The organism is Pseudomonas fluorescens (genome assembly GCF_002837185.1).
GTDB classification, from domain to species: domain Bacteria; phylum Pseudomonadota; class Gammaproteobacteria; order Pseudomonadales; family Pseudomonadaceae; genus Aquipseudomonas; species Aquipseudomonas fluorescens_AM.
In genome coordinates this window covers 104,970-159,146 of sequence record NZ_KZ477989.1, presented here as the reverse complement: position 1 = coordinate 159,146, position 54,177 = coordinate 104,970, and the positions used below count along the sequence as shown (strand labels likewise).

Genomic DNA, 54,177 nt, shown 5'->3' with positions numbered 1-54,177 from the left:
ACAGCGCCACGCAAATGCCGATCTTGACCAGGGTTTCGCGATCCAGCGCCGGTTCTTCTTCGGTGTGTCGGGTGGGTTGCGGACGAAACAGCATGTAGATCAGCGCCAGGCTCATCAGCCCAAGCATCAGCAGCGGGTAGGCGCGGGGCCCGACCGGCTCGTAGGAAAACGCCGCCTGATATGGCCACGCCATCAGGGCGAGGCCGGCGCAGGCCAGCAACAGCACGGCGGCAAAAATGCGTTGTAAGAGCATAGAAAACTCCAAGGCCCCTCTTGTAGGAGCGAGCTTGCTCGCGAAAAACTTCAACGATAACGCGTGCTGTCTGGACGCACGTGGATGTCCTTGGGTTCTTCGCGAGCAAGCTCGCTCCTACAGGGGCATTACACAAAAGAGGGGCGTTTACTGGATCAGGCCGAACTCTTTGGCCAGCACTTTGTAGTCAGCCACCTGTTTCTTCACATAGGTGTCCAGCTCCGGGCCGGTCATGGCGAAGGGGAACAGCTCACGCTGGTCACGCAGCTTGGCGAACTCGTCGGAGGCCAGCAGTTTGTCGAACGCGTCTTTCCACCAGGCGTAGTCGGCATCGCTGACTTTTGGCCCGAGGTAGAAACCGCGCACCACGGGCCAAACGATGTCGTAGCCTTGCTCCTTGGCGGTCGGAATATCTTTCATTTCCGGCTCGTCCAGACGCTGCTCGGAGAACACCGCCAACAGGCGCATGTCACCGCTGAGGATATGTGGCATGGAGTCGGAGATGTCGGTACTGCCCACCTGGATGTGGCCGCCGAGCAACGCGGTAGCGATTTCGCCGCCGCCTTCGAGCGCGACGTAACGCAGCTCGCGCGGGTTGATCCCGGCCGCCTTGGCGATCAGCGCGGTTTGCATCCAGTCCTGGCTGCCGACTGTGCCGCCGGAACCGATCACCACGCTGCCCGGATCTTTCTTCAAGGCTTTTACGAGATCGTCGAGGCTCTTGTAGGGCGAATCACTTTTCACTGCGATGGCGCCGTAGCTGGTGCCCACCGCGGCGAGCCAGCGCACAGCGCTTTCATCGAAACGACCGAACTTGCCCTGGGCCAGGTTCAGCAACGAACCGCTGGACCAGGCCACCAGCGTGCCGGCATCCGCAGGGCGCTGAGCGACCACCGCGTTATAGGCCACGGCGCCCACGCCGCCTGGCATGTAGGTCACGCGCATTGGCTTGCTCAAGAGCTTCTGGTTGACCAGCGCGCTTTGCGCCAGTTTGCAGGTCAGGTCAAACCCACCGCCCGGGGAGGCCGGGGCGATGCATTCAGGTCGCTTGGGCTCGTCGGCGGCCAACAGGTGGCCGGCGAACAGCATGCAGCCGGCAGTCAGGGCCAGTTTACGCAGTGAAAGGGTCATGGTGATCTCCGTCTTGTTGTTATGAGTGGCTTACCAGGCGCTACTTAATCAGCGTGCGATGCCGTAGTTGACCCGCGGCGCGATGAGCCAGTACGGATCGTCATAGGGCACGGTGCTGTCGCCGGACAGGTGTAGGCCTGGCCAGGCGGCGAAAGGCCGGCAAGCGCGGCGGCACTGGCGGGAGCGGTGTGACTGAGGCGGGAATTATGAACAGGCGGGCAAGCCTGGGGCTGTGTCGACAGCATCGTGGTGCACTCCGTTATTGTTCTTATTTTGGCGAAAACGCGTCGAGGCGTTTTTCGGGCGCTACGGGTGAAGTAGCTCGGCGGGCATAAACCACCGTGACTGGATGCTAAAGGGCGAAGCTTTCACTAACCTTTCAGTTGCCTTTCAATGTTTTCGGGCTTCACAGGGCAGGTTGCGCCTGTAAACTGCCCGCCAAAGCGTGGCGTCGACCACTCCTGAACGAGGTAGAAATCCATGCGCGTCCTCCTGGTTGAAGACCATTTGCAACTCGCCGAAAGTGTCGCCCAAGCGCTCAAGAGCACGGGGTTGACCGTCGACGTACTGCACGATGGTGTGGCCGCGGACCTGGCCTTGAGCAGCGAGGAATACGCGGCGGTGATCCTCGATGTGGGGCTGCCGCGCATGGAGGGTTTCGAAGTGCTGGCACGCTTGCGCGCCCGTGGAAAAAACGTGCCGGTGTTGATGCTGACGGCCCGCAGCGATGTAAAAGACCGCGTACATGGCTTGAACCTGGGCGCTGACGATTACCTCGCCAAACCGTTTGAACTGACGGAACTCGAAGCGCGGGTCAAGGCGCTGCTAAGGCGCAGCGTGTTGGGCGGCGAACGCCAGCAGGCGTGCGGCGTGCTGGTTTACGACCTCGATACGCGGCGTTTTACGGTCGGTGGCGAATTGATGACCCTGACCTCGCGTGAGCAAGCCGTGCTTGAGGCGCTCATTGCCCGGCCTGGTCGGGTGATGAGCAAGGAGCAACTGGCCTCCCAGGTGTTCGGTCTCGACGAAGAAGCCAGCCCGGACGCCATCGAAATCTACGTGCACCGCCTGCGCAAGAAGCTCGACGGCCAGCCCATCGCCATTGTCACCTTCCGTGGCCTCGGCTACCTGCTGGAAGCCCGCGATGCATAAGCCCAGCAGTCTGCGCTGGCGCCTGCTGTGGAACCTGGCGCTGCTGCTGGTGCTGCTGATGCTTGCCAGCGGCATGAGCGCCTACTGGAACGGTCGCGAAGCCGCCGACACCGCCTACGACCGCACGCTGCTGGCCTCGGCGCGCACCATTGCCGCTGGCTTGACCCAGGTCGACGGCACGCTCAGCGCCAACGTGCCCTATGTGGCCCTGGATACGTTTGCCTACGACAGTGCCGGGCGTATTTATTACCAGGTCAACGATATCCATCAGAAGCTGATTTCCGGTTATGAAAACCTGCCCGGCCCGCCACCCGGAACCCCGCGCACTGACGATTACCCGGCCTTGGCGCGGTTCTACGACGCTGTGTATCAGGGGCAGCCGGTGCGCGTGGTGAGCCTGCTCAAGGCTGTTTCCGAGCCGAACATGAACGGCATGGCGGAGGTGCGTGTGGCGGAAACCGACGAAGCCCGTGTCGCCATGGCGCGCAGCCTGATGGCCGACACCTTGTTGCGCCTGGGCATGCTTGGCATTGGCGCGTTGTTACTGGTGTGGTTTGCCGTCAGCGCGGCGTTGCGCCCGCTGGAGCGCCTGCGCACGGCGGTGGAGGAACGCCAGCCCGACGACCTGCGACCCTTGCCGCTGGTGGAGGTGCAGGATGAGTTCGGCCCGCTGGTGCGGTCCCTCAATCATTTCACCGAACGCCTGCGCGGCCAGTTCGAACGCCAGGCGCAGTTTATTGCCGACGCCGCCCACGAGTTGCGCACGCCGCTGGCCGCGCTAAAGGCCCGCCTGGAACTCGGCTTGCGCGCCGAAGAGCCGGCCACGTGGCGCAGCACCCTGGAAACCGCGGCCCAGGGCACCGACCGTCTCACTCACCTGGCTAATCAGTTGTTGTCCCTGGCCCGTATCGAAAACGGTGCCAGGGCGATTGCCGAAGGCGGCGCGCAGCTGCTCGACCTCAGTCAACTGGCCCGGGAGTTGGGCATGGCCATGGCACCGCTGGCCCATGCGCGCGGCGTTGCCTTGGCGCTGGAGGCGGATGAACCGGTGTGGCTGCGCGGCGAACCGACGCTGCTCAACGAGTTGCTGAGCAACCTGGTGGACAACGCATTGGCTCACACACCACCGGGTGGCAACGTGATTTTACGGGTGACGGCGCCGGCGGTGCTGGAGGTCGAAGACGATGGCCCAGGTATCCCGCTGGAGGAGCGGGACCGGGTGTTCGAGCGATTTTATCGGCGCAGTCAGCAGGGTATGGGATCCGGCTTGGGGCTGGCGATTGTCGGGGAGATCTGCCGTGCGCATCTGGCGCAGATCAGCCTGCATGATGGCGCGTCGGCGGGGTTGAAAGTGCGAGTGAGCTTTATCGCCGGCGATCAATAGAACATTGAACGTGCTTCATCCAGCTCGAGGTGCAATTTCTCGCTGTCGGGGTCGACCCGCAGTTTTTTCATCGCCGGCACGTCCGTCATGTCGACTTTCGCCAGTGGATGTTCAGTGTTGCGGTGACAGAACAGCACGGCGATCTGCACCAGATCGATGTAATCGAGCGGGCCGCAGTCGCGTTCCAGGTTCAGGTACTGGCCCGGCAGTTTTGCCAGCATTTCCGGAAAGTCCCAGCCACTGAGCAACTTGTCGCCGAGTATCGGGTGGATGCTGTCGATCACGTGGTTGAGGCTGACCGGATCGGACAGCAACTCGTAATGGTCTTCGGCGTAGGTGAGGATCGGCAGCACGCCAATCTGGTGCACCAGGCCACCCAGGGCTGCCTGGTCCGGCTTGAGGTGGCTGTGCCGGCGACACAAGGCATAGCTGACGCCCGCTACCTCCAGGCTGCGGCGCCACACATCGCGCATTTTCTGCTCCACCACCTCGGAGCGGGCGTGAAAGATCTGCTCCATGACCAGGCCGATGGCCAGGTTGCTGCTGTAATTGGTGCCGAGCCGCGTGATGGCGGTGTGCAGGTCGGTGACTTCCTGAGTCGCCCTCAGCAACGGGCTGTTGACCACTTTGATCAGGCGCGCCGACAGGGCCGTATCGCGACTGATCACCTTGCTCAAATGGCTGATGCTGATCTCCGGGTCTTCGGCGGCCTGACGAATCTTCAGGGCCACCTCCGGTAACGTCGGCAGAACCAGGTCATCGTTGTCGATGGCCTTCACCAAAGCCTGTTGGACTTTTTCCGCCAGCTCGTTCATTCATGCTCTCTAGGGTGTTGCAAAAAAGGTGCGGCGATCAACGCTGGATCTCGCGATCGCGATCCAGCGCGTAGGGCAGGTCAAGCAACTGCAGGCCCGGGCCTTCCAGGCTGCCTAAGCGTACGTCGCCATTGTCGGCAGCTTCGGCTTGCAGCACGGCGAGAAGTTCAATTGACTGGTCAGCTTTTGCCGCGAGGACCACTTCGCCGATCGAACTGTTATGGCTGGGGGCAAACAGTGCGGTGCCTGGCTCCGGCAATTGGGCCGCTATCAGGCTCAGGCGGTACAGGCGGCGTTTGAGTTTGCCCAGGTACTGCATGCGCGCGACGATTTCCTGGCCGGTGTAGCAACCTTTCTTGAAGCTGACCCCGCCCACGGCTTGCAGATTGAGCATCTGCGGGATGAACAGTTCGCGGGTCTGCGGCATCACTTGGCCGATGCCGGCGCGAATCTGGCCCAGCAGCCATTCATTCAGTTCGGCTTGCGGCAGGGTTGCGGCCAGTTGGCTGCGCAGGCTCTCGGTGTGCTCGGCGGGTGCCCAGAGTTCCGCGCGGCCCGGCGATACACGCAGGGCGATCAGTGTCTCGGTGCGCACTACGCTGTCGGTTTCGAGCGGTAAGGCCAGGCCAAGGGCGGACAAGGTCTGATCGGCATTCGCCAGACCGAAACGCACCCAGGCGGCGCTTTCATCGGTGAGTTTGGATTTGGAGAACACCGCGTATTTCTTCAGGTCCGCCAGTTGCGGCTCGAGCAGTTCGCTGGCCATGGCCAGGAGCACGCCGTCACCTTGTAACAGGATGCGAAAACTCGACTGCATCCGGCCTTTTTGCGTGCAGCGCGCGCCCAGGCTGGCCTGGGTGTCACTCAGGTAATTGAGGTTGCAGGTCAATTGGCCCTGCAGGAACTTGGCAGCGTCAGCACCGCGGACGGCAAGAACGCCTTCGTGGGTCAGGGGGCAGAAGAAAGCAGAGTCGGCCATGGGTCATCGCAGGTTAAAAAGTCATAGGTGCATCATAGAGGGGCGCCCGGCAAATGCATAGTTTCCATGGGGCGCGACCAAAGCCGACTGTTCCGCTGCCGCCGGGCCTGTATACTTGCGCTCTATTTGAGGAGCGTTCCATGGTCGAAGCTGTAGAAATCAATCGCCTCTACTGGCACAGCCGTCGCGGCATGCTGGAATTGGACGTGTTGCTGGTGCCTTTCACCAAAGAAGTCTACGCAACGCTCAATCAAGTGGATCGCGACCTATACGTGCGACTGCTGACATGCGAGGACCAGGACATGTTCGGCTGGTTCATGGAGCGCGCTGAATCGGAAGATCCGGAGCTGCAGCGCATGGTTCGGATGATCCTGGATCGTGTCCAGCCCAAGTAATCGTTTCGAATGCCGCTGGCAGGCCTCGCGGCTGTTGCTGGCGGCTTATCTGCTTGCCCAGCTGCTCGCGCTGGGTGCCTGCCGGGTTGTCGACCTGCCTTTTGCGTCCCTTGGCCTGCTGGTATGCCTGGCCCATGCTGCGTGGGTGTTGCCGCGGCATGTCTTGCTGACTCACCGCTCGTCGGTTCAGGGCCTGCGCCGCGATGAGGACGGCTGGCAACTGTTCAGCGCTGAGCGCGGCTGGCACAGCGTGCAGTTACGGCCCGACAGCCTGGCGCTGCCGCTGGTCGTGGTGCTGCGCTATCGGGTGCAGGGTGAGCGCTGGGTGCGCTCCATTTGCGTGCCTCGCGACTCGCAGACCGCCGATGTGCACCGGCGCCTGCGCGTACGCTTGAAGTTCAGTCGCCGTAGGTGGCTGGCACCAGAATAGTGTCGCGGGCCTCGGGCAGCATCTGCGGGTAGTCCAGGGTGTAATGCAGGCCCCGGCTTTCCTTGCGCTCCATGGCCGAGCGAATCATCAGCTCGGCGACTTGAGCCAGGTTGCGCAGTTCGATCAGGTCGCGACTGACTTTATAGTTGCTGTAGAACTCGTCGATCTCATCCAGCAGCAAACGCACCCGGTGCTGTGCCCGTTGCAGGCGCTTGTTGGTGCGCACGATCCCCACGTAGTCCCACATGAAGCGCCGCAGCTCGTCCCAGTTGTGCGCGATGATCACGTCCTCGTCCGAATCCGTCACCTGGCTGGCGTCCCAGCGGGGCAGGGCGGCCGGCACCGGGATGCGCGGCAGTTGTTCAAGGATGTCCGCCGCCGCCGAGCGCGCGTACACAAAGCATTCGAGCAGCGAATTGCTGGCCATGCGGTTGGCGCCGTGCAGGCCGGTGAAGCTGGTTTCGCCGATGGCGTACAGGCCTGGCACGTCGGTGCGGCCATGCTGGTCGACCATCACGCCGCCGCAGGTGTAGTGCGCGGCAGGCACCACCGGGATCGGGCCTTTGGTGATGTCGATGTTGAAGGTCAGGCAACGTTCGTAGACGGTGGGAAAGTGCGTCTTGATGAAGGCCTCTGGTTTGTGGCTGATGTCCAGGTAGACGCAGTCGATACCCAGGCGCTTCATTTCATGGTCAATGGCGCGGGCGACGATGTCGCGCGGTGCCAGCTCGGCGCGTGGGTCGAAGCGCTGCATGAAGCGTTCGCCATTGGGCAGCTTCAAGTGTGCGCCTTCGCCGCGCAAAGCCTCGGTGATCAGGAAGCTCTTGGCCTGGGGGTGATACAGGCACGTGGGGTGGAACTGGTTGAATTCCAGGTTCGCCACGCGGCAGCCTGAGCGCCAGGCCATGGCGATGCCGTCGCCGCAGGCTCCGTCGGGGTTGCTGGTATAGAGGTAGACCTTGGCTGCGCCACCCGAGGCAAGGAGGGTGAAGCGCGCGCCATAGGTGTCGACTTCGCCGCTGGCGCGGTTCAGCACGTAGGCGCCGAGGCAGCGCTGGCCGGCAAGGCCCAGGCGTTTTTCGGTGATCAGGTCGACGGCGACGCGCTGCTCCAGCAATTCGATATTGGGCCGTTGGCGGGCCTGGTCGAGCAGCGTCTTGAAGATGGCGGCGCCAGTGGCATCGGCGGCGTGGATGATGCGGCGGTGGCTGTGGCCGCCTTCACGGGTCAGGTGGAACTCGAATCCGCCGTCGTCGTTGCCTGCATGCTCATCGCGCGTGAAGGGCACGCCCTGGTCGATCAACCATTGGATGGCTTCCCGGCTATGCTCGACCGTGAAGCGCACCGCGTCTTCATTGCACAGCCCGCCGCCGGCATTGAGGGTGTCTTCGACATGGGATTGGACGGTATCGGTGTCGTCCAGCACGGCAGCGACGCCGCCTTGCGCCCAGAATGTCGAACCGTTGGCCAGGTCGCCCTTGCTCAGTACGGCAATGCGCAGGTGGCCAGGGAGGGTCAGCGCCAGGCTCAAGCCGGCGGCGCCGCTGCCGATCACCAGGACATCGTGTTGAAACTGTTGGCTCATTGAATGGATTCCGCAAAAAGCGATCCGGAGAGGAGGCGCAAGCAGGACGCCTGGATCGGCGAATCAAAGGGGCACACGGGCCACTAGTATATAGAGGGGTGGAGCGGCACAATAGCCAGGCATTCGTGGCATTGTGAGATTACGGTGCACAGCTTCGGTTACACAGCCAGTCAGCGAGCGGGAACTTTTTGCATAGGCCCCGACTCAATAGCAGGTTGCCCGAAAGCTGGGAAGACGTTGAGTTTATTGGCCCGTCGGGAGCATTGGACGCGTCAGAAGACCGACGACAAGATTATTCGCGCAGCCGGCGTTGCCTGAGCTGCGTTTTTCGTGTGTGCCAAATCAGTGCGTGCCGGAAACTTGCTTGAAGGGGGAGAACTTTTGCGAAAAGCCCGAGTCTATGTTTGCAAGCCTGATCGTTTAGTTATGCAAGCCTCCTTCGAGTACAACGAGGAGTGTTCATGCTAACCCAGGAAGAGGATCAGCAGCTGGTCGAGCGCGTACAACGCGGCGACAAGCGCGCATTTGATCTGTTGGTGCTGAAATATCAGCACAAAATTCTCGGGTTGATCGTGCGGTTTGTGCACGACACCCATGAAGCGCAGGACGTTGCACAGGAAGCCTTTATCAAGGCGTACCGTGCACTGGGCAATTTCCGCGGTGATAGCGCGTTTTATACGTGGCTGTACCGCATCGCCATCAACACGGCGAAGAACTATCTGGTGTCTCGCGGTCGCCGCCCACCAGACAGTGATGTCAGTTCAGAAGATGCTGAATTTTATGATGGTGATCACGGCCTCAAAGATCTCGAGTCGCCGGAGCGTGCGTTGCTGCGCGACGAGATCGAGGGAACCGTTCATCGAACGATTCAGCAACTGCCAGAAGATTTACGTACGGCGTTAACTTTACGTGAATTCGATGGTCTGAGTTACGAAGACATTGCGAGCGTCATGCAATGTCCGGTGGGGACTGTCAGGTCACGGATTTTCCGGGCCCGGGAAGCCATCGACAAAGCCTTGCAACCGTTGTTGCAGGAAAACTAAAGACAGCGGCGACAGCCAAGAGAGGAACCGCCATGAGTCGTGATGCCCTGCAGGAATCGCTGTCCGCAGTGATGGATAACGAAGCGGATGAACTGGAACTTCGTCGAGTGCTCAACGCATTTGATGATGCCCAAACCCGTGATACCTGGTCTCGTTACCAAGTCGCTCGGGCGGTGATGCACAAGGATCTTCTAATCCCTCGTCTGGATATTGCTGCGGCCGTTTCTGCCGCGTTGGCCGATGAAGCCGTTCCGGCAAAAGCTGCACGTGGTCCATGGCGTAGCCTGGGTCGCCTGGCAGTTGCTGCTTCGGTGACCGTCGCCGTACTGGCCGGTGTTCGTTTGTACAACCAGGACGAAATCGCGGGTGCCGAACTGGCCCAGCAGACGCAGCAGCCGGTCATGGCCGGTCCGCAAGTCAAAGGTCCGGCTGTACTGGCTGGCTACAAGGAAAGCTCTGACACCGCCGGCCCTATGGCTAACGGAGTGCTTCAAGGGCAATCCGGCTGGCAGGACCAGCGTCTACCCGGCTACCTGCGCCAACATGCACAGGAAGCGGCTGGCAAGAATGCTGAAAGTGCCCTGCCATACGCTCGCGCAGCAAGCCTGGAAAACCGCTGAACCGTTAAGGAGCCCTATGCGCGCCATACCGCTCCTTACGCTTTTGCTCAGTAGTTGGTTTGCACTACCCGCCCATGCCGATGAAGCCCAAGACTGGCTGACTCGACTTGGGCGTGCAGAGCAGCAGCAAAGCTTTCAAGGTACGTTCATCTATGAGCGTAACGGCAGTTTTTCTACTCACGACATCTGGCATCTGGTCCAGAACGGTCAGGTCCGGGAGCGGCTATTGCAGCTCGATGGTTCTGCCCAGGAAGTCGTACGGGTAGACGGCCATGCCCAATGCGTCAGCGGCACACTGGTGGCCGGCGTGGGCAATACCCGTGACGGGTCGTCACGTTCCCTGAACCCGCAAAAACTCAATCAATTCTATGAACTGGCTGTCATCGGCAAGTCCCGCGTGGCCGGTCGTAATGCGGTTATCGTGTCGATCACCCCGCGTGATCATTACCGTCATGGTTTCGAGCTGCATCTGGATCGTGAGACTGGATTACCCCTCAAATCGTTGCTGCTCAGTGAGCAGGGGCAACTGCTGGAACGCTTTCAGTTTGTTCGATTGAATACGTCCGTAGCCCCCACTGATCGTGATTTGCAGCCCAGCAGCGAATGCACCCCTGTCGCGATTGTCCATGGCAAGGCAGCGCGAACGCCCGCTTCCAATGCGTGGCACCTGGATTGGCTGCCACCCGGCTTTGAGCTGACCGGGAATACATCTCGCAAAGATCCTCAGACCCAAGCCACCCTCGACAGCTTGATGTATGACGATGGGCTTGCGCGTTTCTCGGTGTTCTTGGAATCCACTGACGGTGCGAGCGTGTCGCAGACTCGCACTCAGCTTGGGCCTACGGTTGCGGTGTCCCGGCACTTGAATACGGTGGACGGCGAGGTCATGGTGACGGTGGTGGGGGAAATCCCGATCGGCACAGCCGAGCGCGTCGCATTATCGGTTCGCGGTGAAAAGACCGCAGCCAAACCATGAGTCGTTAATCCGGTGTTCATCTTGATCTTTCACTCTGCCCCCATGCCAGGGTGCCTGCCGAGAGCATGAAATGTCTGGATCAGCATTTTCACTTGCAAAAAATCTTTATGTTTTTTATAGGTCAGGGCTTCTCGGCCCTGGCCTTGTCTGTTCGCGGAACAAAAAATGCCGGTCGCGATTTTTGGCTTTTTTTGAACCCTGTCGCTCAACCCTGCTCGTCGTAACGGGAGCTGTATGTCGATACCACGTTTGAAGTCTTACCTATCCATAGTCGCCACGCTGTTGGTGCTGGGTCAGGCCGTGCCCGCGCAAGCGGTCGAACTGCCTGACTTCACCCAACTGGTAGAGCAGGCCTCGCCTGCGGTGGTGAACATCAGTACTACGCAGAAATTGCCGGATCGCAAGGTTTCGAACCAGCAGATGCCCGACCTGGAGGGCCTCCCGCCGATGCTGCGCGAATTCTTCGAGCGAGGCATGCCGCAACCCCGCGCCCCGCGCGGTGGTGGCGGTGGCCAGCGTGAAGCGCAGTCCTTGGGTTCGGGGTTCATCATTTCCCCTGACGGCTACATCCTGACCAACAACCACGTGATTGCTGACGCTGACGAGATCCTCGTACGCCTGGCCGATCGCAGTGAGTTGAAAGCCAAGCTGGTCGGCACCGACCCGCGTTCGGACGTTGCCTTGCTGAAAATCGAAGGCAAAGACTTGCCGGTGCTTAAACTGGGCAAGTCCCAGGACCTGAAAGCGGGCCAGTGGGTGGTGGCGATCGGTTCGCCGTTCGGTTTTGACCACACTGTCACCCAGGGCATCGTCAGCGCCATTGGTCGCAGCCTGCCAAATGAAAACTATGTACCGTTCATTCAGACCGACGTGCCGATCAACCCGGGCAACTCCGGAGGTCCGCTGTTCAATCTGGCGGGCGAGGTGGTAGGGATCAACTCGCAGATCTACACCCGTTCCGGTGGTTTTATGGGGGTATCTTTCGCGATTCCTATCGACGTGGCCATGGATGTCTCCAATCAGCTGAAAGCTGGTGGCAAAGTGAGCCGCGGTTGGCTGGGTGTGGTGATCCAGGAAGTGAACAAGGACCTCGCAGAATCGTTCGGTCTCGACAAACCGGCGGGTGCGCTGGTCGCGCAGATCCAGGATGACGGCCCGGCTGCCAAAGGTGGCCTGCAGGTCGGCGACGTGATCCTGAGCATGAACGGCCAGCCGATCATCATGTCGGCCGACTTGCCGCATCTGGTAGGTGCGCTAAAGGCGGGTAGCAAAGCCAAGTTGGAAGTGATTCGCGATGGCAAGCGCCAGAATGTCGAACTCACCGTCGGCGCAATCCCGGAAGAGGGTGCGACCCTGGATGCCCTGGGTAACGCCAAGCCAGGTGCCGAGCGCAGCAGCAATCGCCTGGGCATTGCCGTGGTTGAGCTGACACCCGAGCAGAAGAAGACCTTCGACCTCAAGAGCGGTGTCGTGATCAAGGAAGTCCAGGACGGTCCAGCCGCCTTGATCGGCCTGCAGCCTGGCGATGTGATCACTCACCTGAACAACCAGGCGATCGATAACACCAAGGAATTCACCGACATCGCCAAGGCGTTGCCGAAGAATCGCTCGGTGTCGATGCGTGTGTTGCGTCAGGGGCGTGCCAGCTTCATCACCTTCAAGCTGGCCGAGTAACCTTCCAGCCCAATAAAAAGCCCCGCCATTGAAGGATGGCGGGGCTTTTTTGTGGGCGATGGGTTTAGCTCATCATCCCTTTCACCAGGCGTTCCTGTTCGATCAACTCACGCTGGCGTGCATCGATTCGCGAGGACAGCGGGAAGTTGTTGCCGGCGCGGCGCTTGGCAAAGTCCAATTGCTGGATGGCTTGCTGGAAATCGCCCACCAAGGCGAAGTATTCAGCGCGCGCCTGATGCAGGCCGATGATGTTGCCCGACAAGCCGCGCGTCTCGGCGACCTGATACCACACGTCCGGATCATCCGGGCGGGACTTGAGCAAGCCATCCAGGGCTTTTTCCGCATCGGCGGTACGGTTCTGTTTGAGCAGCAAATCGACGCGTACCTGGTTCAGCGGATAATTGCTGGGGTACTGGGTCAGCATGCGGTCGGTGCGTTGTTGGGCGTCCGGCATGCGATTGCTGGTGATGTCCAGTTCGATCTGCGCCAGGTTGTAGGTAATGTCGTTGGGCGCCTTGGCCAGCAGCGGCGCCAGGCTTTCCCGGGCTTCCTTGAGCTGGGTGCCCTTGATCTGGGCGATGGCCAGGCCATAACGCGCTACATCGTTCTTCGGATTCTCGTCCAGCTGTGCCTGGAAACGCTTGGCGGCGAGGCCGGGGGTGTCTTCATACTTCAATTGCACCCGCGCGCGAATCAACTGATAGCGCAGGCTGTCTTCCTTGCCGCCAGGCTTGGCTTGTTCGGCGCGGTTGCGGGTGTCGGCGATCCGCGATTCGGTGACCGGGTGCGTCAGCAGGAATTCCGGTGGCTTGGCATCGAAACGGTACTGGCGCATCAGGCGCTCGAACATGGTGGGCATGGAGCGCGGGTCATAGCCGGCTTTCTCCAGGTTGAGGATGCCGATACGGTCGGCTTCCTGCTCATTCTGGCGAGAGAATCGACGCTGCTCCTGGATCGCAGCGGCCTGGGAACCGGCAATCGCGGCAATACCCGCATCGCCGGCGCCGGCTGCGGCGGCAATGATGCCGCCGAGCAGGGCCGCCATCATCGGGATCTGCATGCGCGACTGCGCTTCCACGCCCCGGGCAAAGTGGCGCTGGGACAAGTGCGCCAATTCGTGGGCCAGCACCGATGCGTATTCACCTTCGGTCTGGGCATTGAGGAACAGGCCGCCATTGACCCCGACGATCCCGCCGGGTGCGGCGAAGGCGTTGAGCTGCGGGCTGTTGATCAGGATGAATTCCAGGCGCCGGTCGTTGACCTGGCTGGTTTCCACCAGCTTGTAGACGCTGGTTTCGACGTAATCCTTGAGCTGTGGATCATTGAGCTGCGAGACCTGGCCGCGCAGATAAGCCAGCCATGCGCGGCCCAGTTGATATTCCTGTTGCGGCGAGACAATGGCAGAACTGGCGTCGCCGAGTGACGGCAGCTCATCAGCGAAGGCCGGGGAGGCCAGCAGGCAGGCCAGCGTCAGCAGGGTAGGGCGCAAAAAAGTCATGCACAAAGCCTTTCGACAAAGAGCTTACTGTAGCCGGACACTGAGCTTCGGACCAGATATTCTAAGCCGCTCAAATGTTTGCCTGGAGTAACACCATGATCGACGCTGTTGCCTTTGATGCCGAACTCGATGCCAGCGGCCTCAATTGCCCGTTGCCCTTGCTCAAGGCCAAGCTGGAACTCAACCGACTGGCCAGCGGTGCCGTACTCAAGGTCACCGCCACAGACGCCGGTTCCCAGCGTGACTTCCGCACCTTTGCCAGGCTGGCGGGCCATACGCTGGTCCAGGAAGAAGAGTCTGCTGGTGTGTACCGTTACTGGTTGCGCAAGGCCTGATGGCCTTATAAACGCCAATCAGGCCTGGTTCAGCGCCTGCGCCGCTGCCAAAACAGCGTCCACATGCCCCGGCACCTTCACGCCGCGCCATTCCTGACGCAGTACACCCTCGCTGTCGATCAGAAAGGTGCTGCGATCCACGCCCAGGTATTCCTTGCCGTAGAGCTTCTTGAGCTTGATTACATCAAACAGCTGGCACACCGCTTCGTCCTTGTCGCTGATCAACTCGAAGGGGAACGCCTGCTTGGCCTTGAAGTTCTCGTGAGACTTCACGCTGTCACGCGACACGCCGAACACCTCGGTGTTGGCGGCCTTGAACGCTGCGTACTGGTCACGAAACCCCTGGCCTTCGGTGGTACAGCCCGGCGTGCTGTCCTTGGGGTAGAAGTAGATCACCACTTGCTTGCCCTTGAGGGCTGCGAGGCTGAAGGTCTGGCCGCTGGTGGACTGGGCTTGGAAATCGGCTACAGGTGTGTCGATGGCTACCGGCATGAGTCCTTCCTTACATTGGGTTCTGTGGGCGCCATGGCTCGATCAGCGCGTCAAGATTCAGGGCATCGGCGAAATCCAGGAACTGGTCGCGCAACCAACTGATCTGCACGCCGGCCGGCAAGGTCACAGTGAAGGTGGCATTGAGCATGGTGCCGCCGGTTTGCGGCGCCTGATAGGTGTCGCAGGTCAGGTTTTCCAGCTCGACGTTGTGGTCGATGAAGAACTGGCACAGCTCGTTGACGATGTCCGAGCGGTAGGCCGAGCTGACATACGCCACATAAGGCAGGGCCTGTGGGCGATTTTCCAAGGCAGCGCTGCGCACTACGTTGACGGTGAAGTCGTGCTTCTTGGCCAGGCCCGGCAGGCCGGTCTCAAGGCGCGCCAGGGCGTCCCAGCTGCCGGAAATCTGCAACACCAGAGCGCTGCACTCGCCATGGCGGGTCAGGCGCGAAGTCACCACCGCGCAGCGATTCTCATGGCTGGCGCGGCACAGGACGTTGGTCAGCTCCATGGGGTTGGCGCCGAGGGCACTGATAACAAGGAATTGTTCGCGAACTGTGGGGGTGGACATGCAGCCTTCCTAAAGCGATGAGCGGTCGATACCGCCAGAGCTGTATCGATCAAAGGATCAAGGGTAGCGAAAACCGTCGCCAAGGGCTAGGAGGTGGCGTTTTCATTGCGTGAACGACCTGCTTCAGGCGCTGCTTTGGCCCAATGATGGCATTGCCCGTCGTTTAGTTGCGCCAGAACGCATCCTCGCACGGTACTTCGCTTGTACAAGCATCTTGGCGCCAGTACCATTACGGCTCTCTTTTTCCGGCAGGAGCGGTTGCATGATTGCGGGCAGTATGGTGGCACTGGTCACACCCATGGATGCACAAGGTCATCTCGACTGGGACAGCCTGGGCAAACTGGTGGACTTCCACCTGCAAGAAGGCACCAACGCCATCGTGGCGGTCGGCACCACCGGTGAGTCGGCCACCCTCGACGTGGAAGAACACATCCAGGTGATCGAGTTCGTGGTCAAGCGCGTTGCGGGCCGCATCGCCGTGATCGCAGGTACCGGCGCCAACTCGACGCGTGAAGCGATCGAATTGACCAGGAATGCCAAGAAGGCCGGCGCCGACGCCTGCCTGCTGGTGACGCCGTACTACAACAAGCCGACCCAGGAAGGCTTGTACCAGCACTTCAAAGCCATCGCCGAAGCCGTCCAGATCCCGCAGATCCTCTATAACGTTCCGGGTCGTACCGCGTGCGATATGAAGGCCGAGACCGTGATCCGCCTGTCCACCGTGCCGAACATCATCGGCATCAAGGAAGCCACTGGCGACCTGCAACGCGCCAAGGACATTCTGGCCGGTGTCAGCAGCGACTTCCTGTTGTACTCCGGTGACGACGCCACCGCCGTGGAACTGATCCTGCTGGGCGGCAAAGGCAACATCAGCGTGACCGCCAACGTCGCCCCGCGTGCCATGAGCGACCTGTGCGCCGCCGCCATTGCCGGTGATGCCGTGACCGCCCGCGCGATCCACGAAAAGCTGATGCCGCTCAACAAGACACTGTTTATCGAATCCAACCCTATTCCCGTGAAATGGGCGCTGACTGAAATGGGCATGATGCCGGACGGTATCCGTCTGCCGCTCACCCGTCTCAGCGAAGCCTTTCACGAACCGCTGCGACAGGCCCTGCGCCAGTCCGGCGTCCTGGTTTAATTGAGGAAGCACTACGCATGAAGCGATTGGCCGGACTTTCCGCACTTGCCTTGATTATCTCCAGCACCAGTGGCTGCGGTTGGGTATGGGGCCCGGAAGGCTACTTCCGTGACCGCGGCAGCGATTACCTGGAAGCGCAAGCAACCAAACCCATGCAACTGCCGCCTGACGTGAATGTCGCCAAGCGTCTGGACCCTCTGCTGCCGATTCCGCGCAATGTCGCAGACGACACCGTCAAGGGTGAATATGTGGTGCCACGTCCGCAGCCGATCACGGCGGTGGCCGATGCAAGCGACTACAGCCTGCAAAAGAGTGGCGACAACCGCTGGATCGTGGCTCAGCGTCCACCCGCCGAGGTCTGGCCGGTGGCGGTGCAGTTTTTCCAGGACAATGGCTTTCGCATCGACCAGCAGCGCCCGCAGACGGGTGAGTTCACCACGGCGTGGCAGCAAGGCCGTGAGTTGTCCGCCAACATGGCCCAGCGCCTGCTGGCTGGCGGTGTAGCCGCCGACAGCGAAGCCCGTGTGCGTGTGCGCATCGAGCCAGGCGTACAGCGCAATACCAGTGAAGTCTATGTGGTCAGCGCCGAGCGTCCTGCCGGTAGCACGGCGAGCGTCGATTTCACGCCGCGCTCGGTCAATACCGGTGTCGACGCCGCGCTGGTCGACGAGATGCTGGCCAGCATGAGCCGCATCTCCGAGAAGGGCGGCTCGGTGTCCCTGCTCGCCGCACGTGATTACGACACGCCTAGCCGCGTCAGCCTCACCGAAGATGGCAGCGGCAACGTGGTGCTGAACCTGGGTGAAGACCTGGACCGTGCCTGGGCCAGCGTAGGTCGCGCCCTGGAGCAGGGCCCTTGGCGCGTTGAGGACATCAACCGCAGCCTGGGTCTTTACTACATCAACGTGGCTGAAAAGGCCGAGAAAAAAGACGACGAGCCAGGTTTCTTCGGCAAGCTGTTCGGCAGCCAGCCGACCAAGGAAGAAGTCGAGACCCGCGCCGAGCGTTATCAGGTTCGTTTGAGCAAAGTCGGCGAGAGCGTGCAAGTCACCGTCGAGAAAAACATCAACACTGTCGCGCCAGCTGAAACAGCGCGCAAAGTGTTGGGTGTGATTCAGGACAACCTGGGCTAATCCGATGCGTTTTGCTGTTCTCGGTAGCGGTAGCCAAGGGAACGGCACGCTGGTCGCCCATGACGACACGTACATATTGGTAGATTGTGGTTTCTCATTAAGAGAAACCGAGCGACGCCTGCTGCGCCTGGGGGTTCACCCCGCGCAGCTGAGTGCGATTCTGGTGACCCACGAACATGCCGACCACGTGCATGGCGTGGGTTTGCTGTCTCGACGCTACAATCTTCCGGTGTACCTGAGTCGCGGCACGTTGCGCGGGATGCGCAAACCCATTGAACCCGCAGGTTTCCTGGCCGGTGGCGAGCAACTGCAGATCGGTGCCCTGAGCATCAGTGTCGTCGCAGTCGCTCACGACGCCCAGGAGCCGACGCAATATGTATTCAGTGACGGCGAGCGACGCTTCGGTGTGCTCACCGACCTGGGTTCCTACTGCGCCAAGGTGCTGGACGGTTACCGCGACCTCGATGCCTTGATGATCGAGTCCAATCACTGCCGAGACCTGCTGGCTCGCGGTCACTACCCCTACTTTCTCAAGCAGCGGGTGGGCGGCGAACTGGGACATTTGAACAACCATCAGGCGGCGTACCTGGTGTATGAGTTGGGCTGGCAAGACCTGCAACACCTGGTCCTGGCCCACCTGAGCAGCAAGAACAACCTGCCGATGCTTGCCCGGCAATGTTTTGTCGACACCCTCGGGTGCGACCCGGACTGGCTGCAACTGGCCGATCAAGATTCAGGGCTCGACTGGCGCCACATCGCCTAGCCCACCTCACTCAAAGCGGAGCCCATCATGGAAAAACGTGAAGAACTCTACCGCGGCAAAGCCAAGTCGGTATACAAGACCGACGACGCCAACCGTCTGATCCTGCTGTTTCGCAACGACACCTCGGCGTTCGATGGCAAGCGCATCGAACAGCTTGATCGCAAGGGCATGGTGAACAACAAGTTCAACGCCTTCATCATGCAGAAGCTCGAAGAAGCCGGCATCCCGACCCAGTTCGACAAACTGCTGGGCGATAACGAATGCCTGGTCAAGAAGCTCGACATGATTCCGGTCGAATGCGTCGTACGCAACTACGCCGCCGGCAGCCTGGTCAAGCGCCTGGGCGTGGAAGAGGGCCTCAAGCTCAACCCTTACACCTTCGAGCTGTTCCTGAAGGACGACGCCAAGGGCGACCCGTTCATCAATGAATCCCACGTCGTGGCCTTTGGTTGGGGCACCGCTGAACAACTGGCACGCATGAAAGAGCTGTCCCTCAAGGTCAACGACGTGCTGAGCAAGCTGTTCGACGACGCCGGCCTCCTGCTGGTGGACTTCAAGCTCGAATTCGGCGTATTCCACGATGGCTCCATCGTCCTGGGCGATGAGTTCAGCCCGGACGGCTGCCGCCTGTGGGACAAGGACACCAAGAAGAAGATGGACAAAGACCGCTTCCGCCAGGGCCTCGGTGACGTCATCGAAGCCTACGAAGAAGTCGCCAATCGTCTTGGTGTACCGCTGTAATCGACGCAAGCATCTGATAGCACGGAAAAAAATCTCATCAGAGCTTTGCTTCCACGAAACAGGCTGTTATGATGCGCGCCGTTGGAGAGATGCCAGAGTGGCCGAATGGGACGGATTCGAAATCCGTTGTACCTTCACCGGTACCTAGGGTTCGAATCCCTATCTCTCCGCCATTACATGAAAAAGCCCCGTAGCTGCCTAAGCTACGGGGCTTTTCCGTTTGGGGCGTTGGGCTATCAACCCACGGTTAGCTCGAGCGCTCATTCGCCTTGCGATAGGCCTGATCATGCTCCCGCTTATCCACGGCCACCGCGCCGACGGTAATTTCCTGATCGATCACTTGATAGATCAGTCTGTAACCGCTACTGCGTAATTTGATCTTGTAGCAGTCAGGGAGTCCATGCAGGCGATTGGCTTCGTTGCGGGGGTTGTTCAGAATCTCCACCAGCTTCTTCTTAAGCTGCTGGCGGAGGGTGTCGCCGAGCTTCTCCAATTCGAGATAGGCGCGAGCTTTCAGGTCGTCATCGATACGAACGTTGATAGATGCCATGGAAAAAGTCCTCCTGTAATGACGTTGGTCATTACACTGGATCAGGTGCGTCCCTTTGGCAGGTCTGTCTGGACATACGGCAATCGCTTTCATTCTTTGATCCTACTTTTTACCCTTCGGTTTTGCTGGCGACTTTTTATCCGTTTCCTTGACCGTCTCCCTCGGCCGTTTCTTTGCCTCACCTTCTGTCACGTATTCCCCTGTGACTGCATCACGATATCTCGTTGGCATATAAGCTCCCTGGCAAGTACGTCGCCACAGCGGCGACCCTTCTGAGGCTAGCTTAGAGGCTTGGATGCTCAAGTTTCACTGCGGGAATTCTCGTTACCAGGCCTTTCCGAATGGTCGCTTACGTTCTGCGGGATAGGTAGTTAGATAAATAACGGCCTGAAACAAAAAAGCCTGCCGAGCTCAATGCTCAGCAGGCTTTTCAGTGTGTTGTCTGGTCAGGCCGGTTGAGCGGCCAGGCGATTGCTGATGTTACGACCCAGCACCAACACGGTGACGAAACCTGCGCCCACCAGCGCTGTGGCCAGGCTTAACAATACCGAAGTACCCAGGTGGTCAACGATCTGTCCACCAAAGAACGAGCCCAGCGCAATGATCACTTGGAACAGCGCAACGAATAGCGGCATGCCACGTTCCACGTCCTTGGGCGCGACCACGAACATCCAGATACTGGCGCACGCCGGGAAGGCGCCAAAGGCGAAGCCCCACAGCGCGATCAGCATCGTGGCGCCGATCATGCCGGTGGCGAAGTAGGGGAACAGGGCGGTGCTGGTGCCGATCATCAGCGCAACCAGCAGCAGGGTGTGACGCACGCTGCGGTTGGCGGCGAAACCGGCAAAAATGTTACCTGCCACACCGGCCACGCCAAACATCAACAACAGCGAACCGATCGTTGGCCCATCGAAGCCGGCGCTGTTCTTGAAGAACGGCGCGACATAGGTGTAGGCGGCAAAGTGCGCCAGGCCGATCAGCAACACGGCGATCAGTCCGACTCGGGCACGTGGGTTGATAAACAACGCCGGCAAGTCACGCACGAGGATGGCCTTCTCCGGGTAGAGTCGAGGCAACAGGAAGACCTGCGCCAGCAGTACCGGTACGCCCAGCAGCGCGGTGACCAGGAAGGTCATGCGCCAGCCCATCAGGCCACTCAGCCAGGTACCGACGGGCACGCCCAGTACGGTGGCCAGCGTTACACCCATCATGATGATCGAGGTGGCTTTGGCCACGTCCACTCCCCTGGGCGCCAGGCGACCGCTGAGGGCGATGGCCGTCGCCCAGAAACCACCGATGCTGATGCCCAGCAACACGCGGCCGAACAGCAGCAGGCTGAAGTCACTGGCCAGAGACACGACCAGGTTGGCGATGATCATGACCAATGTCAGGCCGATCAGCAGGTAGCGGCGATCCATTTTGCCAATGATCACCGACAGCAGCGGCGCCGCGAGGGCGGCCATGATGCCCGGCAGGGTCACCATCAGGCCCGCGTGGCCGGCGCTGATGCCGAGGTCGCTGGCAACGTCGTTGAGCACGCCCACCGGCAGAAACTCGCTGGTCACCAGGGCGAAAGCGCCCACGGCGACCGAAAGAATCGCCAACCACTGCTGTTTGACACTTTGCTGATTATGTTCGGGAAGGCCGCGAGGGGCCTGGTTGGCATTGGGCATGGCGTTCAGTTCCGGGGTAAACGTCGCCTGAAACAGGCGAGGGGGAGGGAATTCGGAGCGATTATAGAAACCAGTGGTGGTAATTGAGCAGGCGCTCGGTTCGATAGTAATCATCAGCGCAATCGATGCGTCGCCCTGGCAGGCGCTTGGAAAACAGTAAAAGCCAGCTGGCAGTCGCGAGGTGGCGCAGTTGGCGACTTGGCTGAACGAAGCGGTGGCGTGGTTCGAGCTGTTATCAACGACGCTAGGACTTTGCTTCCAGGCCTTGGCGTATCTTTTCGAGCAGTTCGTCAATGTGAAACGGCTTGGTGATCAGGTCCATGCGTTCACCCAGGAAATTTTGCCGATTCGCTGCATTCTCGGCGTAGCCGGTCATGAACAGGATCGGCAAATCGTTGCGCAGGCAACGGGCGAAATCAGCCAGTTCACGGCCGGTCATGTAGGGCAGGCCGACATCGGTGAGCAGCAGGTTGATCGTCAGGTCGGTTTTCAAGATAGCGATCGCTTCGTCACCGTCGGCTGCCAGGCTGCAGTGGTAACCGGCGTCTGCCAGCACTTCGGCGACAAAGCTGCGCACCGAAGGCATGTCTTCGACGATGAGTATGTGTTCACCTTTGCTCTTGCCCGGCTTTGCCAACGATCGGGTGGTCACCGAGGCAGGACCTTCCGCGGCCGGGAGCATGATCGTCACTTCAGTGCCTTGGCGGGTGACGCTGCGGATCTGCGCATCGCCGCCGGACTGGCGCGCGAAACCGTAGATGGTCGACAGGCCCAGGCCGGTGCCCTGGCCCACTGGCTTGGTGGTGAAGAAGGGATCGAACACCTTGTCGATGACACTGTGCTCGATGCCTACGCCGTTGTCCCTTACCGATAGCGCGATGTAGGGACCGTCTTCCAGCTTGAGGTTGCCGTTGGAGTAGGCAGGGTAGGTGGTCACCCAGATATTGCCGCCTTTGGGCAGCGCATCGCGGGCGTTGATCACCAGGTTCAGCACTGCACTTTCCAGTTGAATCGGGTCGACCATCGCCACGGCAGCGTTATTGGTCAGCTCCAGTTTCAAGGTGATGTGTTCGCCGATGGTGCGTACCAGCAGTTCTTCCACGGAACGGATATGCGCGTTGATATCGATAGGCCGCGTGTCCAGCGGCTGCTGCCGGGCGAACGCGAGCAGGCGGTTGGTCAGGCCGGCGGCGCTCAGGGCAGAACTGAGCGCGGCGTCGGCATAGCCCAGGACCTTATCGGTGCGCTGGCTTTCGATACGCTTCTTGATCAACTCCAGGCTGGTGATGATACCGGTGAGCAGGTTGTTGAAGTCGTGAGCGATACCGCCGGTGAGTTTGCCCAGGGCGTCCATTTTCTGGGCCTGGAGCAGTTGCGCCTCAGTGCGTGCCAGGCGGGTCGCCGCGTTGGCGAGTTCGGCCTGTTGATGACGCTCGCGATGGCGGTATTCAGTCACGTCCTCGACAAATACCAGGCTCAGCTCGGCGCGGTCATAGGGCGAGATCTGCCATTCGGTTTCGCGCAGTTGGCCGTCGACTTTCATCTGCAGCGTGCCTTTCCAACGCTCGCCGGCCGCCAGGCGCAGGCACAGCTCCTGGATCACTGCATACTGGTCGCCGGCGAAGCATTCAAGCAGGGCATCGGGGTTGAGGTTGTCGTGAATCAACTGGGCGAATGCGTGGTTGCATTCGTGGACCTTCAGTTGCGCATCCAGCACTGCAATCGGCGCGCTGATATTAAAGAAGATCTCTCGAAAACGCGCCTCGCTTTGCCGTAGCGCGTATTCAGTGTCGCGCACGCGCAAAAGGGTGCGCAGCGTCGCCAGCAGCACTTCGGGGTCGATCGGGTGGATCAGGTAGGCGTCGGCCCCGGCGTCCAGGCCGGTGATGATGTCGCCGGTCTCGATGGACGCCGCCGACACGTGCACCACCGGCAGCAAGGCGGTGTTCGGGTCGGTACGCAAACGGCGCACGATGTCGAAGCCACTCATGTCCGGCAGGTTGACGTCGAGGATCAGCGCATCAATTTTTCCAGTGGCGATCAGGTCCAGCCCCTCCTGGCCCGTGCCGGCTTCGAGCACCAGGTAGTGATGGCGCTCGAGGCGTCTGCGCAGGGCGTAGCGCGTCGCGGAATTATCGTCGACGATCAGCAGCTGGATCTCACGTTTCATCGACGTTCTCGCTGGCAATGGAGAGAGGGATAACTACAAAGAACAGCGAGCCTACGCCGGGCGTGCTTTCAACACCGACCCTGCCGCCCAGCAACTGGGCAAAACGCTTGCACAGTGACAGGCCCAGGCCGGTACCGCGCAGGCGTTTCTGCAGCGGTGAGTCGATCTGGGAAAAGTCTTCGAACAGGTTGTTGTGCAACTCGGCGGGTATGCCCAGGCCGGTGTCCTGCACCGCAAAACGGATCTCGTGTTCGCTCTCCATGCGCGCCGAGACCCGCACTTCGCCCTGCAGGGTGAATTTCAGGGCGTTGGAAATGAAGTTGCGCAGTATTTGCGCGAGTTTTTTGTCATCGGTATAGAGCTTGGGCAGGCCGGAAGGCTTCTCGAAGATCAGGTCGACCGATGATGCGTCCACAATGGGGCGGAACATGCCGCGCAGCGCCGAAAACATGTCGAACATATCGAACCAGGCCGGAGAAATAGTGATGCGCCCGGCCTCGATCTTGGCCAGGTCGAGCAAGTCGTCGACCATCTCGCGCAATTCGCGCGCCGAGCTGGCGATAAACCCGACCTGGGTGTGTTGCTCCGGGCTCAACGGGCCGTCCAGTTCGTCGGCAAGCAGGCTGGTGATACTCAGGATCGAGCCCAGGGGTGTGCGGAACTCATGGCTCATGTACGACAGGAAACGACTCTTGAGGTCTGACGCCTCACGCAGTTGGTCGGCTTGCATGTCCAGTTCGGCATACAGCGCCAGCACGCCCTGGTTGGTTTCATCCAACTCCGCGCGCAGGGCATCCGCTTCCTGGCGCAGGCGTTGGATTTCGGCGGCGAGCGAGGCAGTGGTTTCAGCCATCGATGGCCTCCAGGGCAATCACGAAGACAGTAACGTCGTCCCGACCGCGGCAGAAGTCACGGTGCAGGATGGCGGCAATCAGGGCGGGGTGGCGGTGGACGAGCCCCGGATAGTCCGAAAGATTCCAGCGTGATTGCAGGCCGTCGCTGTACAGGATCAGCAACTGATCGGCCACCTGAGCATAGTCGAAGGGTTGGGCCTTGCGAAACTGCACGCCGATGATACCCGGGTGTGAGGCCAGGCCGCGCGGCTTGCCAGGCCCGATCAGGCTGCCGCCGATATTGCCGATGCCGGTAAACCTGAGCGTCTCGGCCACGGCATCGTACTGGGCCACCGCCATGGCGGCGCCACGGGTGCCGTTCATGCCGATGTGCATATCGCTCATCAGTACCGTCGAATCCATGAAGGCATTTTGTGCAAACACCTCCTCTCCCGCTCGGGCTGCCTGCTCGGCGTATTCGCCATGGCCGAGCCCGTCGGCCATCATTACGCTGAACCGCCCAGGCTCGATCGCCAGGTGCCAGGCATCACCGCAGTGAGGGTCGTTATGCAGCGAGTGCTGGCTGACGCCATAGCGAATATCCCGGGTCGTTGCGGCACGCGGCGTCAGCCTGGCCAGTATCGCCGCGCCGCGCTGATCGGCATGGGCATCGAACACCTGCGCCAGGCGCGATATTGCCCCCAGCCCGATGCCCTGGGTGCCCCCGGTGGAAAAACCGTCCACCAGCCCGCTGTCGATATCAAAGCCTTGCCCACGGTCGATGGCGATCATTTCGACGCCGCCGTTGCCGGTGGCGCGCAGGTGCAACTCACCGTGCGTGGCATGCTTGAGGATATTGCTGGCAAGCTCGGTGGCGACCAGCGCTACGCGGCCCGCATCGGTTTCATCGAAACCCAGCGACTCGGCTAAGTGCTGGGCCGTGCGCCGGGCGTGGCCGATCTGGCTGGTATCTTCAATCAACAGTACGTGCGTGAGCGCGCTGGGAATATTCAGGCCCATCGGGTAATCGTCACGCGGGTACCCTTGCCAGGCTCGGTGTCCAGTTCAAACTCGTCTACCAGGCGCTTGGCTCCGGTGAGCCCAAGGCCCAGGCCGCCGCCGGAGGTCCAGCCGTCGGTCATCGCCAGCTTGAGATCGGGAATGCCCGGCCCCTCATCGCGAAACGTGAGGCGTACGCCGGGGCGGTGGTCTTTCTCGATCACGGCCCAGTCCATGTAGCCACCCCCGCCATAGACCACGGTGTTACGCGCCAGCTCGCTGACCGCCGTGACCAGTTTGGTCAGGTCGATCAGGCGCATGCCGCAGTCCTGGGCCAGTCTGCGTACCAATTGTCGAGCCAGCACAACGTCCTGTTCTATCAGCACAGGGTGTGTGCCGCTGCTGGCTTGGTTCATGAGTGTTCTACCCGGTCGCGCAACAGCTTCATGCCGCGCTCGACGTTGAGTGCGGTCGCGACGCCGGGCAGGGTCATGCCCAACTCCACCAGGGTAATGGCGACCGCAGGCTGCATGCCGACCAGTACGGTTTGTGCATCCATGATCCGGGACAACCCGGAGATGGTGCCGATCATGCGCCCGATGAAGGAGTCGACCATGTCCAGCGCCGAGATATCGATTAGCACGCCGCGCGCCGAGGTGCGGCTGATACGCTCGGACAGGTCGTCCTGCAAGGTCAGCGCGAGTTGGTCGTGCATGTCCACCTGGATGGTCACGAGCAAAAACTCGCCCATCTGCAAAATAGGGATGCGTTCCATGCTTAAACAGCCTTGGTGATATTGACGCCCAGGCGTTTGAGCGCCAGGGCCAATGCATCGGCGAGGTTGGCTTTGGTCACCACACCCTGAAGGTCCAGGCCCAGGTGCACGATGGTCTGGGCGATCTGTGGACGCACGCCGCTGATAATGCAATCGGCACCCATCAAGCGGATGGCGGTAACGGTTTTCAACAGATGCTGGGCTACCAGGGTATCCACGGTTGGCACGCCGGTGATGTCGATAATGGCGATCTCCGCGCCAGTGTCGACGATCCGCTGCAGCAGCGATTCCATCACGACCTGGGTGCGTTGCGAATCCAGGGTGCCGATCATCGGCAGGGCCAGTACGCCATCCCACAGCTTGACCACCGGCGTGGAGAGTTCCAGCAGTTCTTCCTGTTGGCGCTTGATCACCGACTCACGGGATTTCTGGAAGGTGCGGATGGTGTGCATACCCAGCGCATCGAGCAGTTCGGAAATCTCCCAGAGTTGTTCGCTCAGTTGCGCCGGTTGCTCGGCGTACTCGCGTTGCAGCAACGTAAACAGTGGCCCTTTAAGGGCGAAAATGAAGCTGGCGGTCTGTTGCGAGTCCTGCCCGGCCAAGGCACGACTGTGGGACAGTTTCTCCAGGAATACTCGCGTTTGCGCCCAGTTTTCGTGGTTGGTATTTTGCGAGCCGCCTTGGTGCAGGGCGGCGCTCAACAGTTCGAGGAATTCGCGTGTCTGCTGTTTGACATCGTCACCCTTCACGTTACGCGTGGCACCCGAAGCCTCAAGGCTGGTGTTCCATTCGTCAAGGAGAGCGTTACGATTTTCATGCAGCGCCTGGATTGTGTTCGTTTGCAGAGTTGCCACGGGTAACCTCCTTGAGTGCCTCGAATGAGCTGCACGCAATTTATACTAAACCGCAGGATTTAGAAGTATTTCGAGTGCTTTCGTATCGAAGTTGGGCAAGTTTCGCCTATGCCGGACGCATTTGGTCCATGGACATCAACCCTGCCGACGCTAAAGCAATCCTGCATAGCGTTGCCCGCCATAAAACACGCCGAGGATCGACACTGTTTTGTTCGCGGTGTTTACCTTAAATGCAATGACGGTGCTGTGTCGGTAATGCGTGATGCGCAAGTCAGTCAGCAGGTCGTCACGGCGCGTGCCACGCAAGGGACACAGAGAAAAGCGTTCGCAGTGGCTGATGAGCCTGTCGACAACGCGCGCAGCCACTGCCGTAGAGGCTGCATCGCACTATGTCCGCAGACCCGACCCGGTGCGCATGGCGTCCCACCCGCTCCCATACGATAATGCCCGCCACATCGTCCATCCTGGCTTGCCTTCCGTGATCATCAACTTCGACCTCAATGACCTCCAAGCCTTCCGCGCCGTGGTAGACAAGGGCAGTTTTCGCGGTGCCGCCGAGGCCATCCGAATCTCGCAACCCGCGCTCAGCCGGCGCATCGAAAAGCTCGAGTCGGCCCTGGATGTAAAGCTGTTCGAACGCACCACGCGGCGAGTCAGCCTGACCATGGTCGGCCGTGCATTCCTGCCTCAGGTCGAACGCATGCTCGACGACCTGGACATCGCCTTGATGGGCATCAGTAACGTCGCGTCCACGCGCATGGGCAATGTCACCATCGCCTGTGTGCCGTCGACTGCGTATTACTTCATGCCCCACGTCATCTCCGAATTCCACAAGCTGTATCCGAAGATTCGCCTGCGGGTGCTGGATGCCAGTGCCGGTGAAGTGTGCAATGCGGTAGAAAGTGGCGAGGCGGATTTTGGCGTGAGTTTCAGCGGCAGCCTGGCCGATGAAGTGGAGTTCGAGCTGTTGCTGCAGGAGCGCTATGTGCTGGCCTGTCGTCGTGACCATCCGTTGGCCACGCGTGCAAGCGTGACCTGGACCGAAGCCTACGAGCATGACTACATCAGCGTGGACAAAACTTCGGGCAACCGCTTCCTGCTGGATCAGGCCCTGCGCGGTGTGCGGGTGAAAAAGCCGAGTATCTGCGAGACCCACCACGTTACCACGATGATCGGGCTGGTGGAGGCGGGGCTGGGCGTGGCGATGGTGCCGTCGATTGCGATGCCGGCGTGTGAGCACCCGATTCTGGTGAGTGTGCCGCTGGTGGAACCGCAGGTGATGCGCAATGTGGGCTTGATCAAGCGCCGCGGGCGGACATTGCCGCCGGCGGCGCTGGAGTTGGAGCGGTTGGTGCGGGAGATGCCGTTTCGGTCAGCGTGACACCGAGTCCAGGCCGGTGGATTGCACCACCGGTTGAGCTTCGGGCGACGCCATGAACTGCAGCAATGCCTTGGCCTCTTCCGGGTGTTCGGCGTTGACCGGAATGCCCGCGGCGAAACGCGTAACGGACTGCACGTCTTCCGGGATCTTGCCGACAAACGTCACGCCCTTGACCGGCAACAATTCCGCCACCTGCTGCAAGCCGACTTCGTAGTCACCCTTGGCCACCTGTTCGCCCACCGGCACGCGTTCGATCATGGTGCCCTTGGCCGGCATGCCGAGCTTTTTGAACAGCTCCTTCTCGACATACACACCGCTGGCGCTGTCCGAATAGGCAACGGATTCAGCCTTGCTCAGCACGGCCTTGAGCTCGGCGTCAGTATTGATCGCAGGTTTAGCCGCGCCTTCCTTCACTACCAACCCAATCCGCGAATCCGCCAACTCCACACGGGAGGCGGGGTCGACCTTGCCTTGTTTGATCAGCTCATCCAGGGCGTAGCCGACCATGATCACTACATCGGCATGTTCGCCACGGGCCAGGCGGTTGGGAATCGCTTCCGGCGCCTTGCCCATGGACGGGCCGAGGACAGTGTCCAGGGTGTCACCGCTGTGCTTGGCGTATTGCGGGCCGAGCAGTTTATAGGCAGCGGTGAAGCCGCCGGAGGTCATCACTTTGAGCTCTTCAGCCTGGGCTGACAGCGCCAAGGCGCCAAGGACCACGGCGGTGAGGGTTTTGAACAACGGCTTCATTGCACGGCCCCCTGCATGACCTGGCCACGGGTATTGGCGCGGCGATACAGCGCCAGGGTGGAACACAGGGCACACAGCGCAGCGAACATCATCCAGTAGGCGGGCGAAGCCTTGTCCTCGGTGATGTGAATGAACCAGGTCGAGATCGCGGGAGTGAAGCCGCCGAAGACAGCGGTTGCCAGGCTATAGGCCAGGGAGAAACCCGCCACGCGCACTTCCACCGGCATGATCTCAGTCAGCGCCGGGATCATTGCGCCGTTGTACATACCGTAAAGGAAGGAGAACCACAGCAGGGTTTCCAGCATGTGTGCAAAGCTTGGCGCGTTGACCACGTAGGACAGCGCTGGATAAGCCGTGAGAACGGTCAGCACTGTCATGGCGATCAGCACCGGCTTGCGGCCAAAGCGGTCGCTCAGGATGCCGCCGATCGGTAGCCAGACAAAGTTCGACACCGCCACCAGCAACGTCACCAGCAGCGCGTCGGAAGTGCTCAGTTGCAGCACGGTCTTGCCGAAGGTCGGTGCGTACACGGTAATCAGGTAGAACGCGGTGGTGGTCATTGCCACCATCAGCATGCCGCCAATGACCACGGTCCAGTTTTTCACCAGGGTGGCCATCACTTCACGCATGGTCGGGCGGTGCTTGCGCTTGGCGAACTCCTCGGTTTCCTGCAGGTTACGCCGCAGCACGAAGATAAACGGAATGATCACGCAACCCACGGCGAAGGGAATGCGCCAGCCCCAGTCTGCAACGACAGCCGGCTCCATCCATACGTTCAAGCCATAGCCCAGTGCGGCGGCAACCACGATGGAAATCTGCTGGCTGCCCGACTGCCAGCTGGTGTAGAAGCCCTTGCGGCCCGGGGTGGCCATCTCGGACAGGTACACCGACACACCACCCAGTTCCGCACCGGCCGAGAAGCCTTGCAACAGGCGGCCCAGCAGCACCAGCAACGGTGCCCACAGGCCAATGGTGTGATAACCGGGCACCAGCACGATCAACAACGTGCCGCTGGCCATGATCGACAGCGTCACGATCAGGCCTTTGCGACGGCCCACGTCATCGATATAGGCACCCAGAATGATCGCGCCCAAGGGCCGCATCAGGAAACCTGCGCCGAACACGGCAAAGGTCATCATTAATGATGCGAATTCATTGGCGGCGGGGAAGAAGGCGGCAGCGATGTAGGTGGCATAGAACCCGAACAGGAAAAAGTCGAACTGTTCGAGGAAGTTGCCCGAAGTAACGCGCAGTACGGCGCCTACTTTCGAAGGAGCAACCGCAGGCCGGGAAGGGCTAGTCATGGTTTTGTGTCTCCAGCGTTCTTTTTAAAGTGCTTGTTTCGCTTAAGACTTGGGATAGTGGCTGACACATTTAGAAATGATAAGTGACAAATTTGGATGGATTGATGTGTGTTGGCTATCAATTCAAAAGGCTGCCCGCATTGCCCGCCCTGTTCTACGCTTGAAGCTGTGTCCAATGCTTACGAATGGGAGATGGCTATGGGTAACGAACACAAACAGCACAAAGAGTCAGAGCGTGAACAATCTCGGCAGTGGCCCGAGGAAGAAAAACCGCAGACCTGGAAGCACCCCGACGACGGTACCGAGCTTTCCGAGCAGGATCAGGAGCGCCCGCTCAAGCCCTGATTTCAAGGGTGAACACGATTCAAACGTGGGAGTGGGGTTGCCGGCGATTACGGTCAATCAGTCGACGCCTGGGTTGACTGGCATACCGCAATCGCGGGCGAGCCCATTCCCGCATAAAAGCCGATGCGTCGACCGACATAGACGCCGCCCCCGTTGCCTTTCTAAACTGCGGCTTGTCTTGGGGGAGGGGCAGGCGCCGATGAATCGCAATGAATTACGCAAGGCCGATATCAACCTGATGGTGGTCTTCGAAGCGCTGATGCTCGAGCGCAACGTGACGCGGGTGGCGGAGAAGCTGTTTCTCGGCCAGCCGACCATCAGTTCGGCCCTCAATCGTTTGCGCACCTTGTTCAATGACCCGTTGTTCATTCGCGTCGGCCACCGCATGGAGCCCACCGCACGCGCGGAGGAAATTATCCGGCACTTGTCGCCGGCCCTGGATTCACTGTCGTCGGCCTTGAGCCTGACCCATGATTTCGACCCCTCCATCAGCACCATGACCTTTCGTATCGGCCTGTCCGATGACGTTGAGTTCGGCCTGCTGCCGCCATTGCTGCGGGCGCTGCGCCAGGAAGCGCCGCAGGTGGTGTTCGTGGTGCAGCATGTGGATTACTGGCGCATTCCCGACCTGCTCGCCTCTGGAGATATCACCGTCGGTATCACCCAGACCCGCGGCCTGCCGGCGAATGCCAAGCGCAAGCTGCTGCGGCATATCCGGCCTTGCCTGTTGCGCGCTGATGCGTCCGACACACCGCTGACCCTCGACGAATATTGCGCACGGCCCCATGTGCTGGTGTCCCACACCGCCAACGTGGCCGGGTTTGCCGATGAGTGGCTGGCCGAAATGGGGCGCAAGCGGCACGTGGTGCTGTCGGTGCCGCAATACAGCTCGCTGCCGGCATTGCTCGCCGGCACTGACATGATCGCCAGCCTGCCGGACTACACGGCCCAGGCCATGGCTGCCGGCGGGAACCTGTTTTGCGAGGCGTTTCCGTTTGAAACGCCGACCCTGGACTTGTCGATGGTCTGGCTCAGCCACGTCGACACCGACCCGGCGGAACGCTGGATGCGCTCACGGTTGGAGGCGTTCATGAGTGATCGAGCGCTTGCGCTCCCGGGGTAAAGCGCGTGGTGTATATTCAGCCGTCTTCCTATAAAAAAGCTCGGAGAAACCCATGCCGCATCTGCACCTTGAATACACCGCCAACCTGGCGCAACTGGACACCGACAAGGCTCTGTTGCGCCTCAACCATGCGCTGGTGGCTTCCGGTCAGTTTGGCGCCGAGTTCGACATCAAGAGCCGGGCGGTGAAAATCGAGAGTTTTCGCGTAGGCACCGGCTTGAATGAGCGGGGGTTTGTCGCGGTACGTCTGGCATTGCTCAGCGGGCGCTCGCCGCAGGTCAAGCAGCAACTGTCGCAAAGCCTGCTGGCGGTGCTGCAGGATCTGGGCCCGTGGCCAGAGGGCGTGCAGGTGCAACTGAGCGTTGAATTGCGTGATATGGACCGCGATGCGTATAGCAAACAAGCAGTGGGGAGTGACACGCTGCAAGCGCCAAGTTAAAAGCGACCGTGGCGCCTCTTGCCGTTTTTTAACTTGCCGCTTTTAACTTGCCGCTTGCCGCTTCATCCTCACACACCTTGACGACCTGCTCGCGAAGCCAGGTATTGGCGCTGTCCTGTTCGCTGGTCTGGTTCCATTGCATGTCCAGGGTGAAGCCCGGTAAACCCTGCGGGGCTTCGCAACACCCGTACGCCGAGGTCGACGCCAGCAGCTTCTGCACGCGGCGGGGCAACGTTACGATGAAATCTGTGCCGCTGATCATCTTCAACGCCGCGCTGTAGCTGTTGGCCCGCGCGATCACCTGGCGTTTGTGCGCCTGGCGCGCCAGCCAGCCGTCGATCATGTTGGTGGCGGAGGTCCACGGCGTGGGAAACACGTGGCGCCGCTCGACGAAGGCTTGCAGGCTGAGTGCCGTTTCCCGCGGCGCCGAGCGTTTGTCGAAGACACACACCAGGTCGTCTTCGAGCAGCATCTGGCTCTTGAAGTCTTTATGGGCGCGGTGAAAGTTCGGGCCGAAGCAGATCACCAGGTCCAGGCGGCCTTCGCGCAAGTCATCGGCGGGAATGTCGGCTTCCAGCTTTTGCACATTGACGATCACCGGCAGGTCGGCGCGGTCGAAGGTTTTCAGCAGACGCGGCAGGATCAGGTGTTCGAAGTATTCCGGGGCGCACACATTGAACGTCACGGCCTCGCGGGTCGGGTCGAAGGCCTGGCCACCGGCGTGGCACAGGTTGATGCTTTCGAGGATTTTCTGTACGTGGCCGTACATCGTGGTGGCCTTGTACGTCGGACGCATGCCCGCTCGCGTGTTGATAAACAACTCGTCTTCGAAACTGGTGCGCAGTTTCTTCAGGCTGTAGCTGACGGTGGACTGACTGACGAACAGCGTTTCGGACACATCGGTAACGCTGCTCTGGTCGTAGACAGCGATAAACACCATCAAGTCCTGCATATCGAGCTTTCTGAGCAAGTTACTGTTTAGCATCGGTTTCGTCCGTAAACCCTTTGTACCGAACTCAGTACAAGACTGAGCAAAATGTTAACGGAACGCTCGTACCAATAGAAAGCTCTGTAGGACTCTTCTATGTTTTGGGTGAGACAAATAGTGTTTACAACACGACCTCAGCGGATATGTCCTGCGTAATGCACCGGATTGAAGCGCGTAACCATCACCAGCATTACCGCCACTACCGCCGCCAATGACCACCAGGCCCCTTCGAAGCTGCCCAACTGGTCGCGGATCATTCCGGCGATCAGCGGCGACAGGCCCGCGATCAGGTAGCCGATACCCTGCACGAATGCGGTCAGGCCACCGGCACGGCGCGGGTTATCGAGGTGGTCGAGGGACAGGATCAGGCTCATTGGAAACAGGCCGCCAATACCCAGGCCGAGCAGGCACGGCCACAGCAGGCTCAGGTGCCGGGGGCTGAGGATCAGGCCGGCGAAGCCGATCATGATCAGCACCAGCAATACCGCAACCACGCCGCGCTTGTCCCGGCGGCGATTGGCGATGGCGGGCGTTACCAGGCCGGAGACTACTTCCATGGCGGTGAGCAAACCCAACAGCAAGCCGGCATGCTGTTCAGTCCAGCCCTGCTCGACATAATACGGCGCCAGCCACGCCAGCACGCAGGTGTAGCAGGCCGTGCCGAAGCCGAAAAACAGGGCGAGCAACCAGGCCCGGCGATTGCCGAAAAAGGACGCCTGCGGGCCGCTGTCGACCCGAGGCAAAGCGGGTAACGTCGAGCGCTGGGCGTACCCGAACACCAGCGCCGGCAGCGCCAGCCCCGCCCACATCGCCAGGCCGATGCGCCAACTGCCGGTGTGCACTTGCACAAACGGTGCAAACGACGCGGCCAGTGCGGCGCCGCCCATGATCGCGGTGACATACAGGCCCATGAACAATGAAACGTTATCGCCCGGGCGCGACTTGATCAGCGCCGGCATCAGCGCCTGGATCAGCGCAATCCCGACGCCTGCCGCCATGGCGCTGACAATCAGCTCGAACGCCGAATCCAGCCACAACCGCGACAGTGTCGCCGCGCCAATCACCAGCAGCGACACCACGACACTGCGGTATTCGCCAAAGCGCTGGGCCAGGCCCATGCCGAAGAACATCGCCAGGCCCATGCTCATGACGGGCAACATGGTCAGCAACGCCGCGCTGCTGAAATTGAGCGGCACATCAGCGCGGATCGACGACAACAAGGGGCCTACGGCCGCCATCGACGGGCGCAGGTTAAGGGCGACCAGCACTACACTGATCATCAGCCACACGGCGGTGGTGGGTTTTGCCTGAATGTTTTGCATGGGCCTGCCTTGGGTGAACAAGGGCGAATCAGGCCACGGGTGGGGGAGGCTGGGCAAATGAGAAAGTCATTGGCCCTATTGAAAAATTGCAGGCGCCGGATACGCCACCGTTCAAATGTGGGAGGGAGCAAGCCCTGATGCCAGTCTGTAGGAGCGAGCTTGCTCGCGAAAAACATCAACGATAACGCGTACTTTCTGAGTGAACGCGGTGCCTGTGAGTTTTTCGCGAGCAAGCTCGCTCCTACAGACGGCGGTGTACGCTCCCACAGTACAGATCCGGTGTATCAGTAGCCCACGGTGAAACGCTGACGCGAGTGCTTCGGCGTTTCCACTTCATCGATCATGGCAATGGCGAAGTCGGCAAAACTGATCGAGCTTTGACCGTCGTCGCTCACCAGCAGATCATCCTGGCCCAGGCGGAATTGACCGGTGCGCTCGGTGCCATCGAACAGGGCCGACGGCGACAGGAAGGTCCAATCCAGTGCCTGCTCTTGACGCAGCGCGTCGAGAAACGCTGCCCCTGCGCTGGCTTCAGCTTTGTATTCTGCCGGGAAGCCCGGGCTGTCGATCACCCGGCTGCCGTCCGGCAACAGCAACGAACCGGCGCCACCCACCACCAGCAGGCGTTTCACTCCGGCTTTTTTCACCGGGCCGAGCACGGCGCTGGCGGGCAAGGTGGCAAAGTGTGCGGCACTGATCACCACGTCGCTGCCGCTCACGGCCTGTTGCAGGGCATCGGCCTCCAGCGCATCCACTTGTTTGACCGTGACGCCTGGGCGTGCGGCCAGTTTGTCGGTATTGCGCGCGATAGCAGTGACGGTATGCCCACGGCGCAGTGCTTCTTCCAGCAGTTGGCTACCGGCACGGCCGGTGGCACCAATGATTGCGATTTTGCTCATGACGTTCTCCAGTAAAGGTCAGGGTTTAAAACCAGTCACCACTTCATTTCGCCCTTGGCGACTTTGGCGCTCAGTTCCAGCGAGCTTTCCTCGGCGAGGCTCGGGTAACGCTTTTTCATGGCCGCAATCAGGGCGGCGGAATCCTTGGCCCGGGCGGTCTCGATGTCGAAGGCCTTGATGTAGTCGGCGGTGAACGTGACCGAAGCGGGTGATGGGGTGCCCAGGTAGTGGCCCGGGATCACGGTGGTCGGCTTCAAGTCTTCAATACGTTGCAGGGTGGCCAGCCAATCCTTGTGGGACTGTGCCGTCTGGGTATCGGCCATCCATACGTGGATGTTTTGCGCGACCACCACACCACCGACCACTGCCTTGATCGACGGAATCCACACAAAGCTGCGATCCGGCTGCGGGCCGTCCAGGCCGATGACTTCCAGCTGCTGCCCTTCCAGCGTCAGGCTGTGGCCCTTGAGCACTTGCGGCACGAGGGTCCTGGCCGGTTTGTCGGCACCCATTTTCGGGCCCCAGAACGCCAGCTTGCCGGCGACGGTGGCGTTGATATGGTCGACCACCGCTTGTGGCGCCAGCACGTTCGCGTCAGGAAAGGCGGCGGCCAGGGTGTCGAGGCCGAAGTAGTAGTCCGGGTCGCCGTGGCTGATATAGATGGTGGTCAGGTGCTTGCCGCTGGCACGGATTTTCTGCACCAGTTGCTCGGCCTGGCCCTTGCCGAATTGCGCGTCCACCAGGATCGCGTCCTTGGCGCCGCTGACCAGCACCGAGCTGACCGGGAAGATCGCGGCTTCGCCCGGGTTGTACACGTCAAGTTTCAAGTCTGCCGCCACCGCATGAGCAGTGAAGGCCAGGGCGGCAGTCGCCAGGGTCAAGCGTTTGAACGTCGCGAACATCGGGGCAGCTCCTGCCATCGGTAAGGGGTGCACAGAGCTTAGTTGCATAAAACACCACAAAAAATGCGATGCTGGGACATAGTTTGTTTCTGAAATCGGGCAAATCATGGATCGTCTCCAAGCAATGCGCGTGTTTGTCACCGTGGTGGATCTGGGCAGCCAATCCGCCGCCGCCGATCATCTGGACCTGTCGCGCCCAGTGGTCTCGCGTTACCTGGCCGAGCTGGAGGATTGGGTCGGTGCACGCCTGCTGCACCGCACCACGCGCAAGCTCAGCCTCACCGCCGCCGGCAGCGAAACCCTGCCACGTTGCCGGCAATTGCTGGAGCTTTGCGGCGATATGCAGGCCGCCGTCAGCGAGCCCGATGAGACCCCTCGTGGCCTGCTGCGCCTGAGTGTCAGCACCTCGTTCGGCCAGGCGCAGTTAGGCGCCGCCATTGCCGAGTACGTCAAACGCCATCCGTTGGTGACAGTCGACCTGCAAATGCTCGACCGCACCGTGAATTTGGTGGACGAGCGTATCGACCTGGCGATCCGCACCAGCAATGACCTGGACCCGAACCTGATCGCCCGACGCCTGACGGTGTGCCGCTCGGTGGTGTGCGCCACGCCTGCCTATCTGCGCGAGCATCCGGCACCGCAGAAAGTCGAAGACCTGGCCCGGCACAACTGCCTGACCCATTCCTATTTTGGCAAGAGCCTGTGGCATTTCGAAGAGAGGGGTGAACATGTGTCAGTGGCGGTGCACGGCAATATCACCGCCAATGAGGCCGGTACTTTATTGCGCATAACCCTGGCCGACGCAGGAGTCGCTATGTTGCCCAGCTATGAAGCCAGTGAGCTGATTCGCAGCGGCACACTGGTGCGCTTGCTGCCGGATGCGCAGCCGCGGCAGATGAATATCTACGCGGTATACGCCTCACGCAAACACATGCCCTCGGCGTTGCGCAGCCTGCTGGATTTCCTGGTGCAGCGGTTTCCCGAGGAGCCTGACTGGGACATCGGGCTCTGAGGCGATATAAGCGCGCTGAATGGCCTGCAATCATGGCAACTTGCCCTATCTGACCTATGCTTGAAACAGGAGCCGGTAGATCCGTTCAGAGGTCCGTGCCATGAGTATCAAAACCAGAAAATACCTGACGATTTTCAGCCTGTGCGCCTTGGCCACCGCGCTGTACGGTACAGCCGCTTATCGCGTTGAGCAGACGCGTATGCAGCCGGCGGCGTTCGCCATCAGTTGCCATCAAAATCAATGCGTCCCGCACACCGGCAGTTTCAGCGCCCTGCGTTGATTCTCAAAGCACTGCAGATCCAATGTGGGAGGGGGCAAGCCCTAATACTGTAGGAGCGAGCAAGCTCGCTCCTACAGTATTAGGGCTTGCCCCCTCGCACATTCAGCTCTGCTTCAACTGCTCGCGAAAAGCCTTGGGCGAAAACCCCACCCGGCGGCGAAACAGCCGCGAGAAGTTGGTGGGGTCGGAAAACCCCAGCACCTCGGACATTTCATTGATCGTCATGCTGGTGTAGGTCAACAAACGCTTGGCTTCCAGCAACTGGCGGTCATGCATGATCTGCAATGCCGGCTGCCCGCCCAACTCCCGACATGTGCCATTGAGATGGGAGACCGAGATGCCCAGTTTGTGGGCCAGGTCTTCAATCTTCGGGTGCTCGCGGTAATGCTGTTCGACCAGTTGGGTAAAACGTCGGAAATACTCACGGTTGCGTGGCGTTCTGGGGTGGCGGCGCTGGATCGCCTGGCGGCTGACCCATACCAGCAGCACGCTGACCAGGGCGTGCATCATCATGTCCCGTGCCGGTTGTTCGTCGGCGTACTCGTCCTGCAAACGCACGAACAGGTTATTGAGGTAGTCGCTGTCCTTGCCTGCGGGGTAGTTGCCGAGGGTGTGCAGGCCATCGATTGTGCTGCCCAGTTGCGCTTGTAAGTGGCTGACCAGGGGCGCCGACAGGGTCACCACGTACCCTTCGATCTCTTCGGAAAAACGAAATCCGTGCACACACAGCGGCGGCAGTACTTGCAGGCTCGCCTCGTTGAGCGTGGTGCGCTGGCCTTCGATTTCCAGGTGTGCCTGGCCTTTATGCACGTAAAGCAACTGGCACAAGTCCGCGTGCCGGTGGGGCTGGATTTCCCACTGGTATTCCCGACTGCGCCGGGAAATGGTTTCGCAGTGCAACAAATCGGGAGTCGGCCACTGTTGGCTTTCCCCGTAAAGCTTGAAGACCGGAATCGCGGTGTTGGTCATGTTTTCAATCCGATACTCAGGATAGTGGTGCGGTAATCGCCCCGATTGGCAAAAAGCGCAGGCTTTAAAGCAGTTTTCACCTTCTTATGCTGCTCGCTCAGGTGAAAAATGTCAGCCACACGTCCAATGACAACTCTTTCACTCGTTCGGTTCGGGTGAAGCCAGCAGGCCATAAAAATAATGAAAACGCTGAAAACCCAAGTCGCCATTATTGGCGCCGGTCCCTCCGGATTGCTGCTCGGCCAATTGCTGCACAACGCTGGCATTCAGACCCTCGTCCTGGAGCGCCAGACCGCCGACCACGTGCAGGGCCGCATCCGCGCCGGGGTGCTGGAGCCAGGCATGGTCGACCTGCTGCGCGAGGCCGGCGTCAGCCGACGCATGGACACCGAGGGCCTGGTGCATGACGGTTTCGCCCTGGCGCGCGATGGCCGACTCACCCACATCGACCTCAAGACCCTGACCGGTGGCCAGTCAGTGATGATCTACGGCCAGACCGAAGTCACCCGCGACCTGATGGCGGCCCGTGCGGCTGTCGGCGCCACGACGTTCTACGAAGCCTCAAACGTACAGCCCCATGACCTCAAAAGTGATCAGCCCTGGCTGACCTTCGAGCATCAGGGCCAGGCCTTTCGCCTGGAGTGCGATTACGTCGCGGGCTGTGACGGCTTTCACGGGGTGGCCCGTCAATCGATTCCGTCCGAGGCGCTGCAAGTGTTCGAGCGCGTCTACCCCTTCGGTTGGCTGGGCATGCTTGCCGATACGCCGCCGGTGCACCCGGAGCTGGTGTACGCCACGCACCCGCGTGGCTTTGCGCTGTGCAGCATGCGTTCGCTGACCCGCAGCCGTTACTACTTGCAGGTTCCCGCACAGGAGCCATTGGCCGACTGGTCGGACGAGCGCTTCTGGGCTGAGCTCAAAACCCGTCTGCCGGTCGACCTGGCTGAACACCTGGTCACCGGCCCGTCGATTGAAAAAAGCATCGCACCGCTGCGCAGTTTCGTGGTGGAGCCGATGCAGTACGGGCGCCTGTTCCTGCTCGGCGATGCCGCGCATATCGTGCCGCCTACCGGGGCCAAGGGCCTGAACCTGGCCGCCAGTGATGTGAGTACGTTGTTTCGGATCCTGCTCAAGGTGTATGGCGAGGGGCGCGTGGAATTGCTCGAGCGCTACTCTGCCATCTGCCTGCGGCGGGTGTGGAAGGCCGAACGGTTTTCCTGGTGGATGACGTCGATGCTGCATCAGTTTCCCCAGGCGGATGGCTTCACCCAGCGCATTGCCGAGAGCGAACTGGACTACTTCATGGGTTCCGAGGCCGGGCGCACAACCATTGCGGAAAATTACGTCGGGCTTCCTTATGAGGCTATTGAATAGCCTGCTATCGTATTCAGCATTTCCGCAGGCTGCCGTTGCCTGCGGGCCTTGCTCGAAGGTTGTGCCGTGACCCCTCTCAATCAGTCCGCTCCCACTGTTCCCGCCGTGCGCAGCATTCTTGCCGCGCTGATGCTGGCGATCTTTCTTGGCGCCCTGGACCAGACCATTGTCGCCGTGTCGATGCCGGCCATTTCCGCGCAGTTCCATGACGTCAACCTGCTGGCCTGGGTGATCTCCGGCTACATGGTGGCGATGACAGTGGCGGTGCCGATCTACGGCAAGCTCGGTGACCTGTATGGGCGGCGGCCGATGATGCTGATCGGTATGGGCGTGTTCACCGTCGCCTCGCTGTTCTGCGGCATGGCGCACAGCATGGAGCAACTGGTGCTGGCGCGGATTATCCAGGGCATCGGTGCCGGCGGCATGATTTCGGTGAGCCAGGCGATCATCGGCGACATCATCGCGCCCCGTGAGCGTGGGCGTTACCAGGGCTACTTCAGCAGCATGTACGCGGTGGCCAGCGTCGCCGGGCCGGTGTTGGGCGGCTACATGACCGAGTACCTGTCCTGGCGCTGGGTATTTTTGATCAACCTGCCGTTGGGCGCTGTCGCCTGGTATGTGGCCCATCGCACCCTGGTGGGGTTGCCGGTGCCGCAGCGCAAGCCGATCATCGATTACCTGGGCACCTTGCTGATGATCATCGGCCTGACCGCCTTGTTGCTCGGCATCACACAAATCGGCCAGGGCCGTGCGTGGCGTGACGATCAAGTGCTCGGGCTGCTGCTCTGTGCGCTGTTGGCGTTGAGCGTGTTCGTCTGGCATGAGCGCCGTGCGCGCGAGCCGTTGCTGCCCATGCACTTGTTCGTCAACCGCAGCGCGGTGTTGTGCTGGTGCACGATATTCATCACCAGCTTCCAGGCGATTTCCCTGACCGTGCTCATGCCCCTGCGTTACCAGACCGTGACCGGTGCCGGTGCCGACAGCGCGGCCCTGCACCTGCTGCCCCTGGCGATGGGCTTGCCGATGGGCGCTTATTTCGCCGGACGCATGACCTCAGTGACCGGCCGATATAAACCGATGATCCTCAGTGGCGCCGTGTTGAGTCCCCTGGCGATTCTCGGCATGGCCTTCAGCGCGCCCCAGGCCGTCGGGCTCACCTCGCTGTTCATGCTGTTGTGCGGCATCGCTGCAGGCATGCAGTTCCCGACCTCGTTGGTGGGTACGCAGAACTCGGTGGAGCAGCGCGATATTGGTGTGGCGACCAGCACCACCAACCTGTTCCGTTCCCTGGGCGGGGCGGTGGGGGTGGCCTGCATGTCGGCCTTGCTGTTGGCATTGTTGCGCGATGCCAGTTTTGCCCACTTGGCCAGTGGTGCGCTGCTGACCGAGGGTAGCACCGGTAATGTGCTGCTCGATGGGCTCAACGCTGCGCCGGGGGCGGCGCGGGATGCGTTGCGGGGGGAGTTGGCGATGACGTTTCGGCATTTGCTGATGGTGAGTGCGGGGGTGTCGGTGTTGGGGTTGGCGGCGGCTATTGCGATGCCTGATCGGGTGTTGCGGGGGCGTTAGCACGCCGGCCTTAGAGCCGACCGGTATCTTTTGCCGATCCTGGTCCAAATGTGGGAGGGGGCTTGCCCCCGATGGCGGTGTGTCAGTTACGGATGCACTCACTGACCCTCCCTCATCGGGGCATAGGTATCTACACAACTCTGTAGCGCTCAACCGTAACCACGATGCGAAGCGAGTCGCTCTTGATCTTGATCTGCTTTTGATCTTGATCTCAGGCGCCCCGTTAAACCACGGATTCAAACCTGCGTTCGGGCACACCGAGCCTAAGCGAGGTGCCGAGTGGTGGGGCAAGAGCGTTTTGCTTACTTTTACGCTTTTCAAAAGTGAGCCGCCGTCAGGGCGGAACCCTAAGTGGCCGTTACCGCAGAAACGGATATGTACTCAATCTGATCCAACATCCTGGTCGGCCCAGAGGCCGCCATCGGGGGCAAGTCGAATCGTCGCACCGCCCCTCCCACACAAAGCCAACAGCGTACATATCCGTTACCGCAGCAGGATATGTACCCGTCAGATGAATCAGGGACTGTAATACCCCACCGCCACCATCCAATGCCCGGCCTTGCGCACATAAGCATGCTTATTCTCGACCTTCCCGGTCACCGGGTTCTTCCAGCGGTATTTATATTCGCCCTGATCCTGCTCCCCCATCAACGCAAGGATCGGCTCCCCGACAGGCCGGCCATCCGGGTCCTTGACCTTGGCGAAATCGGTATTGATCAAGCGCAGATCGGTGCCGTGCGCCACATAGCGCCGCGTATCCAGGTCAACCACGAACACATACAGATCATCCTGCAGGAAACCACCCTGCAATGAGTTGATCGCCTTGAGCGTCCCCGCTTCGTCCTTCAGCAGCGCGTTCACCGCCTTGTTGCGCAGTGCCCGCGCCTGTTCCGGTGTGGCCCGTGGCAGGTAATAGCCGACCGCCAGGATGCGCTCGCCCACCCGCTGGTAAAACACATGCTTGTGTTCGACCTTGCCGTCATTCCAGTTCTGCCAACGATAATCGGCCTGCTGGATACCCTGGCCTTCGGGCGCGCTGATGGCGTGTTTGAACGAGGCTTGCAGATCGGGCCCGAGTACGGTGGACACGTCGCGACCGATCAAGGCCGAGGAGGGGCCGCCACTGGCCAGCAGTACGCCTTTGGTGTCGACCACGAAGACGTAGCGGTCCTGGTCGATGAATTCGCCCTGGCGGCTGAAAGCGGCCAACGCCTTGTCGCCATTGTTCTGGTAGTAAACCAGAGCCTTTTCCAGCAACGCCTTGGCCGCTTGAGCGTCTGCGTCACTGGCCATGTCGGCGTGCACCTGGCTGCCGCACAACAGCAGCAGCCAGGCGAGTCGTAGCAGTGTGTTCATCTACCCGTCCCTCGGTCTTGTTGGAATCACAAGAGCGTAGACGGTTCGGCGAGGGATCAGAAGGGTTTGGTTGGCAAGTATTTGCCGTCCAGGGTGATCACTGCGCGCGAACCTCCGTCCGGGTCTTCGACTTTCTTGATGTCCAGCTTGAAGTTGATCGCGCTGATGATGCCGTCGCCAAACTGCTCATGCACCAACGCCTTGAGGGTGGAGCCGTAGACCTGCAGCATTTCGTAGAACCGGTACATCGTCGGATCGGTCGGCACGCCGCCGGGGAAGCTGCCGCGCAGGGGCACGCTTTGCAGCAGGCGGCTGGCGTCCTCGTCCAGGCCGAGTTTGGCGCACACCACGTCGGCGGCGTCCTTGGGCAGCGGATGCTGGCCGAGCAGGGCGGCGGTGACGAAGGCCAGGCTCAGGCCGGTGCCGTCAGCGAGGTCCTGCCAGGACAGGTCCTTGCGCGCCTTGAGGTCGATGACGGTGTCGGCCAGGGCCAGGCGAGGGGTTTGGGAAAAGTTGGATTGCAACATGGTGAGGTCCTCTTGGGTTGAATAGGGTTCAGGCGGCGTGAGCGCGGGTGGTCGGGTGCTCGAGCAGGGAAACGAAGCGCGCGCTGCGCCCGTCCAGTGCGTCGATGCCACCGGTTTCGATGTCGTACACCCAGCCGTGCAGGTTCAGCCGACGTTGCTCCAGCGCCAGGGCGACGGATGGGTGAGTCTTGAGGTTAGCCAATTGAGCGACCACGTTTTCACGCACCAGGGCATCCAGGCGCGCCGCGTCCGAGGCATGCTGGCGGGCGGCGTTGATCACCTTGGCCGACTCGGCATGGCGCAACCAGTTGGCGACCGCAGGCAGGTGGTCCAGGCAGGTGCAGGTGGAGATGGCGGTCATCGCGCCGCAGTCGGAGTGGCCGCAGATCACGATGTCGCTCACGCCGAGTACCGCCACCGCATATTCGACCGTGGCCGATACGCCGCCCGGTTCCGGCCCGTAGGACGGCACGATATTGCCGGCATTGCGGATGACGAACAGGTCGCCTGGTTCCTGCTGGGTCAGCAGTTCCGGGACGACACGGCTGTCGGAACACGACACGAACAGCGTGCCGGGGTTTTGCGTGGTGGCCAGGTGTTTGAACAGGTCGCTGCGTTGGGCAAAGGCTTCGCGCTGGAATTTTCGAAAGCCGTCGATGAGGTGCTGCATAGGGGGTTCTCCTTGCGTTGCTGATGGGGCAAGGATGGAAGTTTTCGCCTATAGCGTCCAAGACCGGATTATTATTGTTTCTATAAGTACTGCCTATAGTTGGAGCGTCACTGATGCTGTTGCGCCATATCCGTTACCTGTTGGCCGTTGCCGAGCACAGCAATTTCACCCGAGCGGCCCAAGCGTTGCATGTGTCGCAACCCACCTTGTCGCAACAGATCAAGCAACTTGAAGACACCCTGGGAGCGCCGCTGCTCGATCGTTCCGGGCGCAGCGTCAGCCTGACGGATGCGGGCCAGGCTTATGTACGCTTTGCCCGGTTGGCGTTGCAGGACCTGGAGGCGGGCACCCGTGCGATGCATGACGTGCAGGACTTGAGCCGCGGGCATCTGCGCCTGGCGATGACCCCGACCTTTACCGCCTACCTGATCGGCCCGTTGCTGGCGCGGTTCCATGGGCTGTACCCAGGCATCACCCTGAGCGTCGAAGAGTTGACCCAGGACCGCATCGAAGCCGCGCTGGGCGAGGATTTGCTGGATATCGGCATCGGCTTTGCCGGCGAACACGGGCCGGATATCGAGTGTGAGGCGTTGTTTGCCGAGGCCCTGAGCGTGGTGGTGCGGGCGGATTCGCCCGAGGTGAATCGGTCGGCATGGTTCGAGCAGCCGCTGGTCCTGCTCGATCCGGGGTTTGCCACGCGCCGCTATATCGATGACTACTGCCGCCGGCAAGGCGTGAAACCGCGCATTGTCATGGAGGCCAACTCCATCGGCGCGATCATTGAAATCGTGCGTAACACTTCACTGGCGACCATCCTGCCCCGCGCACTGGCCCTGGCGCAGGCCGGGTTGCATGCCGTGGCCATCGAGCCGCCGTTGCCGCACCGCACCGTAGGGCTGCTCAGCCGCAGGGGCGCCTATCGCAGCGCCGCGTGCGCGGCCTTTGTCGAGCTGATCAAGGCGCCGCCAGCCACTGACTGACAATGCCGTCATACACGCCGGTCGCCACGCTCAGGTGCAACCACTGGTCGACGTAGCTTTTCCAGGCCACATCATCGCGCGGCAGCAGGAAGGCTTTCTGGCTGTACTGCATCTGCCGATCGGGGTTGACCGCGCACAGTCCCGGTTTTTGCTTTTGCTGGTAACGCGCTTCGCTGGCGTCGGTGATCATCACGTCGGCCTTGCCCGCCAGCAGTTCGTCAAAAATCGTCACGTTGTCGTGCAGGCGTATCTGCGCCTGCCCCAGCTGGGCGCGGGCAAACGCCTCATTGGTGCCGCCCGCCGGTTCGATCACGCGCACCTGGGGCTGGTTGATTTGCTCGACGCTCTGGTAGCGCTGCACGTCGGCGCAACGCACCAGCGGGATCTTGCCGTCGACACCGAGCGGCTGGCTGAAGAAGGCTTTTTTCTGGCGCTCCAGTGACACCGAAATACCGCCTACGGCGATGTCGCAACGTTGGGCCAGAAAGTCCGGCATCAGGGTTTTCCAGGTGGTGGGCACCCAGGTGATCGTCGCGTTGAGGCTCTTGGCCAGGGACTCGGCCATGGCGATATCAATGCCCTGGTAGCGGCCATCGGCACGCAACGAGGTGTAGGGCATGTAGTCGCCGGTGGTGCATACCGTCAGCGTGCCACGCGCGATGACCTCGTCCAGGCGTGACGGGCTGCTATCGGCCAGGGCAGTGGTTGCCACGCTCGCCAGTACACACAGGGCTAGAGGAGCTTTCATGCGGTCGAGTCCTTGGGGCAGGTCGGGCGGACATTATTTCCAGCACGGGGCAGGGTGGCAAGGTGTCGGATTACGGCGTTGCGGCTTTCGACCTTTTTTTCACGTTGCGGTGGTTAAGCTGCCGATCAAGGTCGTTTTACTTCCGTTTTGTCCACATGAGCCTGCGATGTCGTCACAACCTCCATCCTCCATCGAGACCGAATTCACCGAGCGCTATGACCGTGAGCATGCCAGGGTCTGTGGTGATACCTGTCCGCCCGGGCTGTTGCAGCGTCTGTCCGCGTGGCGCGATGCACGGTTGGTGCGCCATGCGTTGAAGGTCGCCGGGGAGCCCGGATTGATCCTCGACCTGGCCTGCGGCTCCGGGCGGTTCTGGCCGGTCCTGGCAGAGCACGTCAATCGGGTGATCCTGGCATCGGACCCTTCCCAGGACATGCTCGACCATGCCCGCACCCATCACTCGGCGGCCTTGCTCAAACGCGTCAAGACATTCCCGGGCTCAGCCTTTTCCATTGGCCTCTCGGCGAATGCGGTGGATTGCATCTTCTGCCTGGAGTTGTTTCGCCATGTGCCCGATACCGAGGTGCGCCTGGCCTTGCTACGGGAATTCCACCGCGTCAGCCGCGACACTGTGATTGTGTCCGTGGACGCGCGTATCCCGGTTGAGGAGGAGTTTCGCCAGGCCGGCTTCAAAGTCCTGAATCAGCGCGAGTTCCTGCCCGGCTCCAAACTCTGGTGTGTCTACGTCCTGCGTAAGAGGGGATAGCTTCAGAGGAGATAGCTTCCGCCTGTCGGATTATTCTTCATCGTCTGTCTGAGTTTTCATGGTTGCCTGTGCACTGCGGATGCTCGCAAGTCCCTTTCGCGATATATACTGCGCGCCATTCTTCAAGGGAGAGCCGTGTGGCCATCGATATTCACTGGATCTGCGACAACGATAGCCTCGGCCAGCATTGCGCCCAATGGCAGCAGTTGCCATTCGTCGCCCTCGACACCGAATTCATGCGGGTCGACACCTTCTACCCCATTGCCGGGCTCATCCAGATCGGTGATGGCGTGCGCGCGTACCTGATCGATCCCCTGACCATCGACAACTGGCAACCCTTGGCCGCCTTGCTGGAAAACCCGGGCGTGATCAAGGTGGTACATGCCTGCAGCGAAGACCTGGAAGTGCTGTTGCGCCTGACCGGCAGCCTGCCGGCGCCGTTGTTCGACACTCAACTGGCCGCGGCTTACCTGAACCTCGGGTTCTCCATGGGGTACTCGCGACTGGTGCAAGCGGTGCTCGACATCGACCTGCCCAAGGGCGAGACGCGTTCGGACTGGCTGCAGCGGCCATTGTCCGAAACCCAGGTGAGCTATGCCGCCGAAGACGCCGTGCACCTGGCTGAAGTCTACATCCGCCTGCGCCCGCAATTGACCGACGACAAATACGCCTGGGTACTGGAAGACGGCGCCGAGCTGGTGGCCAACCTGCGCCGCGAAGTCGACCCGTACGAGGTGTACCGCGACGCCAAGCTGGCGTGGAAACTGTCCCGCGCCCAGCTCGTCGTATTGCGTGAACTGTGCGCCTGGCGCGAGCAGCAAGCCCGCGCTCGTGACCTGCCGCGCAACCGCATCGTGCGTGAGCACTCGTTATGGCCCCTGGCCAAATCCCAGCCGGATAACCTCGCCGCCCTGGGCAAGATCGAAGACATGCACCCGCGCACCGTGCGTCAGGACGGCCAGTTCCTGCTCGACCTGATCAAGCGTGCGGGCAGCGTGCCCATGGACCAATGGCCGCCTGCCGTGCCTGAACCGCTGCCGGTCGATGCCGCTGCGCTGATCAAGCAACTGCGCGCCCTGGGCCAGACGTTCGCCGAGCGCCTGGACATGGCGCCGGAACTGATGCTGCGCAAGAAAACCCTCGAAGCCCTGGTTAAAAGTGGCTATCCCGATGGGCCTTACCAATTACCCGATTCGCTGCGTGGCTGGCGTCGCGAATTGATGGGCCAGGCGCTGCTCGACAGCCTGGCCAGTGCCGGAGAACAGCCTTGAAACGTATTTGCTCGATTTATCGCAGCTTGAAAAAAGACGGCATGTACCTCTATGTCCTCAAGAGCGACGCCCTGGAGCGGGTGCCGGAGCCGTTGATGCTCGCCTTCGGCAAGCCGCATCACGCCTTCGACATGGTGCTGACACCCGAGCGCAAACTGTCGCGCGAGGACATCGCCGTGGTGCTGGAAAACCTCGACAAGCAGGGCTATCACCTGCAAATGCCGCCCGCCGAGGACGAGTACATCGAGCACCTGCCTGAAGAGCTGCTGCGCCGCAACGACCCGATGTGACCGATCAGCGTCCGTATCAGGGCGCAGGCTTGAATGGAATTGTATTAGAGGACGGTGGCCGTAAGGATGCGGGCGGCCGTCTGCACTGTTTTTGAAAGGTTTGAACCATGCGTGTTCTGATTGCTGAACAGGATCACCCGCTCTACGCCCAATTGCTTCGCGAAGCCGCGCCGGACCTTGAGGTACTGACCAGCGGCGACTCGGCCGAACTCTCGCGCCTGGCCGCCGATTGCCCCGTGTGGCTGGGCCAGCCGGACCTGCTGGCGACGCTGTTGCGCCAGGGGCATCATCCGCAATGGTTGCAGTCGACCTGGGCTGGCATCACGCCGCTGCTGGCCGAAGGATTGCCGCGTGATTATCGCCTGACCCGCGCGGTCGGCATCTTTGGCCAGGTCATGGCCGAATTCGTCCTGGCCTACATGCTCGGACACGAACGTGAAGTGTTGGCGCGGCTGGTCAGCCAGGTCGAGCGCAAGTGGGACAGCCGCCTGGGCCAGAGCCTGGCGGGGCGCAAGGTGCTGGTGGTCGGCACCGGCGATATTGGCCAGAGCGTGGCGCAGTTCCTGCTGCCGTTTGGCGTCAAGCTGTATGGCATCGCCAGCCAGGCCCGCGAGCAGGCGCCGTTTATCGAAGTCGCCGGGCTCGATCAATTGGGCCGGCTGGTGGGCGAGGTGGATTATGTGATCAACCTGCTGCCCAACACCCCCGACACCCATGACCTGTACGACGCCGCACTGTTCAAGCAATTCAAGCCGACCGCCTTGTTTATCAACGTCGGGCGCGGCGTGGCGGTGGTGGATGCCGATCTGGTCGAAGCCCTCAAAGAGGGACATCTGGCCGGAGCGGTGATCGACGTCTGCCGCCAGGAGCCGCTGCCGCAACGCCATCCGTTCTGGACGGCGTGGGGCTTGTTGTTGACCGGGCACAGCTCGGCACCGACTTCGCCGGCAATGATGGTGCAGTTGTTCGTGCAGAACGTGCGTGCGTACCAGGCTAAACAGGCACTACGCGGGGAAGTAAGTTTCGAGCGCGGCTACTGATACGAACGCAGGCGTGGACAAAATGTGCGAGGGGGTTTGCCCTAATGCCAGTCTGTAGGAGCGAGCTTGCTCGCGAAAAGCGTCAACGATAACGCGTGCTTTCTGCATGAACGCGGTGCCTGTGAGTTTTTCGCGAGCAAGCTCGCTCCTACAAAAAGCCTTAACTAACTGGCATTAGGGCTTGCCCCCCTCCCATATTGGTTTTTGCGCGCGATTCAGAGACTGAAGTCACCTTCCGATACCAGCTCGCTCAGCGGCTTGCGCGGGCTTGGCGCTTCGCGGCCTTGCAGGTACTCGGGCAGGCTCGACTTGTCGCCCAGCTTGCCCACTGCCACGGCGGCGTGCAGCGCATAGCCTGCGGGGATCTTCAGCTCTTTGCGGGTCAGTTCCTGATCGAAGCCGGCCATGCCATGGGTGTGCCAGCCGGCGAGACTGGCCTGCAAGGCCAGGTGGCCCCAGGCGGCGCCGGTGTCGAAGGTGTGCCACAGGGCCGGGGTTTCTTCCGTGGCGCCGGGGGCGACGAAGTCGGTCTTCGAGGCGATGATCACCAGTGCCGACGCATGCTGCGCCCAGCCCCGGTTGAATTCATTGAGCAAACCCAGGAAGCGCTCCCAGTCCGGCGTTTCGCGGCGAGCGTAGAGAAAGCGCCATGGCTGCGAGTTGTAGGCCGAAGGTGCCCAGCGCGCCGCTTCGAAGAAGCTCAGCAGGGTTTCCCGGGAGATGCTCTCGCCGGTAAAGGCGCGAGGCGACCAGCGTTCGGTGAACTGGGGGTGGATCGGATAGTCGGCAACACGGGTCATGAGCAGTTCCTGATCGTCAATTCGGCGCTCAAAACTACTGCGCAACCACTAGACTGACAAGCCTTGTTACACCGCCAGTCGTAAGCGCTTGGCCCCAGGGGGCTTGGGCACTAGACTGGCGGCCTTTGAACCTACCGATACTGATGCAGAGCCATGGCCGCCAAAGTCGAACCTTTCTGGATACGCAAAACCCTCGAGCACCTCGACCAGGAGGAATGGGAGTCGCTGTGCGACGGCTGTGGCCTGTGCTGCCTGCAAAAGCTCGAGGATGAAGACGACAACAGCGTCTATTACACGCGCATCGCCTGCAAACTGCTGGACCTGAAAACCTGCCAGTGCAGCGACTATCCCAATCGTCGGGCGTCGGTGCCGGACTGCATTCAGCTCACGCCCGGGCAGGCCGACCAGTTCAAATGGCTGCCGCCCACCTGCGGCTATCGCCTGGTCAGCGAGCGCAAGGATTTGCCGTTGTGGCACCACCTGGTCTGCGGCGACCGCGACGCCGTGCACCACGAACGCATTTCCCAGTCCGGGCGCATGCTCAGCGAAGGCAGCGTGCCAGAGGACGACTGGGAGGATTACCTGATCTTCCGCGCGGGTTGAACCAGGAGTGTGTATGAAGGTGGGATTCAAGCTGGCGGTATCGGCGCTGTTGCTGGCGCTGAGCACGTCGGCGTGGTGCGCCAGGAAAGTCGACCTGGATTACCACGTCAAACTTCTGCCCCAGAGCGATCAGGCCGAGGTGCGCGTAAGCCTGTCCCAGGGTTCTGCGGTGCGCAGCCTGGATTTCGACCTGGGCCGCGACGGCGACTACAGCGATTTCAAGGCCGATGGGCAATGGAAGGTCGATGGTCGTCGGGGTCACTGGCAACCCAGCGCCGACAAGGCCAGCCTGACCTACCGCGTACGTCTGACCCACGCGCACAACCCCGGCACCTACGAAGCGCGGATGACGCCGGCCTGGGCGGTGTTTCGCGGCGACGACCTGGTGCCCACCGCACGGCTGGACCAGCAGGATGGTGTCGAGCTGGTCTCGCGCCTGACGTTCGAGCTGCCGCCGGGCTGGAAAAGCGTCGAGACCGCCTGGCCGCGTATCGGCAAAAACAAGTTCCGCATCGACAACGTGTCCCGCCTGTTCGACCGCCCCACCGGCTGGATGCTCGCCGGTAGCCTGGGCAGCCGCCGCATGCGCCTGGGACAGACCGACGTCACCGTGACGTCGCCCAAGGGCCAGGGCATGCGGCGTATGGATGTGCTGACGCTGCTGACCTTCGTGTGGCCGCAAGTGGAAGCTGCGTTCCCGCGCCACCCGGCCAAACTGCTGGTGGTGGGCGCCGGCGATCCGATGCGCCGTGGCGCCTTTGCGGCGCGTGACTCGATCTACCTCAACAGCCGCACGCCGCTGGTCAGTGAAGACGGCAGCAGCCCGTTGATCCGCGAAGTGGTACAGACCATTGCCCGTTTCAATGACCACGACACCAGTGACTGGATCAGCGAAGGCCTGGCCGGTTACTACGCCATTGAACTGGTACGCCGCGCCGGTGGGATCACCGATGAGCGGTATCAGGCGATACAGGCGCGCCTGACGAAGGAGGGCAAGGACGTGACCCGCCTGCGTGGCGAACACGTCAGCGGCGCAACAGTGTCACGGGCGGTGGTGGTGTTGCAGGAGCTGGACCGGGAGATCCGCGTGAAAACCCATAACAAGCGCTCGCTGGATGACCTGGCGCAAGCGGTAATGCGCGCCGGCAGCGTGACCACTGCGCAGTTTGTGCAGCTGGCCGAGAATATCATTGGCGAGTCATCGGTGGTGCTCGATAGCAAACTGCTGCACTGATCTTCAAACCTTGCACAAAGCAAAATGTGGGAGGGGGCAAGCCCCCTCCCACATTTGAATCTCTGACTGCTCGCTAACTTCAGCCCGTGGTTTTCACCGCTTCTTCAGCCGCCACTTCGGCCTTGGTCTTCAAGTTCTTCAGCTCCGCACCCGCACGCTCGATCTTGGTACGGACGCTGTTCATTTCCTGGCGGCCCTGCTCAAGCTTGTCCTTGAGCGAACTGTGGCCGGTAAAACCGCGTGCCAGTGCCACGCCACCAATCGCCACCTGGATCAGCCCGAAGAGCCCGCCACGGCGCAGGCCTTTGCCTACCATCATCACGCCACCGGCTACCGAGCCGATGCGTTCCCAGCCATGTACGTTCTGCGTGCGCTGGGCGTCCGGCTGCAGGTGTTCAATCACAGGTCGCAGGGTTTTGCTGTCGCTCATGATCCGTCTCCAACAAAGGCAAGTGTAAGTAGCTGACTGTTGGCGATGGCCGGATGTTCCCGCTATTTGAGCCCTGACTTTCATTACCTGATTTTCAGTACTTGGGTCCCGAGCGGGTGTTATTGCCCTTGGCCAGGCGGTCGTAGAGCACCACGTTGACGGTGGCGGCGAGGTTCATGCAGCCGGTGGTCGGGATGTAGACCACGTCCTCGCACCAGTCGCGGATGTCTTTGTCCAGCGAGCCGTCTTCGGGGCCGAAGATGTACAGCGCGCGGTCGGGGTGGGTGTATTCGGGCAGCGGGCGGGCGCCTTCCACCAGCTCCACGGCGACGGGGATACAGCCCAGGGGCAGGATCTTCTTCAGGTCATCGATGCCGATCAGCGGAATGTCGTGATGCACCTTCTTGGTGTCGGTGATGAAGTCCCGCGCGCGCTCGTAACGCACGCCGGTATAGAACACCGAAGCCACGCCGTAGCAGCCGGCAGCGCGCATGACCGAGCCGACATTTTCGGGGGATTTGGGGTTATACAAGCCGATACAGCTGTAGCGTTTATTGCCCACGGGGAAGGGTGCCTTAAAAAGGCAGCATTATAGCGGCAAGCTGCAAGCGACAAGTAAAAGCAGGCGGCTTTTTCTTGCAGCTTGCAGCTTGCAGCTTGCCGCTTTCAACCGTCCTTCTTCATCAACCCCGCCAACGCCGCAAACGGGTTGTGCGTGGCCTTGGCGATCGTCGGGCTGCTGGTGGAGCCTTCGCCGAAGTACTGCTGGTCGGTGTAGCGCGAGTGCTCGTTGTCATGGCAGTACAGGCACAGCAGTTCCCAGTTGGAGCCGTCCTGGGGATTGTCGTCATGATTGTGGTTGCGGTGGTGCACGGTCAGTTCGCTCAGGCGTTTGCCGGCGAATTCACGGGCGCAGCGGCCGCACACGTGGGGGTACATTTTCAGGGCTTTGTCGCGGTAGCCCATTTCCCGGTCGCGCTGGGCATCGGCGAGGATGCGGTCCAGCTTGGCGGTGTGGGAGGGCGGGTTGGTCGAGCTCATCATGGCTCCTGGCTATTGGGTGGTCACGGACAGGTTGATTCTAGCTAATCACAGCGCAATTAGCCCTTGAGCTTTTCCGCAATCCAGATGGTGTGCCGCGTGCCTTTGTTGCCATGGGCGAATACCTGCACTTCTTCGGCCTTGAAACCGGCCTTGCGCAGTTTATCGCTGAACAGTTTGTCGGCGCTGGCCGACCACACGGCCAGCACGCCCTTGGGGCGCAAGGCCTTGGCACACGCGGCCAGGCCGCCGGCGGAATACAGCCAGCTGTTGGCTTTTTGCGTGAGGCCTTCAGGGCCGTTATCGACGTCAAGCATGATCGCATCAAACCCCTGGGGCTCGGCCTGCAGCACCTTGGCCACGTCTTCCATGCGCACCACCGTACGCGGGTCGAGCAAGGGGCGGCCGGACTTTTCGCCGAGCGGCCCACGGTTCCACTCCACCACGCCCGGCACCAACTCCGCCACCACCACTTCGGCGCTCTTGCCCAGGTGCTTGAGCGCCGAGGCCAGGGTAAACCCCATGCCCAGGCCGCCGATGAGCACCCGTGAACCCGGACGACCGGCGACTTTGCGGCACGGAATTTCGGCCAAGGCATCTTCGGAGCCGTGCATGCGCGTGTTCATCAACTGGCCACCGTCACCGCCCTGGATCTTGATGACGAAATCCTCGCCGTATTCGAACAGGCACAAGGCACCGCCATTGTCGGGGATCGGAGTGGTGTCCAGCAGAACGAAACGTTTCATGGAAATCTCATTGGGAAGGGCATTCTTGCGCGGTTGGGAGTAGCCTTGTGACA

The 54,177-nt window shown here is 61.1% G+C and carries 60 protein-coding genes and 1 tRNA gene (1 of these 61 cut by a window edge); 29 read left to right on the top strand and 32 right to left on the bottom strand.

Features of this window, described 5'->3' with window-relative positions:
* Both CIB54_RS06830 and CIB54_RS06825 read right to left on the bottom strand, forming a co-directional pair.
* Positions 1-253 carry the 5' portion of a tripartite tricarboxylate transporter TctB family protein gene (locus CIB54_RS06830; protein ID WP_101219200.1) on the bottom strand. It extends 206 nt beyond the left edge of the window, so 253 of the gene's 459 nt are visible here — the first part of the coding sequence; the start codon lies at positions 251-253; its stop codon lies off the left edge, out of view.
* A gap of 147 nt (positions 254-400) precedes the next feature.
* A complete protein-coding gene (locus CIB54_RS06825; RefSeq protein ID WP_162515436.1) occupies positions 401-1,390 on the bottom strand; it encodes a Bug family tripartite tricarboxylate transporter substrate binding protein in 990 nt (329 codons plus the stop codon).
* A 474-nt stretch (positions 1,391-1,864) separates the two neighbouring features.
* On the opposite strand from CIB54_RS06825, the gene CIB54_RS06815 reads away from it, so the two are divergent.
* Together CIB54_RS06815 and CIB54_RS06810 are read left to right on the top strand one after the other, a co-directional pair.
* Complete coding sequence (locus tag CIB54_RS06815) at positions 1,865-2,536, top strand: response regulator (protein WP_065949264.1); 672 nt, start codon at positions 1,865-1,867, stop codon at positions 2,534-2,536.
* Positions 2,529-3,920 (top strand): sensor histidine kinase, encoded by a 1,392-nt coding sequence (locus tag CIB54_RS06810; RefSeq protein ID WP_065949263.1) that lies wholly within the window; start codon positions 2,529-2,531, stop codon positions 3,918-3,920. The genes CIB54_RS06815 and CIB54_RS06810 overlap by 8 nt, the downstream gene beginning before the upstream one ends.
* On the opposite strand, the gene CIB54_RS06805 is transcribed toward CIB54_RS06810, so the two are convergent.
* Both CIB54_RS06805 and CIB54_RS06800 read right to left on the bottom strand, forming a co-directional pair.
* On the bottom strand, positions 3,914-4,735 hold the full coding sequence (locus CIB54_RS06805; RefSeq protein WP_065949262.1) for an HDOD domain-containing protein: 822 nt from the start codon (positions 4,733-4,735) through the stop codon (positions 3,914-3,916). The two genes, CIB54_RS06810 and CIB54_RS06805, sit on opposite strands and share 7 nt — an antisense overlap.
* 37 nt (positions 4,736-4,772) lie before the next feature.
* Positions 4,773-5,714, bottom strand: a complete 942-nt coding sequence (locus CIB54_RS06800) for a CAF17-like 4Fe-4S cluster assembly/insertion protein YgfZ (RefSeq protein ID WP_101219198.1) — start codon at positions 5,712-5,714, stop codon at positions 4,773-4,775.
* A 140-nt stretch (positions 5,715-5,854) separates the two neighbouring features.
* On the opposite strand from CIB54_RS06800, the gene CIB54_RS06795 reads away from it, so the two are divergent.
* On the top strand, positions 5,855-6,109 hold the full coding sequence (locus tag CIB54_RS06795) for an FAD assembly factor SdhE (RefSeq protein ID WP_065949260.1): 255 nt from the start codon (positions 5,855-5,857) through the stop codon (positions 6,107-6,109).
* A complete protein-coding gene (locus CIB54_RS06790) occupies positions 6,093-6,539 on the top strand; it encodes a protein YgfX (RefSeq protein ID WP_101219196.1) in 447 nt (148 codons plus the stop codon). Before CIB54_RS06795 ends, CIB54_RS06790 begins: the two co-directional genes overlap by 17 nt.
* Here CIB54_RS06790 and nadB read toward each other — a convergent pair.
* On the bottom strand, positions 6,508-8,124 hold the full coding sequence (gene nadB, locus CIB54_RS06785) for an L-aspartate oxidase (protein ID WP_065949258.1): 1,617 nt from the start codon (positions 8,122-8,124) through the stop codon (positions 6,508-6,510). The genes CIB54_RS06790 and nadB overlap by 32 nt on opposite strands.
* Before the next feature lie 461 nt (positions 8,125-8,585).
* On the opposite strand from nadB, the gene rpoE reads away from it, so the two are divergent.
* The 4 genes from rpoE to CIB54_RS06760 all read left to right on the top strand — a co-directional run bounded on the left by rpoE (position 8,586) and on the right by CIB54_RS06760 (position 12,437).
* Positions 8,586-9,167, top strand: a complete 582-nt coding sequence (gene rpoE, locus CIB54_RS06780) for an RNA polymerase sigma factor RpoE/AlgU (protein WP_003172477.1) — start codon at positions 8,586-8,588, stop codon at positions 9,165-9,167.
* 32 nt (positions 9,168-9,199) lie between these two features.
* Complete coding sequence (locus tag CIB54_RS06775; RefSeq protein WP_057723059.1) at positions 9,200-9,787, top strand: sigma-E factor negative regulatory protein; 588 nt, start codon at positions 9,200-9,202, stop codon at positions 9,785-9,787.
* Between the two features lie 16 nt (positions 9,788-9,803).
* Positions 9,804-10,763 carry a MucB/RseB C-terminal domain-containing protein gene (locus CIB54_RS06770; protein ID WP_101219194.1) on the top strand — a complete coding sequence of 320 codons (960 nt, stop codon included), beginning with the start codon at positions 9,804-9,806 and terminating at the stop codon, positions 10,761-10,763.
* A gap of 234 nt (positions 10,764-10,997) precedes the next feature.
* The gene (locus tag CIB54_RS06760; RefSeq protein WP_065949256.1) at positions 10,998-12,437 is read left to right on the top strand and encodes a DegQ family serine endoprotease; all 1,440 of its coding nucleotides are present in this window, start codon (positions 10,998-11,000) and stop codon (positions 12,435-12,437) included.
* A 64-nt stretch (positions 12,438-12,501) separates the two neighbouring features.
* On the opposite strand, the gene CIB54_RS06755 is transcribed toward CIB54_RS06760, so the two are convergent.
* On the bottom strand, positions 12,502-13,935 hold the full coding sequence (locus tag CIB54_RS06755) for a M48 family metalloprotease (protein WP_065949255.1): 1,434 nt from the start codon (positions 13,933-13,935) through the stop codon (positions 12,502-12,504).
* A 95-nt stretch (positions 13,936-14,030) separates the two neighbouring features.
* On the opposite strand from CIB54_RS06755, the gene CIB54_RS06750 reads away from it, so the two are divergent.
* The gene (locus CIB54_RS06750; RefSeq protein ID WP_065949254.1) at positions 14,031-14,270 is read left to right on the top strand and encodes a sulfurtransferase TusA family protein; all 240 of its coding nucleotides are present in this window, start codon (positions 14,031-14,033) and stop codon (positions 14,268-14,270) included.
* An 18-nt stretch (positions 14,271-14,288) separates the two neighbouring features.
* Here the strand turns inward: CIB54_RS06750 and CIB54_RS06745 are convergent, their stop codons facing one another.
* Together CIB54_RS06745 and CIB54_RS06740 are read right to left on the bottom strand one after the other, a co-directional pair.
* A complete protein-coding gene (locus tag CIB54_RS06745; RefSeq protein ID WP_101219190.1) occupies positions 14,289-14,762 on the bottom strand; it encodes a peroxiredoxin in 474 nt (157 codons plus the stop codon).
* Between the two features lie 10 nt (positions 14,763-14,772).
* The gene (locus CIB54_RS06740; protein ID WP_003189463.1) at positions 14,773-15,333 is read right to left on the bottom strand and encodes a glycine cleavage system transcriptional repressor; all 561 of its coding nucleotides are present in this window, start codon (positions 15,331-15,333) and stop codon (positions 14,773-14,775) included.
* 262 nt (positions 15,334-15,595) lie between these two features.
* Between CIB54_RS06740 and dapA the strand changes: the two genes are divergently transcribed.
* From dapA to CIB54_RS06715, 5 genes are all read left to right on the top strand, one after another.
* Entirely contained in the window at positions 15,596-16,474 is an 879-nt protein-coding gene (gene dapA / locus CIB54_RS06735) for a 4-hydroxy-tetrahydrodipicolinate synthase (protein ID WP_065949252.1), read from the top strand.
* 17 nt (positions 16,475-16,491) lie between these two features.
* Positions 16,492-17,607, top strand: coding sequence for an outer membrane protein assembly factor BamC (gene bamC / locus CIB54_RS06730; RefSeq protein ID WP_065949251.1), 1,116 nt, complete (start codon positions 16,492-16,494; stop codon positions 17,605-17,607).
* A gap of 4 nt (positions 17,608-17,611) precedes the next feature.
* A complete protein-coding gene (locus CIB54_RS06725) occupies positions 17,612-18,370 on the top strand; it encodes an MBL fold metallo-hydrolase (RefSeq protein ID WP_065949250.1) in 759 nt (252 codons plus the stop codon).
* Between the two features lie 27 nt (positions 18,371-18,397).
* Positions 18,398-19,111: a phosphoribosylaminoimidazolesuccinocarboxamide synthase gene (gene purC, locus CIB54_RS06720; RefSeq protein WP_003172493.1), complete on the top strand. Its 714-nt coding sequence runs from the start codon at positions 18,398-18,400 to the stop codon at positions 19,109-19,111.
* A gap of 83 nt (positions 19,112-19,194) precedes the next feature.
* A tRNA-Ser gene (locus CIB54_RS06715) sits at positions 19,195-19,284 on the top strand.
* 74 nt (positions 19,285-19,358) lie between these two features.
* Here the strand turns inward: CIB54_RS06715 and CIB54_RS06710 are convergent.
* The 8 genes from CIB54_RS06710 to CIB54_RS06670 form a co-directional block, all read right to left on the bottom strand.
* Entirely contained in the window at positions 19,359-19,661 is a 303-nt protein-coding gene (locus CIB54_RS06710; protein WP_101219188.1) for a type II toxin-antitoxin system RelE family toxin, read from the bottom strand.
* 446 nt (positions 19,662-20,107) lie between these two features.
* Complete coding sequence (locus CIB54_RS06700) at positions 20,108-21,334, bottom strand: MFS transporter (protein WP_065949236.1); 1,227 nt, start codon at positions 21,332-21,334, stop codon at positions 20,108-20,110.
* Positions 21,335-21,578: 244 nt separating this feature from the next.
* Positions 21,579-23,504, bottom strand: a complete 1,926-nt coding sequence (locus CIB54_RS06695; protein ID WP_101219186.1) for a response regulator — start codon at positions 23,502-23,504, stop codon at positions 21,579-21,581.
* Positions 23,494-24,357 (bottom strand): sensor histidine kinase, encoded by an 864-nt coding sequence (locus tag CIB54_RS06690; protein WP_065886284.1) that lies wholly within the window; start codon positions 24,355-24,357, stop codon positions 23,494-23,496. The genes CIB54_RS06695 and CIB54_RS06690 overlap by 11 nt, the downstream gene beginning before the upstream one ends.
* Positions 24,350-25,357: an ATP-binding protein gene (locus CIB54_RS06685; RefSeq protein ID WP_083217893.1), complete on the bottom strand. Its 1,008-nt coding sequence runs from the start codon at positions 25,355-25,357 to the stop codon at positions 24,350-24,352. Before CIB54_RS06685 ends, CIB54_RS06690 begins: the two co-directional genes overlap by 8 nt.
* Positions 25,348-25,752 (bottom strand): anti-sigma regulatory factor, encoded by a 405-nt coding sequence (locus CIB54_RS06680; RefSeq protein ID WP_101219184.1) that lies wholly within the window; start codon positions 25,750-25,752, stop codon positions 25,348-25,350. Before CIB54_RS06680 ends, CIB54_RS06685 begins: the two co-directional genes overlap by 10 nt.
* Positions 25,749-26,111, bottom strand: coding sequence for an STAS domain-containing protein (locus CIB54_RS06675; RefSeq protein WP_017254285.1), 363 nt, complete (start codon positions 26,109-26,111; stop codon positions 25,749-25,751). Before CIB54_RS06675 ends, CIB54_RS06680 begins: the two co-directional genes overlap by 4 nt.
* A 2-nt stretch (positions 26,112-26,113) precedes the next feature.
* On the bottom strand, positions 26,114-26,965 hold the full coding sequence (locus CIB54_RS06670; RefSeq protein ID WP_065949233.1) for an STAS domain-containing protein: 852 nt from the start codon (positions 26,963-26,965) through the stop codon (positions 26,114-26,116).
* 478 nt (positions 26,966-27,443) lie between these two features.
* Between CIB54_RS06670 and CIB54_RS06665 the strand changes: the two genes are divergently transcribed.
* Positions 27,444-28,346, top strand: a complete 903-nt coding sequence (locus CIB54_RS06665) for a LysR family transcriptional regulator (protein ID WP_065949232.1) — start codon at positions 27,444-27,446, stop codon at positions 28,344-28,346.
* On the opposite strand, the gene CIB54_RS06660 is transcribed toward CIB54_RS06665, so the two are convergent.
* Entirely contained in the window at positions 28,338-29,096 is a 759-nt protein-coding gene (locus CIB54_RS06660; protein ID WP_101219182.1) for a substrate-binding domain-containing protein, read from the bottom strand. The genes CIB54_RS06665 and CIB54_RS06660 overlap by 9 nt on opposite strands.
* Entirely contained in the window at positions 29,093-30,400 is a 1,308-nt protein-coding gene (locus tag CIB54_RS06655; protein WP_101219180.1) for an MFS transporter, read from the bottom strand. Before CIB54_RS06655 ends, CIB54_RS06660 begins: the two co-directional genes overlap by 4 nt.
* A 198-nt stretch (positions 30,401-30,598) precedes the next feature.
* Between CIB54_RS06655 and CIB54_RS27430 the strand changes: the two genes are divergently transcribed.
* The 3 genes from CIB54_RS27430 (at position 30,599) to CIB54_RS06645 (ending at position 32,307) form a co-directional block, all read left to right on the top strand.
* On the top strand, positions 30,599-30,745 hold the full coding sequence (locus tag CIB54_RS27430) for a hypothetical protein (RefSeq protein WP_191949571.1): 147 nt from the start codon (positions 30,599-30,601) through the stop codon (positions 30,743-30,745).
* A gap of 199 nt (positions 30,746-30,944) precedes the next feature.
* Positions 30,945-31,868, top strand: coding sequence for a LysR substrate-binding domain-containing protein (locus tag CIB54_RS06650; protein ID WP_065949229.1), 924 nt, complete (start codon positions 30,945-30,947; stop codon positions 31,866-31,868).
* Positions 31,869-31,920: 52 nt separating this feature from the next.
* Positions 31,921-32,307 (top strand): 5-carboxymethyl-2-hydroxymuconate Delta-isomerase, encoded by a 387-nt coding sequence (locus CIB54_RS06645; protein WP_065949228.1) that lies wholly within the window; start codon positions 31,921-31,923, stop codon positions 32,305-32,307.
* Positions 32,308-32,335: 28 nt separating this feature from the next.
* Here CIB54_RS06645 and CIB54_RS06640 read toward each other — a convergent pair whose 3' ends face one another.
* The 4 genes from CIB54_RS06640 to CIB54_RS06620 all read right to left on the bottom strand — a co-directional run bounded on the left by CIB54_RS06640 (position 32,336) and on the right by CIB54_RS06620 (position 36,418).
* On the bottom strand, positions 32,336-33,292 hold the full coding sequence (locus tag CIB54_RS06640) for a LysR family transcriptional regulator (protein ID WP_101219178.1): 957 nt from the start codon (positions 33,290-33,292) through the stop codon (positions 32,336-32,338).
* A 137-nt stretch (positions 33,293-33,429) separates the two neighbouring features.
* Positions 33,430-34,617, bottom strand: a complete 1,188-nt coding sequence (locus tag CIB54_RS06635) for a cyanate transporter (RefSeq protein WP_101219176.1) — start codon at positions 34,615-34,617, stop codon at positions 33,430-33,432.
* A gap of 284 nt (positions 34,618-34,901) precedes the next feature.
* The gene (locus tag CIB54_RS06625) at positions 34,902-35,516 is read right to left on the bottom strand and encodes an NAD(P)-dependent oxidoreductase (protein WP_101219172.1); all 615 of its coding nucleotides are present in this window, start codon (positions 35,514-35,516) and stop codon (positions 34,902-34,904) included.
* A gap of 35 nt (positions 35,517-35,551) precedes the next feature.
* Complete coding sequence (locus CIB54_RS06620; RefSeq protein WP_101219170.1) at positions 35,552-36,418, bottom strand: MBL fold metallo-hydrolase; 867 nt, start codon at positions 36,416-36,418, stop codon at positions 35,552-35,554.
* Between the two features lie 106 nt (positions 36,419-36,524).
* On the opposite strand from CIB54_RS06620, the gene CIB54_RS06615 reads away from it, so the two are divergent.
* Positions 36,525-37,430 (top strand): LysR family transcriptional regulator, encoded by a 906-nt coding sequence (locus CIB54_RS06615; protein ID WP_101219168.1) that lies wholly within the window; start codon positions 36,525-36,527, stop codon positions 37,428-37,430.
* Between the two features lie 100 nt (positions 37,431-37,530).
* Positions 37,531-37,710 carry a hypothetical protein gene (locus CIB54_RS06610; protein WP_057723028.1) on the top strand — a complete coding sequence of 60 codons (180 nt, stop codon included), beginning with the start codon at positions 37,531-37,533 and terminating at the stop codon, positions 37,708-37,710.
* Between the two features lie 102 nt (positions 37,711-37,812).
* On the opposite strand, the gene CIB54_RS06605 is transcribed toward CIB54_RS06610, so the two are convergent.
* On the bottom strand, positions 37,813-38,679 hold the full coding sequence (locus CIB54_RS06605) for a helix-turn-helix domain-containing protein (RefSeq protein WP_101219166.1): 867 nt from the start codon (positions 38,677-38,679) through the stop codon (positions 37,813-37,815).
* A 180-nt stretch (positions 38,680-38,859) separates the two neighbouring features.
* Between CIB54_RS06605 and pobA the strand changes: the two genes are divergently transcribed.
* Together pobA and CIB54_RS06595 are read left to right on the top strand one after the other, a co-directional pair.
* Positions 38,860-40,053: a 4-hydroxybenzoate 3-monooxygenase gene (pobA, locus tag CIB54_RS06600; RefSeq protein ID WP_065949221.1), complete on the top strand. Its 1,194-nt coding sequence runs from the start codon at positions 38,860-38,862 to the stop codon at positions 40,051-40,053.
* Between the two features lie 66 nt (positions 40,054-40,119).
* Complete coding sequence (locus tag CIB54_RS06595; protein WP_101219164.1) at positions 40,120-41,622, top strand: MDR family MFS transporter; 1,503 nt, start codon at positions 40,120-40,122, stop codon at positions 41,620-41,622.
* Positions 41,623-42,138: 516 nt separating this feature from the next.
* On the opposite strand, the gene CIB54_RS06585 is transcribed toward CIB54_RS06595, so the two are convergent.
* From CIB54_RS06585 to CIB54_RS06575, 3 genes are read right to left on the bottom strand one after another with little or no spacing between them, the layout of a single operon-like run.
* Positions 42,139-42,978: a cache domain-containing protein gene (locus CIB54_RS06585; RefSeq protein WP_101219162.1), complete on the bottom strand. Its 840-nt coding sequence runs from the start codon at positions 42,976-42,978 to the stop codon at positions 42,139-42,141.
* A 56-nt stretch (positions 42,979-43,034) separates the two neighbouring features.
* Positions 43,035-43,505, bottom strand: a complete 471-nt coding sequence (cynS, locus tag CIB54_RS06580; protein WP_065950533.1) for a cyanase — start codon at positions 43,503-43,505, stop codon at positions 43,035-43,037.
* A gap of 28 nt (positions 43,506-43,533) precedes the next feature.
* Positions 43,534-44,175, bottom strand: a complete 642-nt coding sequence (locus CIB54_RS06575; RefSeq protein WP_065950532.1) for a carbonic anhydrase — start codon at positions 44,173-44,175, stop codon at positions 43,534-43,536.
* Positions 44,176-44,288: 113 nt separating this feature from the next.
* Here CIB54_RS06575 and cynR point away from each other — a divergent pair, with 113 nt between their 5' ends.
* A complete protein-coding gene (gene cynR, locus CIB54_RS06570; RefSeq protein ID WP_101219160.1) occupies positions 44,289-45,155 on the top strand; it encodes a transcriptional regulator CynR in 867 nt (288 codons plus the stop codon).
* Here the strand turns inward: cynR and CIB54_RS06565 are convergent.
* Entirely contained in the window at positions 45,130-45,903 is a 774-nt protein-coding gene (locus CIB54_RS06565; RefSeq protein WP_065950530.1) for a transporter substrate-binding domain-containing protein, read from the bottom strand. The genes cynR and CIB54_RS06565 overlap by 26 nt on opposite strands.
* Before the next feature lie 166 nt (positions 45,904-46,069).
* Here CIB54_RS06565 and CIB54_RS06560 point away from each other — a divergent pair, with 166 nt between their 5' ends.
* The 4 genes from CIB54_RS06560 to CIB54_RS06545 all read left to right on the top strand — a co-directional run bounded on the left by CIB54_RS06560 (position 46,070) and on the right by CIB54_RS06545 (position 49,270).
* Positions 46,070-46,669 carry a class I SAM-dependent methyltransferase gene (locus tag CIB54_RS06560; protein WP_065950529.1) on the top strand — a complete coding sequence of 200 codons (600 nt, stop codon included), beginning with the start codon at positions 46,070-46,072 and terminating at the stop codon, positions 46,667-46,669.
* 137 nt (positions 46,670-46,806) lie between these two features.
* Complete coding sequence (rnd, locus tag CIB54_RS06555) at positions 46,807-47,940, top strand: ribonuclease D (protein ID WP_065950528.1); 1,134 nt, start codon at positions 46,807-46,809, stop codon at positions 47,938-47,940.
* The gene (locus CIB54_RS06550; RefSeq protein WP_065950527.1) at positions 47,937-48,230 is read left to right on the top strand and encodes a YcgL domain-containing protein; all 294 of its coding nucleotides are present in this window, start codon (positions 47,937-47,939) and stop codon (positions 48,228-48,230) included. Before rnd ends, CIB54_RS06550 begins: the two co-directional genes overlap by 4 nt.
* 107 nt (positions 48,231-48,337) lie before the next feature.
* Entirely contained in the window at positions 48,338-49,270 is a 933-nt protein-coding gene (locus CIB54_RS06545) for a D-2-hydroxyacid dehydrogenase (RefSeq protein WP_101219158.1), read from the top strand.
* 215 nt (positions 49,271-49,485) lie between these two features.
* On the opposite strand, the gene CIB54_RS06535 is transcribed toward CIB54_RS06545, so the two are convergent.
* Positions 49,486-50,070: a nitroreductase family protein gene (locus CIB54_RS06535; RefSeq protein ID WP_101219156.1), complete on the bottom strand. Its 585-nt coding sequence runs from the start codon at positions 50,068-50,070 to the stop codon at positions 49,486-49,488.
* Between the two features lie 153 nt (positions 50,071-50,223).
* On the opposite strand from CIB54_RS06535, the gene CIB54_RS06530 reads away from it, so the two are divergent.
* Positions 50,224-50,673, top strand: coding sequence for a YcgN family cysteine cluster protein (locus CIB54_RS06530; protein ID WP_065950524.1), 450 nt, complete (start codon positions 50,224-50,226; stop codon positions 50,671-50,673).
* Between the two features lie 13 nt (positions 50,674-50,686).
* The gene (locus CIB54_RS06525) at positions 50,687-51,907 is read left to right on the top strand and encodes a hypothetical protein (RefSeq protein ID WP_101219154.1); all 1,221 of its coding nucleotides are present in this window, start codon (positions 50,687-50,689) and stop codon (positions 51,905-51,907) included.
* A 79-nt stretch (positions 51,908-51,986) separates the two neighbouring features.
* On the opposite strand, the gene CIB54_RS06520 is transcribed toward CIB54_RS06525, so the two are convergent.
* The 4 genes from CIB54_RS06520 to CIB54_RS06505 all read right to left on the bottom strand — a co-directional run bounded on the left by CIB54_RS06520 (position 51,987) and on the right by CIB54_RS06505 (position 54,124).
* A complete protein-coding gene (locus CIB54_RS06520) occupies positions 51,987-52,337 on the bottom strand; it encodes a YgaP family membrane protein (protein WP_101219152.1) in 351 nt (116 codons plus the stop codon).
* Between the two features lie 94 nt (positions 52,338-52,431).
* Positions 52,432-52,899: an RNA methyltransferase gene (locus CIB54_RS06515; protein WP_053136646.1), complete on the bottom strand. Its 468-nt coding sequence runs from the start codon at positions 52,897-52,899 to the stop codon at positions 52,432-52,434.
* Positions 52,900-53,003: 104 nt separating this feature from the next.
* Positions 53,004-53,378 (bottom strand): YajD family HNH nuclease, encoded by a 375-nt coding sequence (locus CIB54_RS06510; RefSeq protein WP_057723014.1) that lies wholly within the window; start codon positions 53,376-53,378, stop codon positions 53,004-53,006.
* Between the two features lie 59 nt (positions 53,379-53,437).
* Complete coding sequence (locus tag CIB54_RS06505; RefSeq protein WP_065893509.1) at positions 53,438-54,124, bottom strand: spermidine synthase; 687 nt, start codon at positions 54,122-54,124, stop codon at positions 53,438-53,440.
* Positions 54,125-54,177 lie beyond the last annotated feature (53 nt).

Excerpts from the sequence above, each read along its gene's own strand:
- CIB54_RS06745 (WP_101219190.1), bottom strand. The coding sequence starts at position 14,762 with ATGCCGGTAGCCATCGACACACCTGTAGCCGATTTCCAAGCCCAGTCC.
- CIB54_RS06575 (WP_065950532.1), bottom strand. The coding sequence starts at position 44,175 with ATGCAGCACCTCATCGACGGCTTTCGAAAATTCCAGCGCGAAGCCTTT.
- CIB54_RS06695 (WP_101219186.1), bottom strand. The coding sequence starts at position 23,504 with ATGAAACGTGAGATCCAGCTGCTGATCGTCGACGATAATTCCGCGACG.
- CIB54_RS06560 (WP_065950529.1), top strand. The coding sequence starts at position 46,070 with ATGTCGTCACAACCTCCATCCTCCATCGAGACCGAATTCACCGAGCGC.
- CIB54_RS06700 (WP_065949236.1), bottom strand. The coding sequence starts at position 21,334 with ATGCCCAATGCCAACCAGGCCCCTCGCGGCCTTCCCGAACATAATCAG.
- pobA (WP_065949221.1), top strand. The coding sequence starts at position 38,860 with ATGAAAACGCTGAAAACCCAAGTCGCCATTATTGGCGCCGGTCCCTCC.
- CIB54_RS06620 (WP_101219170.1), bottom strand. The coding sequence starts at position 36,418 with ATGTTCGCGACGTTCAAACGCTTGACCCTGGCGACTGCCGCCCTGGCC.
- dapA (WP_065949252.1), top strand. The coding sequence starts at position 15,596 with ATGATTGCGGGCAGTATGGTGGCACTGGTCACACCCATGGATGCACAA.
- CIB54_RS06565 (WP_065950530.1), bottom strand. The coding sequence starts at position 45,903 with ATGAAAGCTCCTCTAGCCCTGTGTGTACTGGCGAGCGTGGCAACCACT.
- CIB54_RS06815 (WP_065949264.1), top strand. The coding sequence starts at position 1,865 with ATGCGCGTCCTCCTGGTTGAAGACCATTTGCAACTCGCCGAAAGTGTC.
- bamC (WP_065949251.1), top strand. The coding sequence starts at position 16,492 with ATGAAGCGATTGGCCGGACTTTCCGCACTTGCCTTGATTATCTCCAGC.
- CIB54_RS06805 (WP_065949262.1), bottom strand. The coding sequence starts at position 4,735 with ATGAACGAGCTGGCGGAAAAAGTCCAACAGGCTTTGGTGAAGGCCATC.
- CIB54_RS06740 (WP_003189463.1), bottom strand. The coding sequence starts at position 15,333 with ATGTCCACCCCCACAGTTCGCGAACAATTCCTTGTTATCAGTGCCCTC.
- CIB54_RS06535 (WP_101219156.1), bottom strand. The coding sequence starts at position 50,070 with ATGACCCGTGTTGCCGACTATCCGATCCACCCCCAGTTCACCGAACGC.
- CIB54_RS06810 (WP_065949263.1), top strand. The coding sequence starts at position 2,529 with ATGCATAAGCCCAGCAGTCTGCGCTGGCGCCTGCTGTGGAACCTGGCG.
- CIB54_RS06710 (WP_101219188.1), bottom strand. The coding sequence starts at position 19,661 with ATGGCATCTATCAACGTTCGTATCGATGACGACCTGAAAGCTCGCGCC.
- CIB54_RS06655 (WP_101219180.1), bottom strand. The coding sequence starts at position 30,400 with ATGACTAGCCCTTCCCGGCCTGCGGTTGCTCCTTCGAAAGTAGGCGCC.
- CIB54_RS06680 (WP_101219184.1), bottom strand. The coding sequence starts at position 25,752 with ATGAACCAAGCCAGCAGCGGCACACACCCTGTGCTGATAGAACAGGAC.
- CIB54_RS06645 (WP_065949228.1), top strand. The coding sequence starts at position 31,921 with ATGCCGCATCTGCACCTTGAATACACCGCCAACCTGGCGCAACTGGAC.
- CIB54_RS06650 (WP_065949229.1), top strand. The coding sequence starts at position 30,945 with ATGAATCGCAATGAATTACGCAAGGCCGATATCAACCTGATGGTGGTC.
- CIB54_RS06675 (WP_017254285.1), bottom strand. The coding sequence starts at position 26,111 with ATGGAACGCATCCCTATTTTGCAGATGGGCGAGTTTTTGCTCGTGACC.
- CIB54_RS06610 (WP_057723028.1), top strand. The coding sequence starts at position 37,531 with ATGAGTATCAAAACCAGAAAATACCTGACGATTTTCAGCCTGTGCGCC.
- CIB54_RS06585 (WP_101219162.1), bottom strand. The coding sequence starts at position 42,978 with ATGAACACACTGCTACGACTCGCCTGGCTGCTGCTGTTGTGCGGCAGC.
- CIB54_RS27430 (WP_191949571.1), top strand. The coding sequence starts at position 30,599 with ATGGGTAACGAACACAAACAGCACAAAGAGTCAGAGCGTGAACAATCT.
- CIB54_RS06660 (WP_101219182.1), bottom strand. The coding sequence starts at position 29,096 with ATGAAGCCGTTGTTCAAAACCCTCACCGCCGTGGTCCTTGGCGCCTTG.
- CIB54_RS06685 (WP_083217893.1), bottom strand. The coding sequence starts at position 25,357 with ATGGGCCTGAATATTCCCAGCGCGCTCACGCACGTACTGTTGATTGAA.
- CIB54_RS06545 (WP_101219158.1), top strand. The coding sequence starts at position 48,338 with ATGCGTGTTCTGATTGCTGAACAGGATCACCCGCTCTACGCCCAATTG.
- cynS (WP_065950533.1), bottom strand. The coding sequence starts at position 43,505 with ATGTTGCAATCCAACTTTTCCCAAACCCCTCGCCTGGCCCTGGCCGAC.
- CIB54_RS06615 (WP_101219168.1), top strand. The coding sequence starts at position 36,525 with ATGGATCGTCTCCAAGCAATGCGCGTGTTTGTCACCGTGGTGGATCTG.
- CIB54_RS06750 (WP_065949254.1), top strand. The coding sequence starts at position 14,031 with ATGATCGACGCTGTTGCCTTTGATGCCGAACTCGATGCCAGCGGCCTC.
- CIB54_RS06520 (WP_101219152.1), bottom strand. The coding sequence starts at position 52,337 with ATGAGCGACAGCAAAACCCTGCGACCTGTGATTGAACACCTGCAGCCG.
- CIB54_RS06525 (WP_101219154.1), top strand. The coding sequence starts at position 50,687 with ATGAAGGTGGGATTCAAGCTGGCGGTATCGGCGCTGTTGCTGGCGCTG.
- CIB54_RS06795 (WP_065949260.1), top strand. The coding sequence starts at position 5,855 with ATGGTCGAAGCTGTAGAAATCAATCGCCTCTACTGGCACAGCCGTCGC.
- CIB54_RS06640 (WP_101219178.1), bottom strand. The coding sequence starts at position 33,292 with ATGCTAAACAGTAACTTGCTCAGAAAGCTCGATATGCAGGACTTGATG.
- CIB54_RS06725 (WP_065949250.1), top strand. The coding sequence starts at position 17,612 with ATGCGTTTTGCTGTTCTCGGTAGCGGTAGCCAAGGGAACGGCACGCTG.
- CIB54_RS06775 (WP_057723059.1), top strand. The coding sequence starts at position 9,200 with ATGAGTCGTGATGCCCTGCAGGAATCGCTGTCCGCAGTGATGGATAAC.
- CIB54_RS06505 (WP_065893509.1), bottom strand. The coding sequence starts at position 54,124 with ATGAAACGTTTCGTTCTGCTGGACACCACTCCGATCCCCGACAATGGC.
- CIB54_RS06690 (WP_065886284.1), bottom strand. The coding sequence starts at position 24,357 with ATGGCTGAAACCACTGCCTCGCTCGCCGCCGAAATCCAACGCCTGCGC.
- rpoE (WP_003172477.1), top strand. The coding sequence starts at position 8,586 with ATGCTAACCCAGGAAGAGGATCAGCAGCTGGTCGAGCGCGTACAACGC.
- CIB54_RS06530 (WP_065950524.1), top strand. The coding sequence starts at position 50,224 with ATGGCCGCCAAAGTCGAACCTTTCTGGATACGCAAAACCCTCGAGCAC.
- purC (WP_003172493.1), top strand. The coding sequence starts at position 18,398 with ATGGAAAAACGTGAAGAACTCTACCGCGGCAAAGCCAAGTCGGTATAC.
- CIB54_RS06625 (WP_101219172.1), bottom strand. The coding sequence starts at position 35,516 with ATGAGCAAAATCGCAATCATTGGTGCCACCGGCCGTGCCGGTAGCCAA.
- CIB54_RS06510 (WP_057723014.1), bottom strand. The coding sequence starts at position 53,378 with ATGAGCTCGACCAACCCGCCCTCCCACACCGCCAAGCTGGACCGCATC.
- CIB54_RS06635 (WP_101219176.1), bottom strand. The coding sequence starts at position 34,617 with ATGCAAAACATTCAGGCAAAACCCACCACCGCCGTGTGGCTGATGATC.
- CIB54_RS06605 (WP_101219166.1), bottom strand. The coding sequence starts at position 38,679 with ATGACCAACACCGCGATTCCGGTCTTCAAGCTTTACGGGGAAAGCCAA.
- nadB (WP_065949258.1), bottom strand. The coding sequence starts at position 8,124 with ATGAGCCAACAGTTTCAACACGATGTCCTGGTGATCGGCAGCGGCGCC.
- CIB54_RS06800 (WP_101219198.1), bottom strand. The coding sequence starts at position 5,714 with ATGGCCGACTCTGCTTTCTTCTGCCCCCTGACCCACGAAGGCGTTCTT.
- CIB54_RS06760 (WP_065949256.1), top strand. The coding sequence starts at position 10,998 with ATGTCGATACCACGTTTGAAGTCTTACCTATCCATAGTCGCCACGCTG.
- CIB54_RS06770 (WP_101219194.1), top strand. The coding sequence starts at position 9,804 with ATGCGCGCCATACCGCTCCTTACGCTTTTGCTCAGTAGTTGGTTTGCA.
- cynR (WP_101219160.1), top strand. The coding sequence starts at position 44,289 with ATGCTGTTGCGCCATATCCGTTACCTGTTGGCCGTTGCCGAGCACAGC.
- CIB54_RS06755 (WP_065949255.1), bottom strand. The coding sequence starts at position 13,935 with ATGACTTTTTTGCGCCCTACCCTGCTGACGCTGGCCTGCCTGCTGGCC.